At 44.5% G+C, this 54,698-nt stretch carries 65 protein-coding genes and 1 pseudogene (1 of these 66 running past the window's edge); 35 read left to right on the forward strand and 31 right to left on the reverse strand.

Features of this window, described 5'->3' with window-relative positions; all coding sequences use genetic code 11:
- Together ABIB39_RS11320 and ABIB39_RS11325 are read right to left on the reverse strand one after the other, a co-directional pair.
- On the reverse strand, positions 1-203 hold the 5' portion of the coding sequence (locus tag ABIB39_RS11320) for a GumC family protein (protein WP_354430002.1). 2,218 nt of this gene lie to the left of the window's left edge; only the first 203 of its 2,421 coding nucleotides appear in the window; the start codon lies at positions 201-203; its stop codon lies beyond the left edge, outside the window.
- Between the two features lie 206 nt (positions 204-409).
- Positions 410-1,546 (reverse strand): acyltransferase family protein, encoded by a 1,137-nt coding sequence (locus ABIB39_RS11325; RefSeq protein WP_354430004.1) that lies wholly within the window; start codon positions 1,544-1,546, stop codon positions 410-412.
- Between the two features lie 408 nt (positions 1,547-1,954).
- Between ABIB39_RS11325 and ABIB39_RS11330 the strand changes: the two genes are divergently transcribed.
- From ABIB39_RS11330 to ABIB39_RS11345, 4 genes are all read left to right on the forward strand, one after another.
- Positions 1,955-2,251, forward strand: coding sequence for an acyltransferase family protein (locus ABIB39_RS11330; RefSeq protein ID WP_354430006.1), 297 nt, complete (start codon positions 1,955-1,957; stop codon positions 2,249-2,251).
- The gene (locus ABIB39_RS11335) at positions 2,212-3,075 is read left to right on the forward strand and encodes an acyltransferase family protein (protein WP_354430008.1); all 864 of its coding nucleotides are present in this window, start codon (positions 2,212-2,214) and stop codon (positions 3,073-3,075) included. Before ABIB39_RS11330 ends, ABIB39_RS11335 begins: the two co-directional genes overlap by 40 nt.
- Positions 3,076-3,304: 229 nt before the next feature.
- Positions 3,305-3,877 carry an SH3 domain-containing protein gene (locus ABIB39_RS11340; protein WP_354430127.1) on the forward strand — a complete coding sequence of 191 codons (573 nt, stop codon included), beginning with the start codon at positions 3,305-3,307 and terminating at the stop codon, positions 3,875-3,877.
- The gene (locus tag ABIB39_RS11345) at positions 3,798-4,511 is read left to right on the forward strand and encodes an MBL fold metallo-hydrolase (protein WP_354430009.1); all 714 of its coding nucleotides are present in this window, start codon (positions 3,798-3,800) and stop codon (positions 4,509-4,511) included. The genes ABIB39_RS11340 and ABIB39_RS11345 overlap by 80 nt, the downstream gene beginning before the upstream one ends.
- A 743-nt stretch (positions 4,512-5,254) precedes the next feature.
- On the opposite strand, the gene ABIB39_RS11350 is transcribed toward ABIB39_RS11345, so the two are convergent.
- Complete coding sequence (locus ABIB39_RS11350) at positions 5,255-5,974, reverse strand: hypothetical protein (RefSeq protein WP_354430011.1); 720 nt, start codon at positions 5,972-5,974, stop codon at positions 5,255-5,257.
- 124 nt (positions 5,975-6,098) lie between these two features.
- Between ABIB39_RS11350 and ABIB39_RS11355 the strand changes: the two genes are divergently transcribed.
- On the forward strand, positions 6,099-6,461 hold the full coding sequence (locus tag ABIB39_RS11355; protein WP_354430013.1) for a hypothetical protein: 363 nt from the start codon (positions 6,099-6,101) through the stop codon (positions 6,459-6,461).
- 672 nt (positions 6,462-7,133) lie between these two features.
- On the opposite strand, the gene ABIB39_RS11360 is transcribed toward ABIB39_RS11355, so the two are convergent.
- The 4 genes from ABIB39_RS11360 to ABIB39_RS11375 form a co-directional block, all read right to left on the reverse strand.
- Positions 7,134-7,640 carry a DinB family protein gene (locus ABIB39_RS11360; RefSeq protein ID WP_354430014.1) on the reverse strand — a complete coding sequence of 169 codons (507 nt, stop codon included), beginning with the start codon at positions 7,638-7,640 and terminating at the stop codon, positions 7,134-7,136.
- 11 nt (positions 7,641-7,651) lie between these two features.
- Positions 7,652-8,071, reverse strand: a complete 420-nt coding sequence (locus ABIB39_RS11365) for an ester cyclase (RefSeq protein WP_354430016.1) — start codon at positions 8,069-8,071, stop codon at positions 7,652-7,654.
- A gap of 70 nt (positions 8,072-8,141) precedes the next feature.
- Entirely contained in the window at positions 8,142-9,014 is an 873-nt protein-coding gene (locus ABIB39_RS11370) for a helix-turn-helix domain-containing protein (RefSeq protein WP_354430018.1), read from the reverse strand.
- Complete coding sequence (locus tag ABIB39_RS11375; protein ID WP_354430020.1) at positions 9,011-9,394, reverse strand: winged helix-turn-helix transcriptional regulator; 384 nt, start codon at positions 9,392-9,394, stop codon at positions 9,011-9,013. Before ABIB39_RS11375 ends, ABIB39_RS11370 begins: the two co-directional genes overlap by 4 nt.
- 137 nt (positions 9,395-9,531) lie before the next feature.
- Between ABIB39_RS11375 and ABIB39_RS11380 the strand changes: the two genes are divergently transcribed.
- From ABIB39_RS11380 to ABIB39_RS11400, 5 genes are all read left to right on the forward strand, one after another.
- On the forward strand, positions 9,532-10,329 hold the full coding sequence (locus tag ABIB39_RS11380) for an SDR family NAD(P)-dependent oxidoreductase (protein WP_354430022.1): 798 nt from the start codon (positions 9,532-9,534) through the stop codon (positions 10,327-10,329).
- Between the two features lie 18 nt (positions 10,330-10,347).
- On the forward strand, positions 10,348-10,719 hold the full coding sequence (locus tag ABIB39_RS11385) for a DoxX family protein (protein ID WP_354430024.1): 372 nt from the start codon (positions 10,348-10,350) through the stop codon (positions 10,717-10,719).
- Between the two features lie 115 nt (positions 10,720-10,834).
- Positions 10,835-11,191: an isomerase gene (locus ABIB39_RS11390; protein ID WP_354430025.1), complete on the forward strand. Its 357-nt coding sequence runs from the start codon at positions 10,835-10,837 to the stop codon at positions 11,189-11,191.
- 10 nt (positions 11,192-11,201) lie between these two features.
- Positions 11,202-11,555 carry a hypothetical protein gene (locus ABIB39_RS11395; protein ID WP_354430027.1) on the forward strand — a complete coding sequence of 118 codons (354 nt, stop codon included), beginning with the start codon at positions 11,202-11,204 and terminating at the stop codon, positions 11,553-11,555.
- A 17-nt stretch (positions 11,556-11,572) separates the two neighbouring features.
- Positions 11,573-12,148 carry a Crp/Fnr family transcriptional regulator gene (locus ABIB39_RS11400; protein ID WP_354430028.1) on the forward strand — a complete coding sequence of 192 codons (576 nt, stop codon included), beginning with the start codon at positions 11,573-11,575 and terminating at the stop codon, positions 12,146-12,148.
- 34 nt (positions 12,149-12,182) lie between these two features.
- Here the strand turns inward: ABIB39_RS11400 and ABIB39_RS11405 are convergent, their stop codons facing one another.
- Positions 12,183-13,091 (reverse strand): helix-turn-helix domain-containing protein, encoded by a 909-nt coding sequence (locus ABIB39_RS11405; protein WP_354430030.1) that lies wholly within the window; start codon positions 13,089-13,091, stop codon positions 12,183-12,185.
- A gap of 47 nt (positions 13,092-13,138) precedes the next feature.
- The gene (locus ABIB39_RS11410) at positions 13,139-13,879 is read right to left on the reverse strand and encodes an SDR family oxidoreductase (RefSeq protein WP_354430032.1); all 741 of its coding nucleotides are present in this window, start codon (positions 13,877-13,879) and stop codon (positions 13,139-13,141) included.
- 179 nt (positions 13,880-14,058) lie between these two features.
- Here ABIB39_RS11410 and ABIB39_RS11415 point away from each other — a divergent pair, with 179 nt between their 5' ends.
- Both ABIB39_RS11415 and ABIB39_RS11420 read left to right on the forward strand, forming a co-directional pair.
- On the forward strand, positions 14,059-14,877 hold the full coding sequence (locus tag ABIB39_RS11415; protein ID WP_354430034.1) for an SDR family NAD(P)-dependent oxidoreductase: 819 nt from the start codon (positions 14,059-14,061) through the stop codon (positions 14,875-14,877).
- A gap of 89 nt (positions 14,878-14,966) precedes the next feature.
- The gene (locus tag ABIB39_RS11420) at positions 14,967-15,884 is read left to right on the forward strand and encodes a helix-turn-helix domain-containing protein (RefSeq protein ID WP_354430035.1); all 918 of its coding nucleotides are present in this window, start codon (positions 14,967-14,969) and stop codon (positions 15,882-15,884) included.
- A 38-nt stretch (positions 15,885-15,922) separates the two neighbouring features.
- Here the strand turns inward: ABIB39_RS11420 and ABIB39_RS11425 are convergent, their stop codons facing one another.
- The 3 genes from ABIB39_RS11425 to ABIB39_RS11435 all read right to left on the reverse strand — a co-directional run bounded on the left by ABIB39_RS11425 (position 15,923) and on the right by ABIB39_RS11435 (position 17,325).
- Positions 15,923-16,405, reverse strand: coding sequence for a hypothetical protein (locus ABIB39_RS11425; RefSeq protein ID WP_354430037.1), 483 nt, complete (start codon positions 16,403-16,405; stop codon positions 15,923-15,925).
- A 79-nt stretch (positions 16,406-16,484) separates the two neighbouring features.
- Positions 16,485-16,814, reverse strand: a complete 330-nt coding sequence (locus ABIB39_RS11430) for a hypothetical protein (protein ID WP_354430038.1) — start codon at positions 16,812-16,814, stop codon at positions 16,485-16,487.
- Between the two features lie 328 nt (positions 16,815-17,142).
- Positions 17,143-17,325, reverse strand: coding sequence for a hypothetical protein (locus ABIB39_RS11435; RefSeq protein ID WP_354430039.1), 183 nt, complete (start codon positions 17,323-17,325; stop codon positions 17,143-17,145).
- 407 nt (positions 17,326-17,732) lie between these two features.
- On the opposite strand from ABIB39_RS11435, the gene ABIB39_RS11440 reads away from it, so the two are divergent.
- From ABIB39_RS11440 to ABIB39_RS11450, 3 genes are all read left to right on the forward strand, one after another.
- Positions 17,733-17,906, forward strand: a complete 174-nt coding sequence (locus ABIB39_RS11440; RefSeq protein WP_354430041.1) for a DUF3606 domain-containing protein — start codon at positions 17,733-17,735, stop codon at positions 17,904-17,906.
- A gap of 5 nt (positions 17,907-17,911) precedes the next feature.
- A complete protein-coding gene (gene ligD / locus ABIB39_RS11445) occupies positions 17,912-20,659 on the forward strand; it encodes a DNA ligase D (protein WP_354430043.1) in 2,748 nt (915 codons plus the stop codon).
- Between the two features lie 72 nt (positions 20,660-20,731).
- The gene (locus ABIB39_RS11450; RefSeq protein ID WP_354430044.1) at positions 20,732-21,112 is read left to right on the forward strand and encodes a hypothetical protein; all 381 of its coding nucleotides are present in this window, start codon (positions 20,732-20,734) and stop codon (positions 21,110-21,112) included.
- Here the strand turns inward: ABIB39_RS11450 and ABIB39_RS11455 are convergent.
- From ABIB39_RS11455 to ABIB39_RS11495, 9 genes are all read right to left on the reverse strand, one after another.
- A complete protein-coding gene (locus ABIB39_RS11455) occupies positions 21,102-21,608 on the reverse strand; it encodes a DUF1003 domain-containing protein (protein WP_354430046.1) in 507 nt (168 codons plus the stop codon). The two genes, ABIB39_RS11450 and ABIB39_RS11455, sit on opposite strands and share 11 nt — an antisense overlap.
- Before the next feature lie 8 nt (positions 21,609-21,616).
- Positions 21,617-24,142 (reverse strand): excinuclease ABC subunit UvrA, encoded by a 2,526-nt coding sequence (locus ABIB39_RS11460; protein ID WP_354430048.1) that lies wholly within the window; start codon positions 24,140-24,142, stop codon positions 21,617-21,619.
- Between the two features lie 45 nt (positions 24,143-24,187).
- A complete protein-coding gene (gene xth / locus ABIB39_RS11465; RefSeq protein WP_354430050.1) occupies positions 24,188-24,961 on the reverse strand; it encodes an exodeoxyribonuclease III in 774 nt (257 codons plus the stop codon).
- Between the two features lie 15 nt (positions 24,962-24,976).
- Positions 24,977-25,513, reverse strand: a complete 537-nt coding sequence (locus ABIB39_RS11470) for a lipocalin family protein (RefSeq protein ID WP_354430052.1) — start codon at positions 25,511-25,513, stop codon at positions 24,977-24,979.
- A 2-nt stretch (positions 25,514-25,515) separates the two neighbouring features.
- Complete coding sequence (locus ABIB39_RS11475; RefSeq protein ID WP_354430053.1) at positions 25,516-25,758, reverse strand: YtxH domain-containing protein; 243 nt, start codon at positions 25,756-25,758, stop codon at positions 25,516-25,518.
- A gap of 16 nt (positions 25,759-25,774) precedes the next feature.
- Positions 25,775-26,545 (reverse strand): non-homologous end joining protein Ku, encoded by a 771-nt coding sequence (gene ku, locus ABIB39_RS11480; RefSeq protein ID WP_354430055.1) that lies wholly within the window; start codon positions 26,543-26,545, stop codon positions 25,775-25,777.
- On the reverse strand, positions 26,542-26,814 hold the full coding sequence (locus ABIB39_RS11485; RefSeq protein ID WP_354430056.1) for a hypothetical protein: 273 nt from the start codon (positions 26,812-26,814) through the stop codon (positions 26,542-26,544). Before ABIB39_RS11485 ends, ku begins: the two co-directional genes overlap by 4 nt.
- A gap of 134 nt (positions 26,815-26,948) precedes the next feature.
- Positions 26,949-29,984: a PAS domain-containing protein gene (locus ABIB39_RS11490; RefSeq protein ID WP_354430058.1), complete on the reverse strand. Its 3,036-nt coding sequence runs from the start codon at positions 29,982-29,984 to the stop codon at positions 26,949-26,951.
- 104 nt (positions 29,985-30,088) lie between these two features.
- Positions 30,089-30,859 (reverse strand): DNA-formamidopyrimidine glycosylase family protein, encoded by a 771-nt coding sequence (locus tag ABIB39_RS11495; RefSeq protein ID WP_354430060.1) that lies wholly within the window; start codon positions 30,857-30,859, stop codon positions 30,089-30,091.
- A 131-nt stretch (positions 30,860-30,990) separates the two neighbouring features.
- Between ABIB39_RS11495 and ABIB39_RS11500 the strand changes: the two genes are divergently transcribed.
- Both ABIB39_RS11500 and ABIB39_RS11505 read left to right on the forward strand, forming a co-directional pair.
- Positions 30,991-31,185 (forward strand): hypothetical protein, encoded by a 195-nt coding sequence (locus tag ABIB39_RS11500; RefSeq protein ID WP_354430063.1) that lies wholly within the window; start codon positions 30,991-30,993, stop codon positions 31,183-31,185.
- A 277-nt stretch (positions 31,186-31,462) separates the two neighbouring features.
- Entirely contained in the window at positions 31,463-32,596 is a 1,134-nt protein-coding gene (locus ABIB39_RS11505; RefSeq protein WP_354430065.1) for a ComEC/Rec2 family competence protein, read from the forward strand.
- 431 nt (positions 32,597-33,027) lie between these two features.
- Here the strand turns inward: ABIB39_RS11505 and pckA are convergent, their stop codons facing one another.
- Positions 33,028-34,530 carry a phosphoenolpyruvate carboxykinase (ATP) gene (gene pckA, locus ABIB39_RS11510; RefSeq protein WP_354430066.1) on the reverse strand — a complete coding sequence of 501 codons (1,503 nt, stop codon included), beginning with the start codon at positions 34,528-34,530 and terminating at the stop codon, positions 33,028-33,030.
- 293 nt (positions 34,531-34,823) lie between these two features.
- Here pckA and ABIB39_RS11515 point away from each other — a divergent pair, with 293 nt between their 5' ends.
- Positions 34,824-35,852, forward strand: coding sequence for a class 1 fructose-bisphosphatase (locus ABIB39_RS11515; protein ID WP_354430068.1), 1,029 nt, complete (start codon positions 34,824-34,826; stop codon positions 35,850-35,852).
- Positions 35,827-36,306, forward strand: a complete 480-nt coding sequence (locus ABIB39_RS11520; protein ID WP_354430070.1) for an Lrp/AsnC family transcriptional regulator — start codon at positions 35,827-35,829, stop codon at positions 36,304-36,306. Before ABIB39_RS11515 ends, ABIB39_RS11520 begins: the two co-directional genes overlap by 26 nt.
- 115 nt (positions 36,307-36,421) lie before the next feature.
- Here the strand turns inward: ABIB39_RS11520 and ABIB39_RS23295 are convergent.
- Positions 36,422-36,619 (reverse strand): annotated as a pseudogene (locus ABIB39_RS23295) (hypothetical protein); the annotation flags it as partial.
- Positions 36,620-37,201: 582 nt separating this feature from the next.
- On the opposite strand from ABIB39_RS23295, the gene ABIB39_RS11525 reads away from it, so the two are divergent.
- Complete coding sequence (locus ABIB39_RS11525; protein WP_354430072.1) at positions 37,202-38,878, forward strand: ABC transporter ATP-binding protein; 1,677 nt, start codon at positions 37,202-37,204, stop codon at positions 38,876-38,878.
- Between the two features lie 717 nt (positions 38,879-39,595).
- Here ABIB39_RS11525 and ABIB39_RS11530 read toward each other — a convergent pair.
- Together ABIB39_RS11530 and ABIB39_RS11535 are read right to left on the reverse strand one after the other, a co-directional pair.
- Positions 39,596-39,769: a DUF3606 domain-containing protein gene (locus ABIB39_RS11530; protein WP_354430074.1), complete on the reverse strand. Its 174-nt coding sequence runs from the start codon at positions 39,767-39,769 to the stop codon at positions 39,596-39,598.
- A 152-nt stretch (positions 39,770-39,921) separates the two neighbouring features.
- On the reverse strand, positions 39,922-40,359 hold the full coding sequence (locus tag ABIB39_RS11535; RefSeq protein ID WP_354430075.1) for a hypothetical protein: 438 nt from the start codon (positions 40,357-40,359) through the stop codon (positions 39,922-39,924).
- Positions 40,360-40,713: 354 nt separating this feature from the next.
- On the opposite strand from ABIB39_RS11535, the gene ABIB39_RS11540 reads away from it, so the two are divergent.
- The 3 genes from ABIB39_RS11540 to ABIB39_RS11550 are packed head-to-tail and all read left to right on the forward strand — an operon-like array spanning position 40,714 to position 42,037.
- Positions 40,714-40,941 carry a hypothetical protein gene (locus ABIB39_RS11540; protein ID WP_354430077.1) on the forward strand — a complete coding sequence of 76 codons (228 nt, stop codon included), beginning with the start codon at positions 40,714-40,716 and terminating at the stop codon, positions 40,939-40,941.
- 13 nt (positions 40,942-40,954) lie between these two features.
- Entirely contained in the window at positions 40,955-41,728 is a 774-nt protein-coding gene (locus ABIB39_RS11545; protein ID WP_354430079.1) for a DNA-formamidopyrimidine glycosylase family protein, read from the forward strand.
- 51 nt (positions 41,729-41,779) lie between these two features.
- Entirely contained in the window at positions 41,780-42,037 is a 258-nt protein-coding gene (locus ABIB39_RS11550) for a hypothetical protein (protein ID WP_354430081.1), read from the forward strand.
- On the opposite strand, the gene ABIB39_RS11555 is transcribed toward ABIB39_RS11550, so the two are convergent.
- Positions 42,015-42,917, reverse strand: coding sequence for a DUF72 domain-containing protein (locus tag ABIB39_RS11555; protein WP_354430082.1), 903 nt, complete (start codon positions 42,915-42,917; stop codon positions 42,015-42,017). The genes ABIB39_RS11550 and ABIB39_RS11555 overlap by 23 nt on opposite strands.
- Positions 42,918-42,973: 56 nt before the next feature.
- Between ABIB39_RS11555 and ABIB39_RS11560 the strand changes: the two genes are divergently transcribed.
- Entirely contained in the window at positions 42,974-43,648 is a 675-nt protein-coding gene (locus ABIB39_RS11560; protein ID WP_354430084.1) for an SOS response-associated peptidase, read from the forward strand.
- Here the strand turns inward: ABIB39_RS11560 and ABIB39_RS11565 are convergent.
- The 3 genes from ABIB39_RS11565 to ABIB39_RS11575 are packed head-to-tail and all read right to left on the reverse strand — an operon-like array spanning position 43,635 to position 45,583.
- A complete protein-coding gene (locus ABIB39_RS11565; protein ID WP_354430086.1) occupies positions 43,635-44,924 on the reverse strand; it encodes a Y-family DNA polymerase in 1,290 nt (429 codons plus the stop codon). The two genes, ABIB39_RS11560 and ABIB39_RS11565, sit on opposite strands and share 14 nt — an antisense overlap.
- Positions 44,863-45,351, reverse strand: coding sequence for a LexA family protein (locus ABIB39_RS11570; protein ID WP_354430088.1), 489 nt, complete (start codon positions 45,349-45,351; stop codon positions 44,863-44,865). Before ABIB39_RS11570 ends, ABIB39_RS11565 begins: the two co-directional genes overlap by 62 nt.
- 49 nt (positions 45,352-45,400) lie before the next feature.
- Positions 45,401-45,583 (reverse strand): hypothetical protein, encoded by a 183-nt coding sequence (locus tag ABIB39_RS11575; RefSeq protein ID WP_354430090.1) that lies wholly within the window; start codon positions 45,581-45,583, stop codon positions 45,401-45,403.
- 72 nt (positions 45,584-45,655) lie between these two features.
- On the opposite strand from ABIB39_RS11575, the gene ABIB39_RS11580 reads away from it, so the two are divergent.
- Together ABIB39_RS11580 and ABIB39_RS11585 are read left to right on the forward strand one after the other, a co-directional pair.
- The gene (locus ABIB39_RS11580) at positions 45,656-45,829 is read left to right on the forward strand and encodes a hypothetical protein (protein WP_354430092.1); all 174 of its coding nucleotides are present in this window, start codon (positions 45,656-45,658) and stop codon (positions 45,827-45,829) included.
- Positions 45,830-45,835: 6 nt separating this feature from the next.
- Positions 45,836-46,441 (forward strand): hypothetical protein, encoded by a 606-nt coding sequence (locus ABIB39_RS11585; RefSeq protein ID WP_354430093.1) that lies wholly within the window; start codon positions 45,836-45,838, stop codon positions 46,439-46,441.
- A 1-nt stretch (position 46,442) separates the two neighbouring features.
- On the opposite strand, the gene ABIB39_RS11590 is transcribed toward ABIB39_RS11585, so the two are convergent.
- Positions 46,443-47,972 (reverse strand): IS630 family transposase, encoded by a 1,530-nt coding sequence (locus tag ABIB39_RS11590; protein ID WP_354430094.1) that lies wholly within the window; start codon positions 47,970-47,972, stop codon positions 46,443-46,445.
- A gap of 600 nt (positions 47,973-48,572) precedes the next feature.
- Entirely contained in the window at positions 48,573-49,652 is a 1,080-nt protein-coding gene (locus ABIB39_RS11595) for a sensor histidine kinase (protein ID WP_354430096.1), read from the reverse strand.
- 242 nt (positions 49,653-49,894) lie between these two features.
- Between ABIB39_RS11595 and ABIB39_RS11600 the strand changes: the two genes are divergently transcribed.
- The 9 genes from ABIB39_RS11600 (at position 49,895) to ABIB39_RS11640 (ending at position 54,654) form a co-directional block, all read left to right on the forward strand.
- Positions 49,895-50,128 (forward strand): hypothetical protein, encoded by a 234-nt coding sequence (locus tag ABIB39_RS11600; protein ID WP_354430098.1) that lies wholly within the window; start codon positions 49,895-49,897, stop codon positions 50,126-50,128.
- Positions 50,116-50,439 carry a hypothetical protein gene (locus tag ABIB39_RS11605; RefSeq protein ID WP_354430099.1) on the forward strand — a complete coding sequence of 108 codons (324 nt, stop codon included), beginning with the start codon at positions 50,116-50,118 and terminating at the stop codon, positions 50,437-50,439. Before ABIB39_RS11600 ends, ABIB39_RS11605 begins: the two co-directional genes overlap by 13 nt.
- A complete protein-coding gene (locus ABIB39_RS11610) occupies positions 50,436-50,855 on the forward strand; it encodes a hypothetical protein (RefSeq protein ID WP_354430100.1) in 420 nt (139 codons plus the stop codon). Before ABIB39_RS11605 ends, ABIB39_RS11610 begins: the two co-directional genes overlap by 4 nt.
- Before the next feature lie 142 nt (positions 50,856-50,997).
- Complete coding sequence (locus ABIB39_RS11615) at positions 50,998-51,405, forward strand: hypothetical protein (protein ID WP_354430101.1); 408 nt, start codon at positions 50,998-51,000, stop codon at positions 51,403-51,405.
- Positions 51,402-51,878 (forward strand): M23 family metallopeptidase, encoded by a 477-nt coding sequence (locus ABIB39_RS11620; RefSeq protein ID WP_354430102.1) that lies wholly within the window; start codon positions 51,402-51,404, stop codon positions 51,876-51,878. Before ABIB39_RS11615 ends, ABIB39_RS11620 begins: the two co-directional genes overlap by 4 nt.
- Positions 51,823-53,001, forward strand: a complete 1,179-nt coding sequence (locus tag ABIB39_RS11625; RefSeq protein ID WP_354430103.1) for a zincin-like metallopeptidase domain-containing protein — start codon at positions 51,823-51,825, stop codon at positions 52,999-53,001. The genes ABIB39_RS11620 and ABIB39_RS11625 overlap by 56 nt, the downstream gene beginning before the upstream one ends.
- Positions 53,002-53,772: a DUF4099 domain-containing protein gene (locus tag ABIB39_RS11630; protein WP_354430106.1), complete on the forward strand. Its 771-nt coding sequence runs from the start codon at positions 53,002-53,004 to the stop codon at positions 53,770-53,772. It abuts the gene before it with no gap.
- Between the two features lie 5 nt (positions 53,773-53,777).
- Positions 53,778-54,371 carry a hypothetical protein gene (locus tag ABIB39_RS11635; RefSeq protein WP_354430107.1) on the forward strand — a complete coding sequence of 198 codons (594 nt, stop codon included), beginning with the start codon at positions 53,778-53,780 and terminating at the stop codon, positions 54,369-54,371.
- On the forward strand, positions 54,358-54,654 hold the full coding sequence (locus ABIB39_RS11640; RefSeq protein WP_354430109.1) for a PH domain-containing protein: 297 nt from the start codon (positions 54,358-54,360) through the stop codon (positions 54,652-54,654). Before ABIB39_RS11635 ends, ABIB39_RS11640 begins: the two co-directional genes overlap by 14 nt.
- The last annotated feature ends 44 nt before the right edge of the window (positions 54,655-54,698 follow it).

Consider the following 54,698-nt stretch of genomic DNA (forward strand, 5'->3'; position numbering starts at 1 on the left):
TCTGATTTTTTTTCTTCGAGCTTCATTGTGCCCGACGTAGCATATGTTTTGGGCGTATACCATAAATAAAAGTAAGAGCCCAGAACAAACAGCAGCAGGGAACCGGCAATCCAATACCAGCGGCTGACCAATATTTTCCCGATTTTGAAATAGTCAACATCCTGGTTGGGTAATTTTTTAACGATTTTTTCCGTTTCTTCCATCAAATAATACCGGGTGATTTTAATTTAAAATATTTAGAGATCTTGAAATAACAAGACGAGGTTTAATTGTTGTTGCCGCCTGAACATATATAAACTTCTTAACGACTGCTGCAGGCTCACCATGGATTCAAATTTACATATTTGCTGTAAATAAACGCAGGCTAATAGCAGCTTATCAATAATAAAATCTATCAGGTCACAGAGGTTTAAAGTTTAAGGCCTTTAGAGAGCGGTAAGAAATTGCGTTTTTGGTTTGACTGGGGCCTCCGGTACGAGAACCTGTTCTTTAATTTTAGGATTGGACGTTCTATGAGATAATATGATAAACTCGCGACAGCCAGTAACATTAAAAGATTCTCAGTCAAAAATAGCCAACCGAAAAGATTGGTTTTTAAGATGTTCGGAAGATAGGGGTTAATGTAAATGTTGACCAGGTTATAATTTAATAATTTCGGAACGAGGTTGTGGTAAAGGTATATCCCATAACTGACACGCCCTATATAAATTGCTATTGGGTTTGCCAATAGGAACCTGAACCGCATTTCTTCTGTATCATGCTTTTTATAAATATAAAAGATAAGCCACGCTCCGACTACACAAATCAAAGGATCCTGAAATGCAAATAACCGAACGGAAAAATAATTTCCGAGGAGGATTAATACCGCCGATAATGGTCCGATGATTTGAAGGAAATTAAGGGCTCGATCAGCCATGTCTGATTTATAATGTATAAACCAGGACAAAAGCGTCCCAGTCCCAAACGCATGAAGGCAATTAAATGTCAGCAAACCGGACATATTTATATTCCTCATTAAAAACTGCGTGCATACACTGAAACTAATGACCAGCACGATTACAGCTAACAGATATCGTTTGTTCACAAAAAGCATCAGGAAAGGCCAGCATAGATAAAATTGCTCTTCGACGGCGAGGCTCCAGAGATGTGATAATATGCCCGGCCAAAAATCGATGTGAAAAAAGTAAAAATTCTGTGTAAAGGTTATAAAATAAAGTATAGGACCCCGAACCTCCTGGGAAGTGCCTGCTTCAAAGATATACAAGATAGCTAAGCACAGGTAATATATCGGGAATATTCTAAGTGCCCTTCGCAAATAAAAGTTTTTGATGACTTGCCAAGCGGATTGCTGCGCCTCCTGGATCTCAACTCGGGTTTCGAATAATATACGTGATATTAAGAAACCACTTAAAACAAAAAAAATGGAAACGCCGATTGCGCCGTTTGGTAACTTATTAAGGAAACTACTCTTCGGAAACCAATGTTCGATGATCACAAGCGTGACAGCAATACCTCGAACTCCGTCAAGTTCTTTAATATGTTTCATACACGATAATAAGAGTTTTGAAGATGCAATTTAAAGCAGGTAAAATAGGTGATAAGGCATAGATCGGATAATTTCAGTAATGAAATTTGTGATTTTAATTTTTACGAAAAAACTTATCAAAAGTTGTGGTTTTTAAAGCGTAAGTAAATAACTATATTCTTAAGCATGTAACGTGCTTTTAGTTGTAACGTCAGCTTTTACTTTTTCCAAATGAAGAAAATCAATAAATTATAAGTAGCGTAAATAATCAGCCAAATCTGCCGCGGAACTAATAAATGTTGAACCCGAACGAACATAAACTAAAATAGAAATGCTTACGTAAAATGGTTTTGACGTCCTTTAATATAAGATCATTAGATCTGGTAGTAAGTTAAATCGAACGACTTGTTAGATATTTAAGCGGGTGCCTTGACGACTGGATGTTTTAGAGGATCGATTAAACGTTTTTTAAAGACCTTTAAAAGAATTTATTTACTTTGCGTTATACAGCATGGCTACAGCACAAAAAACAACCTTATAGACCTATTACGTTTTATAGCGGCATTATCGGTCGCATTATTCCACATCTATTACCAGATGTTATATAAGCCAAAAAGCCTTTACACTATATTTTTTTTCAATTTTGGCAAATTAGGCGTCCCTATGTTTTTCGTTATCAGTGGGTATTGTATAATGATTGCTTTAGCCACGCCAAAACATCTTTAGAATTTATTATCAGGAGACTTTTTAGGATATACCCGCCTTATTGGTTTAGCCTTTTTATAACCGGCATTGTGATTATTAGTTTAAAATTGTTGCGGGGTGTAAATTCGGTGGCCGTGCTTCCTAAAACAGGATACGAAATCTTCTCTACCTTAGGCTTGGCTACTTATCCATTTACAAAAGTCGCGGCAATTAATTGGGTCTATTGGACATTGCCCTATGAAGTTCTCTTTTACTTAGCGATAATCTTATGCTCGTTCCTAAAAAACAACTACATTACTTTGTTGCTGATTTTGATTACCGTAGTCAGTTGCACAATCCCCTCCACGAATTTGGGCTTCTCATCCTTTTTCAAATTTTGGCCGTTATTTAGCATAGGCACTGCTTTATTTAAATTACTACATGACGACAAAACAAAGCAATTATTAAACGTGCTATTATTTGGTTTGTCAGTGTTTGCATTTTATCCAGCTCATCAAAGCTTGCCATTTTTCATAACAAGTATATTAACAATTGGCTTGATCATAATAAGTCACTACAAACCGCTGTCAGATAATTTAGTTAGCAGATTGGGTGATTATTCATATTCAATTTACCTGATACATGTACCGTTAACAGCTTATTCTTTTGGTATCTATCGAAATGCGCCTCCTGTAAAAAGCAATGTACTTCTTAACCCCCTATTAGATGTTATTCTCCTGGTTGTTGTGGTTTATTTATCCAGAACGATGTATAAATTTGTTGAATTACCATCAATTAATTTTGGTAAAAAACTATCTAAAATGACTGCCATACACAAACAACCGGCAAAAGCCTCTCAATTATGATGAGTTTTTTTAATATTAAGCATCGGTTATGATGAAATGAGTATGATCTAGCTTCTCCAATCTTACGGTATGTCGTCACTCTCCCCTCAAAGCTAACCCGTTACAAGCGTGTATGACTTACATCCTGTCCAATTGCATGAGGAGGATCTTTTACCCGGCGATAAAAAGATGTTTTCACCCCTTTTTATTACCGGGCGCTAGTTACCTTGCCGATATCAAACCAGTTCACATGAAACGAATTCTCATCCTGTACTTTAGCCTTTTTTTGGCCGTATCCGCTTACGCCCAACAGCCCGGCTGGGAAGCAACATGCTCCGCGATACTGCACAGGTACCCGAACAGTGCTTCCCCGATCGTTGCTCGCCTTCCTGCCGGAACGAGACTGCAAATATTGCTGGCAAAAAGTAAAAATAACTATTACAAGGTGCAAGCAGCTGGAAGCGGTAAGAAAGGCTGGATCTATAAAACTTTCATATCCCGTGCAACAGATACAGCTGTTCACGTCCCACTAGTATTCAGTCCGCAAAACGGTACGGATTCTGTTAGTGTACGGATAATCGATGTGGATAACGGCCTTTGTACCATCATACGCATGCCCGGAAACAAATATGTCATCTACGACGCAGGCGGGTTGAATACGGCGGACGGCAGTCAGACCTGGGTCCAGATGCAAAAGTTCCTGCCAGAAGGCGCAACCGTAGAACTCATGGGTGTTAAGCCACATGGATGGCGACCACATCGTAGCTGCCTCACAGGCTATTCGGGACTACCGAATCAAAAAAGTGATTTGGGGCGGATATGACCGTAAAATCGACGGAACGAATGCTATCGAAACCAAGGCCTTTCAGAAACTCAAAAGTGCCTTGCAAGACCGTGCCGACATTACCGAAAGCATCAACCTGAACGAACGTGACAGCGTTATTTACCCGGGGGGCGACATCGTGATTTCCGGTGCCCATTTTAAACTGCTTTGCGGCTTTGGTAAACCTATGCCGGAATGGCATCTCACTTCCGACCCGGCGGAAAGACTGAATGGCGTAAGCATCGTAATGAAAGTCGAATATGGCGGCAACTCCGTGCTATTCACCGGCGACGCGCTTGGCCGCCGCAAAAATGATGCTGAGAGCGTGTGCATTGCGACAGAGAAATTCCTCGTAGAAAATGCCGCTGAGGACTACGGTCGACCATCATGTTTTCCCCTCATCACGGGGCGGAAAACGGCAGTTCTAAACCCTTTCTTGATAAAGTCCGCCCTGAGTACATCATCATACCAGCAGGGCACGTATCAAGTTTCGGCATCCGCGCAAAACCACCTGCGAGCGCTACCTGAGCTATGTTACGGCCGACCATATTTTCCGTACCGACCGCGGCGACGATCAAGGCCCCTTGGAATGGGGTTACCTGAGCATCCCCGGATGCAGGGATATTGCTGGTGATGACGATATCCAGGTAGATCTGCGTTCAGACCACAAACTCCATGTCTATTACCTAAACCCGATCAATGCCTGTACTACATTCGAAAGACTTCCTTAACCCGACGACAGGGGGTAGGTAAAGCTCAAAAAGCAAAGGCTAGCTGAGTATACGCAGGTGCTATAAAGGATTGTTTTGGTGATAAAGTCGAAGACTCTCTGGATATCTGTACATGGAAAGGATGAAGAGATAACCGTGCCCAACGGTTGCCGAGTGCGAGGGGCATTAAAATGATTTATAAAATCAAACGTCTAAAATTATACACTTAGTATATTTGGGTCTGCATTCCATTTGTACGTTATAATACTTGTCATAACTGTATTTTCGCTATTTTTGAGGGTGTATAAAATCAATATATAAATGTATTCTATACACTAAGTAATGAAAAGATTAATATCTTTCTCTAATTACATCGCTGATTCTGGCCGTCATGAGGCTTTATTGCAGTCCCTTTTATTGGGGATGTGTGCCGCAGCTGTTGACATCTCCTGCCAGCTGTCGACCTGTATATTTGACCATCATTCAGCATAAATGGTCGAGACGCAGGCCTGCATTCCTGCGGTAAGCAGTGCGCAGGTAATCCCAGAATGTATAATGCGCTTATCAGGATAAAGCTGACGGATCGCACCTGTCCTGCCAAGTTCAAGCAGTGCGCTCAAAAGTTGCCTGGCTTCCGGCCAAATCGCGTAGTTCTTCAATATTCGACTTAATATCCCCTTATCTCTTTATCGTAACTGTTTTGTCCGCCAAAGTTTACCTTAATACCTACGGTTATCTGCCTGTATTGATCAAGCGCGTTATTTTTAAACTGGCTTGTGGGGTCGGCGTAACCATCAATACCCTCGCCAATAGTTATATTATGCTGATAACCAATGTCCAGGCGGATGTTTGGCTGGTCATATTCGTTATAAAACTTAAACTCGTAACCAAAACGCAACGGGATTATCAGGTTAACGCCGCTATCTGTGCCCGGAAACATATAAGGAGGGTTAATAACACTTACCCTTTGTGTTTTAACGCTATTCATGATACCACCTATACCTGACCCCAGGTAAAAGTTTTTCAGCACATTCAATACCGTGCTGCCCTGGTAATTCATTATTTCGCCGGCCTGCACATCCATATGCACTATTACCGCCTTATAATTGTTTTCGTATTGGCGGCCGTCTTTATCTATCTTAAGGTCTGTGCCACCGCCGGATAGTTTACCTATCTGGAACTCTAAACCAATAGGCACATAAGGTGTATAAAAATAATTGAGGGTTAACGCAAAAGATTTATTATTATACTCTTTTTTAAGATCGGCATACGGGCGGTTTAAACTTGCGCTTAAACCAATACCAAAGGTGGCATAGTTTAAACTACCCTGCGCCTTACCTGTATAAAAGGCTAATGCCAGTACAATAACTAAAAGATACTTTTTCAATTGAATTTATGTTTGATATTTACAAATTAGCTGCGGTTAAACACAACCGGGCAAATAAAATTTCCACTAATATAGGCTTTCTATGGATTTTAACGACCATTAAATTATACGGCTACCGATAGGTGTGCCGGGTGGGCTCGTGCACTTTGCCACCCTCTGCGGTTTATTGATGTGTTTTTCCTGCTTTGGCTACGGGCAGGACATTCCCAAACTGACTATACCGTCTACGCCCGCTTTCAGCATCCTGGATTTCGAACCCACGTCGGTATTAAGGCCTTCGAACGCTAAAGCCTTTGCGCCGAAGCCGCACAGCAAATGGAGCAAATACGAAAAAGTACAAAATGTTCGGAGCCGTAAACCAAAAGACACCGGCAATACCCTGCTCATAAGCTTTTTGGCAGCAAATAAAAACTGCCGGTGCCCATATTCAAGCCGCAGCAATGCTCAAAGCTCCTCTCGTGGTGGAAACATTGCGGTTGGCCACTAAAAAGCATCCGATTTTGTACCTTTACGAAAATGTTCGATCAGCACGCAGATAAACAACGTTGCACCAAAACCTAAGATCAATAAAATTCCTTCCTGTAACGTCAACATAATGGTATGGTTAATTATCCTGTTTTAAAGGGTATACAAATGGCGCATTAAAAACCTCCGATTAAGACGGATAAAGGTTGATTCACTCAAATTTCAAATAACGTTATAAGTCAAAATGAGCGTATAATTATTGACTCTTTACGGAGAAGTAAGCTGGATAGTTTCTGTATTCTTTTTCGATATTAAAAAACGCCAAGCCCAACTGGAATTGCTACACGCATAAAGGAAAATAGGTCTTTAAAAGGGCTGACTTAAATCAATTAAGTGTTGAGCTAAACGCGTTAGATGGTAAAATAAATAAAACTACATTCGTATTGAGATAAATCAATTAAAAGTATATTTTAACAATTTAACAATTGGAGGTTATGAAGCGATAGAGGAGAGGGAGAGTTCAGAACTATCTCTATTATGTCAGTGCGTTAAGTTTTAATTAGCATCGAACTCTACGAATGACGCAATAGCAACCTTACTTTATTCGATCAACACACGACATAATAAACATACTAATATCTTAGCGTAGATTTTAGAATAACATGCTTTATTCGTTAAAGTATAAGATTAATTTTTATACGATTGATTCCTTCTGAATGTAAAACGTAGCAAGGTCGATAGATGAAAACTGGTTGTAGCCGGCCTGCCGCAAGAGGGTAACCAGTTGTCCCCGATGATAGGTTGAATGGTTAACGATATGGGCAAAGGTTTGATAATAGGGCATCTGCCCGGTGTTACCATTTGGATAAATAAAGCTAACTGACTCATCCATATGATTCGCAGGATGGTCTTTGATAAAAGCCTCAAGGCCATTAGAGGCTGCCTTCCAGATGGTAAACAGTTCGTTCTTGCTACCGGTGAAATTTGCCGAGAGGTAAACCGGATCTGCTGCCTTGGTCCAAAAATCTATCCAGATCTTTTCGGCGCTGGCTATATGTACCGCGGTTTGCCTGATACTGGAAAAGCTGCTGACATTAACCTGTTCCCATTGCTCATCAGTGATCTGTCTTAACCAGTCCATCGCCTTTTGATCTGCCCAGCTATTGTAAGCTGCCAGATCAGTGAAATATTGTTTTAACATGGTTTTTTTGTTCAGGCTTGCGCTAAAGTCGCAAGGAGTTCAGGTAATGTAGTAATGCCCCAGTGTTCAACGTATCTGCCGTCTTTAATTCTTATGATGTCTATGACCTCGATGCTCATCACCCGTCCGGTTGCAGGCGCACCTAATAACGGTCCTGTTTGCCTGCCGCTGATGGTCTTTCGGGTAGTGACCAAATCGCCTTCGGCTACCTGGTCATGGATGATCACTCTTAGATCAGGTATCGCCGGACGTAAGACCTCATTAAAGAACCAGATCATGCCTTGCGGGCCGTTGTCCATGCCGGCCGGGGCTGACCGGTTAACAAACTTGCTGTCCATAAGTGCGTTGAAGCTGGCGACATTTCCTTGTTCGATTACCTCTTGATTAAAGCGACGCACTGCTGCTCTGTTATTTTCTATCATCGTTTCCATATATTCATGTTTTGATGATACAAAGGTACCGGCCGGAAGCAGGTGTCGGTTAGGGCCGGACGTTCAGGTGTTATGGCACAACGTTCAACTGTTGCTGCTGGTAATCGCTTGGCGTATAACCGAAATGGTTACGGAAAGCCTCGGAAAAGCTGGAATGATTTTGATACCCAACCTTCAGATAAACACCCGACGGGTTTTCTCCTCCTGATCCTAGCAATTCGGCAGCCAGTTCCAGCTTTCTGGTGAGGAGCCATTTTTGAGGAGTAGTATGATAGATCTCGCTAAATCTCCTTTTAAAGGTAGACGTGCTCATATGACAGAGGAAAGCCAGTTCATCTACGGTGATCAGCTGACCAACGTGACTCTCCACTATTTTTTTGATCTGCAGTTGTTCCCGGTCCTTTGTAATGATCTGAATAGCCCGGAACCGTTCGGGGTCAAAATGTAAAAGATACAAGAGCAGCTCTTCCAATTTGATCAGTCTGACCGCCGCGGGTAGCTTGCTTTCCGTAGTGATCAATGCCTGCATAGAGGGGATAAAATGCTTGATCAGATCATCCTGCTTAAATATGAGGTAGGGTTGTTTACCGCCTAAAGGAATAACCTTTTGCAGCAAATGGTCATACTTGATCAGGAACCGGTTAAATACCTCGTTGCTGAAGTAAAACAGGACGCTGCTAAACTGCTGCCCGCCTGTCAAAAGCTCAGAGGTGAGCACGTTCCCGGTTGATAATACCACCAGTTCCCCGGCGTTCACTACAGCCGTGGCATCAGCGTAAACAACGGTCTTGGTGCCGCTGACCAGCAGGTTGATCATATTCTGATTTAAGACGATCCTGTTCTTAACGGAATCCTTGCCGGAGGTGTAGCAACGGATCACTACTTCATCTGTATTAGCAAGAGATCCATCTAATATATCATCAGGTAGGAAATAGGTATTCATAATACTACAGCGTTTTCATAACGTTCCCTGGAAGCTTTGATCTCTGGCATATTGGTGTTGGCCCAATCGTAAAGGTGCATCAGCGGCGTTACCAAGCTTTCGCCAAGCGGCGTTAAGGCATACTCTACCTTAGGCGGGATCTGTGGATACATCTTCCGCGTTAACAGCCCGTCGGCTTCCAGCATCTTTAGGGTCACGGTCAGCATTTTCTGCGAGATGCCATCGATCAGTTGGTGCAGTTCGTTAAAGCGCAACGTGCCGTGGTCAGATAACATGATGACAGTAAGCATCGACCATTTATCACCTACACGGTTCAAAACATCTTTCACCGGGCAGTTATCACGGTCGTTCTCACATTTCCTTAAAATTTCTTTTTTCATATCCGCCTGATTCTCAATAACAGTTACTTAAAAGTAAGTGTCTGACTTTCAAGTGCCTTCTTGTTTTAGAACAGTTCACACTTTAGCTTTGACTTACTTAAAGTAAGTTAATCAACAAAAGTAATAAAAAGGAAATTATGGATCTGCAATTAAAAGGAAAAAGAGCACTGGTAACCGGTTCCAGTGCCGGTTTGGGTGAAGCGATCGCTCGCTTAATGGCTACCGAAGGTGCCGAGGTGATTGTTCATGGCCGCAATAAGGAACGTGCGGCTGCGGTAGCAAAAAGCATCAATGATACCGGTGGGCGAGCCGTTTACGTTTTAGGGGATCTGTCGACTGACGAAGGTGCGGACGCCGTAGCAAACGGCGCTTTAGCAGGTGGACCGATAGATATACTCGTGAATAACGCCGGCGCTTATATGCCGAGGCCATGGCTGCAGGTGAGCGTAGACGACTGGCGCGATAGCTATAATGTTAATGTGCTGGCGTATGTGCGCATGATCCACCGGCTATTGCCGCCTATGAAAACACTGGGCTGGGGACGTATGATACAGATCGGATCTTCGGGCGGTATTGAGCCTTTTGCTTTACAGCCTGATTATCTTGCGGCTACAGCTGCACGACATAACCTTACCGTATCGCTGGCGCGCGAACTGAAGGGTACAGGTATCACATCAAATACTATTGCTCCAGGACCAATGCTGGTAGAGAATACGCGAAATATGCTCATGAACATGGCAGGGCAATATGGCTGGGGAGACAATTGGGTTGACATTGAACGCAACGCGGTGGACCAATTCGTACAGAACGATGTGGGGCGTTTCGGCAAGCCTGAAGAAGTTGCGGCTGCCGTGGCCTACTTATCCGGCCCCATGGCCGATTACGTGACCGGTGCACTATTGCGTGTAGATGGCGGGCATACCAGATCTGTTTAACCTTTTAACTAAATTGAAATGAGTAATAAAACCAGAAAAATAACCGGCTGGGCATTGAGCGGGATCGTCCTGCTACTGATGGCCGGCTCGGCAATCGATAAGATCATCGGCAGTGCGCATTCATTAGAAATGACACGTTCCTTTGGTATTACGCCAGCTGTTTATCGCCTGCTAGGTGTCGTAGAGTTAACATCGGTCATTCTTTTTATGATTCCAAGAACAGGATTGCTGGGACTTTTGCTTTTATCATCTTACCTGGGTGGCGCTATAGCTACCCATTTACAACATGGGCAGAGCATTATTTTTCCGGCAGCTATTGAAGCGTTGATATGGATTGCCGCAATCGTCCGGTTTCCGCATCTGTGGCAACGAATTGCATTCAAAAAATAAATGATTTCCGTTGTGTCTGCTTTAGGGCAATCACCAGGTACAAAGTCTTTAAAAATAACTTAAACTCTTCAACTACCTGAACTTTTTTCCGGCACATCCTGTCGACCTTTGTATTATGGAAAATATCAAAAACATTGAAGAGACGATCCTCACTTATACGAGTGCATGGAATGAGACCGAACGGGAAGCCATCCTGGAAAAGATCAGCAAGTGCTGGGCTTTGGATGGTACTTACACTGACCGCTTAACTGATCCTATCACAGGGCCGGATGCGATTACTGATCTGATCATTAGTTCATATGGACAAATGGGGCCAAGAACATTTCAGGTATTGGCTGAGCCACAGGTGCATCATCAAAGCGGACGCTTCCGCTGGCTGGCCATCCGTCCCGAAGGATATCCGATTGAGGGCATGGATTATTTTGAATTTGACAGCGAGAACCGCATTACCCGTATTGTAGGCTTTTTTTAAACAAACGATCATGATCATAACATTACCGAATATTGAACCCGGCCAGGGGCCTGTGTTGATGCTGAACATGATCAAGTTCAAGGACAAGAAGATTTACTTTGAACAGTATATACCTGCATTTAACCGTGTAGTGCAGCAACTGGGCATTGAAGGTGTCACCGTAAAACTGGTGAGCGAGGTCGTAGCTAACGTAATTGCCGACGAAGAAGAGCAATGGGATCAAATCGTATTGGTAGAATACCCCAGTGCTGAAGCATTCAAAATTATCGCGCAAAGCGATGTTTATCACCAAATAGCTAACCCGCTTCGTGAGGCCGGGACAGCGGAATTGAAATTGTTCATGACCCGCAAAATTGACTTTTAAAGGTTATACTTGCTGATATGTCAGAACTGATCCTGTCTAATTTTGCCTTGCATATAGCACTTGCTCCTATTGAACAGGAGCAAGTGCTTGCCTTGTTGCAACGTAAAACAGTCACCAAACGCAGCATACTTGTGCGACCCGGTGAGATAGAACGGCATATTTATTTTGTTAACGAAGGCTGCCTGCGTATGTACAACACCGATAAGGACGGGCAGGAACACAACCTCTGCTTTTACCCGGAAAACTGGTGGGCATGTGACATTGTGAGCTTTTTTAAAGTAATGGCGGCAACCAATACCATACAGGCACTGGAAGATACACAAGTATGCTATTTTACATTGCCGGACCTGGAACGATTATTTACAGATGTGCCGAAGTTCGAGCGTTTTTTCCGGATACTTACCCAAAACGGTTTTGACATGTTTCAGCGGCGGGTTACGTCTAATCTGTCAAAAACCGCTGAGCAGCGTTACCGCGAATTTCGCAGACATTATCCGGGACTTGAACAACGCACATCCCAAAAGCATATTGCCAGCTATCTGGGCATAACCGCGGTTTTTCTCAGTATGATGCGCAAAGAAAAGAATCTGTGATCACCTTGTTCCCGGCACCCAGCCGCTATAACCTTTAGTTTAGCTGATCCCGCCGGAACCGGATAGGGGAAACACTGGCGCGCTGTTTAAAAAGTTTATTGAATGACTGCGGATGCTCAAATCCTAATTGATAAGCGATCTCTGCGGTGGTCAGGGTGGTCTGGTTCAACAGCACTTTTGCTTTTTCGATCAGTGCCAGGTGAATATGCTGCTGCGTGGTTTTGCCGGTCAGTGTTTTAAGCATATCTGATAGGTAACGCTGTGATACCTTCAAATGCGTTGCGATATCCTGGGGAGATGGTAAGCCGGAAACGACTGCCTCCGAACTATTAAAACGTTCATTCAACCAAATGTTCATCAGGCTGATCAGGTCATGGTGCAGGTTCTTTCGGGTCAGGAACAGCCGGTTATAGAATCGGTTACTGTGGTTGAGCAACAGTTCGAGTTGCGATACCAGTACGCTTTCGCTGAACTGGTCAATAGGGTTATCCAACTCGATCTCAATAGCCTTAAAAAGCGTTTCCATGATCTGTTTTTCTTTGTCAGACAGGAACAATGCCTCTGCTACTGCATAATCAAAGAAGCCATAGTTATGGATACCCTGTGCCAGCAAATGGCTGTTTAAAAGTCCGGGATGGAAATATAAAGCGTAACCCTGATAATCCCCGGGATCGGCGGTCATTTGAACCACTTGACGCGGTGCTAAAAAGGCCATACCGCCATCCTTGAAATCGTAAGTGCCCGGCCCGTATTTAACGCTGCCGTTAAAATCTTTTTTGAAAGTGATCTTATAAAAGTCGAGCATGAACCAGCTGCCCGCATCACGCAGATTGATCCCTACCTTATCGTAATTGACCAGTGTGATCATCGGATGTGCAGGCGGGTCTAAACCCAGCCGGCGCATCAGATCAATAATGCTGTTAAACTTTAAAGGATTATTCATTCGATGTGGCAATTGTTTCAGTTATGGAATCATATAAAGATAAGGGTTTAACCTTGAACAGACGGGCGGATCACAATATCACCTACATCAACATTGCCTGGCTGCTCAATGGCATAAGCGATCGCTCTCGCAACGGCTTCAGCGGGGATAGCCATTTGATCGGCATTTTGCTGAATGGTATTTCTTACTTCGTCGTTTTTGATATTGCTTGCAAATTCGGTAGCTACATAGCCCGGCGAGATACCAGTTACCCGCCAGCGGCCCAGTGATTCCTGGCGTAGTGCTTCGCTAATGATACGCACCGCGTTTTTTGTGCCGGCATAGACGCCCATGGTGGGTACGATGCTGATTCCAGCCGTGGAGATCACATTGATGATGTGGCCGGAACCCTGACGTTTAAAAATGGGGAGTGCGGCGGCGATCCCATATAGCGTACCTTTCAGATTGACATCGATCATCTGTTCCCAGCCTTCTACATCCAATTCCTCCATTTTATACAACTGGCTGATTCCAGCATTATTGATCATTACATCCAGCCTGCCAAACCGCCCTACAGCTAATGCCGTCAATTCAGTTACGTTTTCACGGCGGGTCACATCTATTTCCAAAAAGGCGGCCTCGCCGCCGTTTTGTTCAATAGCCTCCACAATCGTTTTTAAACGGTCGGTCCTGCGTGCGCCCAAAACTACTTTCGCGCCCCGAGCCGCCAATAATTCCGCCGTCGCTTTTCCTATTCCACTGCTGGCCCCGGTTATCGCAATTACTTTATTCTCAATTCCGTTTTTCATAAGGATCTTATTTAAACCAAAGTTCAAAAAAGAAAGAATGCCTTATGTAGCCAAAAATGCGGGATTTGTAGTCTTTTTGGCAGATTCCTGTTACCCACCTTCTTTAGGCAATGACAACGATCAGTTCTTATCTCCATTTTGGTTACAAATGTCCTTGATTTGGTTACGGTGTCGCCGCAATGTATACCCATCTTTGTTTGCAAATTATTTATCTATTTATTATCATGGAAAATCAAATTGGATCATCAACGAACAGCCAACCGGTTGCACTGGTAACCGGCGCGAACCAAGGTGTAGGCAACGAAATTGCTAAAGCGCTTGCAGCGAATGGCTATATAGTTTATGTGGGTTCACGTAACCTAAAAAACGGGGAAAAAGCCGCCGCAGAGATCGGGGGAAATGCTAAAGCCATCCAACTGGACGTTACCGATCAGCAAACCATCAATGCAGCGGTTGAGCGTATCGGAAATGAATACCGTCGCCTGGACCTGCTCGTTAATAACGCAGGTATAGCACATGCCGGTGAGCCCGGCCGCACGGTCGAAGAGGTCATGGCATCCGGCAGGGCCGTCAATGTATCATTGGACGAAGTACGTACCGTATGGGAAACCAATGTCTTCGGCGTTATTGCTATGACTCAAGCCGCTTTGCCTTTGCTGCGCAAGTCGTCAGCGGCACGCATCGTCAACGTATCAAGCGGGCTGGGTTCGTTGACCTGGATATCAAATCCGGAATGCTGGGCACGTGAACACTTCGGCATTGTTTACGCTGCTTCTAAAACAGCGCTTAATGCCGTTACGCTCGCTTTTGCGTTGGAACTGGAGAAAGAAGGCATCAAGGTAAACGCCACCAGCCCGGGTTATACCGCCACGGCGCTGAATAACTTTCAGGGAACAGACAGTTTAGAAGTCGGCTCACGCGAACCTATTCGCGTTGCGCTGGAAACGGATGGCACCACCGGTGCCTTTACAGGGCCTGAAGGTCCCTTGCCGTGGTAATAGCGCTTACTATTAAGAATTAACCGTATTCCCATTTTAATATGACCGGCAGCTGAGATAGGCTCCGGTCATACTTATTATCTTACATCATGAAAAATGATACGCCAAAGGTTGTTACGCTGGGGTCGATCACCGAGATACACCGCATGCTCGGCATTCCGGGACCTGCTCATCCGCTGATCACTTTGCTGGATACGCGCGAAGAACGCATCAACTTATGCAGGCTTCCGGTTAGCTATGTCACCACACTTTACAAAATATCTTTTGTAAGCAAATTAGGTGGTCAGTTCAGATATGGGCAAGGTTATTATGACTTTGATGAGGGGAGTATGGTCTTTACGGCACCCAACCAGATCGTTGGAAGCACTGCGATTTACAAAGGCAATGAAGGGTTTTCATTGATCTTCCACCAAGACTTTATTCAGGGCTATCCGCTTGCCACCAAAATCAAACATTATGGATTCTTTTCATATGCTTCGAATGAGGCCCTTCACCTTTCTGAGCAGGAAAGGACAACCGTGTCATCCATCTTTACCATCATTCAGGAGGAACTCAACAGCCGGATAGATGACTTCAGCCGTGAGGTGGTGATCGCACAAATCGAATTACTGTTAAGTTATGCCAAACGCTTTTACAAACGACAATTCCTGACACGCCAGGCAGCAACCAGCGATCTGCTTCAGGAATTCGAAGATCACCTGAATACCTATTTCAAAGACGGGCAACCGGTTAATCATGGTTTGCCTACCGTACAACACCTGGCAGAGCAGTTAAATTATACTTCCAATTATCTAAGTGATATGCTACGCTCGCTCACCGGCTTGAACGCTCAGCAGCATATTCACCAAAAACTGATCGAAAGGTCAAAAGAATTGTTGTCTACCACCAACCTGACCATCAGTGAAGTGGCCTATAATTTAGGGTTTGAGCACCCGCAATCCTTTAGCCGGCTGTTTAAAACAAAAACGGCGCTTTCTCCTGTTCAATTCAGGGCGTCTTTTAACTGACCTTATCTGAATGTACGGAACGTCACTTGATTCCTTAATTACCTTTTAATCTCAATAAGCAAAACCCATGCGTCAAACACCGATTTGATAAAAGATATAATGATTGCAGGGACTATCAAGTATATTCCATTTTCTTGTCCTAAGAGTAAGCAAACACCTGCTCCCACATAAGGCAAAATTGCAAATTGGTCAATGAATAAATTAAGCAGGTGGTGATTTTTGTAGTCCTTTAAAGTTTTTGCATACACTTGGAGATCAGCTTTGGTTACCAACACCCAAACAATTATCCCTAAAACAGTAAACTCAATGCCGTTTAATCGCATAGAAAACTGCGGTACCAGCAAGACAATAGAAAAGATCAAAATTGCCAATAATAGAATAAGTGACACAGATGCCTTGATCGTCAATATCGGTATTTCTAGGATGTCCTTTAAATTGATGGAAATACCTACAAAGATCAACCCGGTCAGGGCAGCAGCACCGCCAGTGGCAGCAACGAATAGATCATTCCACTCTTTCATATAAATTAAAATTTGAATTCTTTTTGTTCTCTAAGATCAGGTTTATCAGTACAACATCCGGACAGGGCCAGAATTTGTGTCAGTGGGCATCGGGCAGTTCAATTTTAACTGTTTTCATCTCTTTCCTCTTTTTAATCATAATAAGTACCAGCGGAATACAGCAGGCATTTAAGATGCCCAGCAATAAAAATGCATCCATGTAACTGAGTAAAAATGTTTGCCTGACCACTGTGTTTTCCAGCGCCCCAAGGGATTGTTGCACTGCCCGAAAATAAGTAGACCCGTGTGCCATGAAATTCCGGATAAAAGCTTGTTGACGCAATATCGTAAGCGGATCAGCGGCGGTGACATGCGTAAGTAAAGCGGTCCGGTTAGCTGCCTCCCGGTGGGCAATGTAAGTATTGATCAAGCGATCCCAAACGATCCCCCCATCTGTCGCATCATGTTATTCAGGGCCGCGCCTTGCGGGATATCTGCCGGTTGAAGTTCCGATACTGCTGTTGCGGTTGGTCTGAACATTGGAAAGCGTATCTTTGAAAAAATAAGTTGTAATGGGAATACGCCGAAATGGATAAGGCATCTGTTTTTTGGTTAGAATTTAAGAACTAAGATTTAATCCAATGGTAAATACTTGCATGTGAGTGACAACTTGCCTTTCCTTTTACTAAAGACGTTTTGATCCGGTTACACTTGCACCAGACATCGTTTTAATAATTTCATTCCTCACTGATTTATATCTAGAACGTTTTCATAATGCTTTGTTTGCTTGAGTGACTTGTGCCCAAACATTTTTGAAACTGTTCTATTAATATGCCATTGGTAAGTGTAAAAGTAGTTGCAAAAGTAAGAACGGCGGTGTGAAAGCTTAATTTTCTATTTACATCAGATTCGTCCTCGATTTCCTGTAAGTATGAATTCATTTTTGGTAGTAAGTACAGGTGGAGTGCCCCAATGTTGTTTCCTTAAGGATTGCCGGCTCATAATGACACAGATGGCTTTCAGCACATATGCTTCTTTTCGGGGTTTCGATTCGGTGTTTAAAATAAGCTTTTCCATAAAATTAATTTTTTATGCAGGAATAAAGCAGGAGGAATGATCCGTCAGGGCACCGGTGGGCCGGTGTTTATATACCCTTTACGGATTAGGAGGTGATTTACCTTAGCATATAAAAATTGGTTTTATGGGAATGCACAGGCAGAATGGATAGGGGGCGGATACTGAAATGATGCTGCTAAATTAAGACAGGAGAAGTTTTACAACCACTTCAAACCATACGAAACAGATGTTGTTATGAAAGTAAATCAATTAATAATTTAATCATACAGCCATGGACGATAAAACAAAAACCGGCAGCCCGGACAGCAAATTCATTAATGTAAACGAAGATTACGAAGTGTCCTACTGGACAAAGGAGTTAGGCGTAACCAAAGAAGAACTGAAAGAGGCCGTCAAATCGGCGGGAACCGCTGTGAGAGCAGTTAAGGACTACCTTAAAAAATAACAACGATGGGCCTGACCGAATATGCCAGAAAGCGGGACTTTAAGAAGACCGCCGAACCCAAAGCCGGGAAAAGCAAGGATAAGGATCACCTGATCTTTGTTGTTCAAAAGCATGATGCTTCCAGACTGCATTATGATTTCCGGCTGGAAATGGATGGCGTATTAAAAAGCTGGGCCGTACCAAAAGGCCCATCGCTTGACCCTAAAGTTAAGCATCTGGCCATGATGGTGGAAGATCATCCTTTTGATTACCTGAACTTTGAGGGCATTATCCCGAAAGGCGAATATGGCGGAGGAACGGTGATCGTTTGGGATGAGGGAACTTATGAGCCTATTGAACCGATCAAAGGCAAAAAAGCCCAGGAAAAACACTTACTCAAACAATTGGCATCCGGCCAGTTGAAGATCAAACTGCACGGGGAGAAATTAAACGGGGAATTTGCGATGGTAAAAACCCACGGCATGGGTGAGAACGGCTGGTTGATGATCAAACACAAGGATGAGTTTGCTACCAGCGACGACATCACCAAAAAAGACAAATCTGTCCTTTCCGGCAAAACCATCGAAACGATGGAGAAAACCAGTGAAAAGGTCTGGCAGCACGGGCACGAAGAAGATGTGGTGCCAGATGAAGAACTGGCAGAGGAAGTTAAAGCAGAAGAGCCGGGAGAGCTGGATATCAAAGCCATTTTAAAATCCGCCCCTAAATCTAAAGTGCCAACCAATATCAAACCGATGAAAGCCACTTTGGTGGATGAACCGTTCGATGAACCCGGATGGCTCTTTGAGGTTAAATGGGATGGCTACCGCGCAGTTGCGATACTCGACAAGAAGGAAGGTGCCCAACTGATCTCGCGCAACAATCTCCCATTCGAAAAATACTACCCGATCAATGAAGCTCTCAAAAGCTGGGGCATGGATGCCGTACTTGACGGCGAACTGCTCGTGCTGAGTGAAAAAGGAATTTCCGATTTTGGTGCCATGCAGAACTGGCGCAGCGAAGCAGATGGCAATCTGGTATTCTATATTTTCGATATCCTATGGTATGAAGGCAAAAACCTGATGGGCCTGCCGCTAATAGAACGCCAGGCCATTCTTCAATCTATCCTGCCAACTGACAATGAGCATATCCGCCAGAGCAAAGTATTCGATGCCAACGGTATTGACTTTTTCGGGGCTGCCGAACGCATGGGGCTGGAAGGCATTATCGCCAAAAAAGCCGACAGCGTTTATACTTCAGACCTGCGCAGTAAGGAATGGCTGAAGGTCAAAGTTCAGAGACGGCAGGAAGTGGTCATTGCTGGTTTCACTAAAAATGAAGGCACCGGCAAATCATTCAGCGCACTGATCCTGGGTGTATACAAAGGAAAAGACCTCCAATTCGTCGGCAAGGCCGGCACCGGATTTTCCGATAAACTGCAAAAGGAAATGATGGCGCAATTCAAGCCGCTCATCACCGATAAAAGTCCGTTTGACTACGAAGTGGATGTAGACAAGCCTACCCGCTTCCGGCCTAAACGCATGGGAGCGAAACCGACCTGGTTAAAGCCCGAGCTGGTTTGCGAGGTGGGTTTCGCCGAAGTAACCAGTGACGGCGTATTCCGCCAGGCATCGTTTAAAGGGATGCGTACGGATAAAAAAGCAAAGGACGTGGTTCTGGAAACGCCGGTAGATACGGAAGAAACGGTGGCCGAATCGAAAGAAGCCGCTGAACCAGCAGTGAAAGCTTCAAAAACAAAAGAAAATTCAACGAAATCCAAACTTAAAGGCAAAGCAAAAGAAACCGATCTGAAACTGGAACCCGTTAAAAGCACGGAACGCAAAACCTTGCTTAATCCTACGGAAGATACCCAAACCAAAAAGGTTTGCGGCCACGACCTGAAGTTTAACCATGTTACCAAACTGTACTGGCCGGAAGACAAGATCACTAAAGGGCAAATGCTCAATTACTATTATAAGGTGGGTGAGTATATGATGCCCTACCTGAAGGACCGGCCGATGTCGCTGAACCGTTTTCCGGGTGGTATTCACGGTCAAAGCTTTTACCAAAAGAATGTGACGGATAAAGCACCGGATTGGGCCAAAACTTTTGACCATGTAACGGGAGAAGGCAAGGTGACCAAATATTTGGTGGGAACGGATGAGGCCAGTTTATTATGGATGAACTCGCTGGGTTGCATTGAGATCAATCCCTGGTTCAGCCGTGCGGAGACACCAGATAACCCGGATTATTGCGTGATCGATCTTGACCCTGATAAACATACTTACGACCAGGTGGTGGAAGCTGCCCGGCATACCAAAGATATATTGGATGCAATAGATGTGCCGTCTTATCCAAAAACATCAGGCTCTACGGGTATGCACATCTATATCCCGCTTGAAGGCAAATATACTTATGACCAGTCTCAGATGTTCGCCAATATTATTGTCAAACTGGTGCATAAACAAATACCGGACTTTACAAGTCTGGAACGCAGCATCGTTGCCCGAAAAGGCAAGATGTACCTGGACTTTTTACAAAACCGTCCCGGTGCCACGATTGCCGGGCCGTATTCCCTCCGGCCGAAACCAGGTGCAACTGTATCTATGCCACTAACCTGGGATGAGGTCAAGCCGGGGCTGACCATTCAGCACTTTAATATTCACAATGCCTTAGACCGGCTAAAAGAAACCGGCGACCTGTTCAACGGGGTGCTGGGAGAAGGGATAGATCTGGCAAAAACCATAAAAAAAGCACAAAGCGTATTCAGATAATATGAAAAAAATCATCAGCAATATCATTGGGGGATTGCAGGCGCAATCGCCCTGAATATCATTCATCAAACGGTGATATCATTTGACCATGATGCGCCGCGCATTGACCTGGTGGGTGAGGAAGCTTTGACTAAAGGAATGGAATCTATGGGACTAACTCCACCAACTGGTAACGCCCTATTCGCAGCAACCATGGCAGGCGATATCCTGAGTAACGCGCTTTACTATAGCACTATCGGCTTTGGAAAAAAGAAATACCTATTCTTACGTGGAGCCGGAGTTGGAATAGCTGCCGGGATCGGTGCGCTAACGCTAACTGAACCTTTGGGATTAAATGACGCACCGGTAACCCGGACCGAAAGAACTAAGGTGCTGACAGTAGCCTGGTATGCATTGGGAGGATTAGTTACTGCGGCAGTGATCAAATCACTCCGTTCCGCTGCTAAGGTTTAATATCATCCTCTTTTTCATCTATGGAGTGATGGATCTGGTCAATATCCGTTTGCTCTTTCATTTTCGCTAATTCCTGATCTTCGTCGGGATTAATGCCAAGCTTTAGATGCACTGCATGCAGCATTTGAAGCACTTTGGTGATCTCATCTTCAGCGCGTACATTTATTTCAAACTCGACTTGTTGGCTGATCTTTTCGATCCGGCCCTGACGGTTTTGATTGATCAGCACAGAAATGGATAATATGATCGCAAAAATGGATACTGACATCTCCAGCGTTGAAAATGGAAAGGGATCAAAAGGCTTCAGACCCGGTATCAATTTTGTGTTCCAGCAAATCCAGATGGTGAAAACCCCTATACAGATCGACAAAAAGGTCATGCTTCCAAATATGCTGGTTATGAGTACCGCAAGTTTATCTGTTTTAGTTTTAGTAAAATTTAGGGAGGACCTCAATTGCGCATCGCGTTCGACCTGGTTGGTTGGTTCATTTGCCATAATAAAAATTATTTAAAGTGTTTTGCCAGGTAGGGAGCCGTTCGGCTTTTTTGATCTTTAGCAATGTCAGACGGCTGACCTTTGGCGACGATCTGACCACCATCTTCCCCGGCACCGGGGCCAATGTCTATCACCCAATCACTGGCGGCAATTACATCCATGTCATGTTCAACCAGGATCACCGTGTTTCCGGCATCAACCAAACGGTTAAGCTGCAACAACAATCTTTCTACGTCGGAAGGATGCAAACCAGTTGTGGGTTCATCCAGAACATAAAGCGTTTGTCCGTGCTGGGCCCGCTGCAGTTCCGTGGCTAGTTTGATGCGTTGCGCCTCACCACCGGAAAGTTCGGTGGCCGGCTGGCCTAAACGCAAATATCCTAAACCGACTTCCCGCACGACTTCCAGTGCGCGGTTGACGGTTGGATCTTCATCAAAGAAATTTGCGGCTTCATCAACGTTCATCCTCAAAACATCCGCAATGTTCTTGTCCTTGTATTTTATTTCCAGCGTTTTCGGATTGTAGCGTGTACCGCCGCAAGTCGGACAGGGCGTGTAAACACTTGGTAAGAACAGCAGTTCCACCATCACCATACCTTCCCCTTCGCAATGCGGACAGCGTCCTTTTACCACATTGAATGAAAAGCGACCGGCATCATATTTCCGCCCCTTTGCCGCCGGTGTAGCAGCAAATAATTTCCTTACATGATCGAATAAACCGGTATAGGTTGCAAGGTTTGAACGTGGCGTACGCCCGATGGGTTTCTGGTCAACCACGACCAGCCGTTTTATGGCTTTCATGCCACTTACGATATGACCGCCCGAAGTCAGCACTTCAGACTGCTCTAAAGGATCGGCTTCTGTATCTCCGGAGATATCCACCTGCAAGCCTAATTGCTCCGCAACAAGCTCCACTAATACCTGGCTCACCAAACTGCTTTTTCCGGAACCGGAAACACCCGATACACTGGTTAATACGCCTAAGGGAAAAGCCGCATTCAGTTCAACCAGGTTATTACGGGTTATGCCCTCCAGCTTCAGCCAGTCTTTTGGAATCCTTGGGTCACTTAACACTTTGCGGACATCATCATAGATATAATGCCTGGTTAGCGAAGTTTCCACTTCTCGCAATCCTTCCGGAAGGCCGCTATACAATATATGGCCGCCTTTTTCACCTGCGGTGGGGCCGACATCCACGATCCAGTCGGCATGCCGGATCACATCGATCTCGTGTTCTACCACGAAAAGCGAATTGCCGGAAGCTTTGAGTTTCGCCAAAGCCCGCAATAGCGCTTCCGTATCTGCCGGGTGCAGGCCTGCTGAGGGTTCATCCAGCACATAAACCACCCCGAATAAATTAGAACGCACTTGTGTCGCCAGCCTTAACCGCTGGAGTTCGCCTGGAGATAAGGTGGGTGTGCTTCGTTCGATCGTCAGATAGCCTAAACCCAGATCCAGCATTACCTGCAACCGCGCCAGGAAATCTTCGGCAATCCGTTTGGCTACGACCACTTTTTCCAGGTGAGCAGCAGCTATTTGTTTCAAAGCCGGTGCTTCGCCGGTAGCATAGGGCGCGAATATGAGGGCTAATTTATTCAGGGCGAGCCTGGAAAGTTCGGCGATATCATAGCCTGCAAATTTGACGGACAAAGATTCCTGCCGAAGTCGTTTACCGTGGCAAAGCGGGCATTCACTGCTTAGCATAAATTGAGATACCCGTTTCTTCATCAAAGCACTTTGCGTATGGGCGAAAGTGTGCCGCACGTAGCGCCTCGCCCCGGTAAATGTGCCCATGTAATCCGGCTGCCGTTTGTTCTTAATGAACCGTTGTATTTCTTCGTGGTTATATCCAGAATAGACCGGCACGACGGGTTGCTCTTCGGTAAATAAAATCCACTCCCGGTCCTTTTTAGCCATATCTTTCCAGGGCACGTCGATATCATAACCCATCGTAGTCAGGATATCGCGCTGGTTCTGCCCCTGCCAGGCAGACGGCCAGGAGGCAATGGCTTTCTCACGGATCGTCAGTGTATCATCGGGCACCATAGTTTGCTCCGTTACTTCGTAAACCCGGCCTAATCCATGACACTCCGTGCAGGCACCTTCAGGTGTATTGGGTGAAAAAGATTCGGCGTAGATAATATTCTGTCCTTGCGGATAGTCACCCGCGCGGGAATAAAGCATGCGTAATAAATTAGACAGGGTAGTAACGCTTCCGACGGAAGAACGGGTCGAAACAGCTCCCCGCTGCTGTTGTAAGGCTACTGCTGGTGGTAATCCTTCGATCTCATCTACTTCCGGGATCGCCATTTGGTTAAACAGCCTCCGCGCATACGGGGAAACGGATTCCAGGTAGCGCCGTTGCGCTTCTGCATACAACGTGCCGAAGGCAAGTGATGATTTTCCGGAACCGGAAATACCGGTAAATACCACCAGCGCATCCCTGGGAATATCGAGGCTTACATTCTTGAGGTTATGTTCGCGCGCGCCTCTTACCTTTACAAAGCCGGAAAAATCGTTACCTTTTTTAGACATGAAATTTAAACACAAAATTCAAACCTAAGTTTGAAGAGGTCCCGTTTAATCCCGTAGTTCAATCCACACGGGTGCATGATCGCTGGAATGTTCCCAGCCTCTTACGTGTTTATCTACGGTCGCTGACACCAAACGTTCGGATAACACTTCATTCAATAAAAAATGGTCGAGCCGCAGGCCTGCATTCCGGCCATATGCATTTCTCAGGTAATCCCAAAAAGTATAAATGCGCTCATTGGGATATAGCTGACGGATCGCATCCGTCAAACCCAGTTTTAGCAGTGCGCGCCACAATTTCCGGGCTTCAGGCCGGAATAACGCATTCTCCACATACTTCTCCGGTTTATAAGTATCCATTTCGGTAGGCATGATGTTATAATCACCGATCAGCGCCACTGGTAAATGAAAACCTTCCAGTTTCCTGGCATGTGCGGTAAGACGCTTTATCCAGGATAATTTATAGTCAAATTTGGGCCCTGGATATGGATTGCCGTTGGGGAGATATAAACAGCCGATAACTACGCCATTGATAAAAGCTTCAATGTAACGGCTGTGCAAATCATCCGGGGCCCCATCCAAACCGCGCCGGGTTTCCTGTATCTCGCCGTAACGGGACAGTATAGCTACGCCGTTCCAGCTTTTCTGGCCTTGCCAGATCGCAGAATAACCCGCATCCAATAAAGCGCGTTCCGGGAATTTATGATCCTCCGTTTTGAGTTCCTGCAAACACACCACATCGGGCTGCGCCTCCTCCAGCCAACGCAGCAAGTTTCCGATCCGGCCATTGATGCCGTTGATATTATAAGTAGCGATCTTCACAAACTGATGGGAAAACTAATAATCCATCCATTCCAATTTACTGATCTCAAACCCGAGTACAATAGCCTTTTGCAAGAAGCGCTGTTTCATCTCTTCCGGCATACTGCTTTCACGGGACAACAACCACAGGTAACCCATGCCGCTGCCGGAAACAAGCGCATACTGGTAGCCCTCATCAATATCAAGAATATTATAATCCAGGTAGATCGGCAGAAAGTAAGCAACTTCCAATTGGCCGCGGGTCTCTGCACCACGGAACTTGATGGTCCCGGTCGCTTCTACCGGTTTGTTTTTAACCGAGTTAAAAGCGCGGGTCACCACTTTGATAGTCCCATCACCGTTCTGGCTATATTCTTCCGTCAAGTCACGCAAATCTTTTTCGATCAGGCTGGGCATCCGGGCGACTTCGTTCCACTTACCCAGGTATCTTTCCTTATCAAAAGGATCGACAATGGCGCTTTCCGGCACTTTCTTTTTCGGCCAAAGCGCAAACGCTATCCCGGCGACACCGGCACCTGCTGCCAATGCGATTAAAGTGGTTCCTTTTTTCATAACTAATCTTTAATGATCGCATCTGTTGCCACCTTAGCGGCTTTTTTTGGAATGATCGTTTTTTTATCGATCACTTCAGCTACTTTGTCGCTGACCACTTCCTTGAATTTTCGGCTGATCTGCCTGCGGTGCTGCGCGCCTTTATCGGTCAGGAATAAATAGACAAGTCCGATCCCTGCTACTACGCCGACCGCTAATCCAACGATCAGGCCGGTATGGTCTTCTTTTTCAAATGGATTTTTCATGTTTATCGTTTAAATGTTAAGCACCTTTTTTAACGTTTAAGCTGCTCATCAGCTGATCATAAAGATCATCCCCTTTAGCCGCTTTTGGTTTGAGTTTCTTAATGGTCGGACGTTTGCCTTTAGCTTTAAGCTCAATGATTTTTAATAGTTCTGTATGATACTCGTCTTTATATTTAGAAAGGTCTAAGGGCTCCGCATACTGGTTGATCAGGGCCAGGCCCATATCCAGTTCTTTTTTGCTGACCACCACGCCATCATCCAAATTCAGTTCATCCTGCTCCCGTATTTGCTGCGCAAAACGGATACGGGTGATCACAATAACCTTATCCACCGGGTGAACGATACATAAGCTTTCCGTGCTACGTAAAACAAAACGGGCCAGGCCTGCTTTACGGGATTTTTTTAACGCCTCCAATAATAACGCATAGGCTTTATTTTTCTTGGTAGCAGGTTCGGTATAGTAAGATGTTTCGTAATACATTGGGTTTACGGATACCACATCGACAAAGCTTTCGATTGTTATTTCTTTACTTTTTTCAGGTGCAGCGGCGTCAAAATCCGCTTCTTCTACGATGACGTAGTCGTCGTCATATTTATAGCCCTTGACGATCTTGTCGTAAGGAACCTCCTTTTTAGTGTTCTCATTAACTCTTTGAAATTTAATGTGGGCGTGATCCCGGCTGTCCAGCATATCCAGGTCGAGCGATGAGGTCTGCACCGCAGAAAATAATTTAACGGGAATGCTTACTAAGCCAAATCCGATGGAGCCTGTCCAGATCGATCTCATAATTTTAATTTTCTAATGTTATCGTTAATGCCGTGGGGGTGGTGCGCTTCTATCTTGTCCGCCAGTAAATGCAATAATTCTTCGTCCAGGCCGGCTGGGTTCTGACAGATCTGCAAAAATTGGTGATCGTCGGGCTCGAAACTGGCCACGAATGCACCATGTTCATAAATCCTGAACTTACAATTGTCATCATGATGGTGCGCGTATTCGCCCACCTCGAAATGGTGAACCTCTTTATCCTGGGTGATCGTGATCGGGTAATTTTCCATAGCTGATATATCCCAAACAGAACCGTTTGCCGGATAGTTTTGTTTCTTTTAATTGAAGAACATAAAGCCGATCCGGCAACAGCCGTGGCTCTGCTACAGCAGTATGTGCGAACGTACGTTGCCTGACATGGTCATTATACACACTGTTCCAGCCAAGACCCAGCTTCGGCGGTATCCGTAAAGAATTGGGTAACCACATCACCCACTTTCAGATCTACGCTTTTTTCGGCAGCCAGTTTACTAAAAGCGCTCGGCGAAAATACCCAGGCGAAATAACGCAGACCGGCTGCTTCCATCGCAGGGAACCATTCTTTACCGGTCCATTCTGCTGCTTCCGACCAATTGCCAAGCACGTGGGTATTATCATTGAATACTTTATTTACTTTGTTATGGGCAAGCATCCGCAGCATCTGCGCGCCGCCATTTTTTACACTGGTCATATCCTGGAACCCCGTCCAGTCCACATCCAACCGTTGCTTTTCCTCATTGTAGATGATCGTGATCGTGGGATCTTGGTAATAGATATGATCATCGACCAGCACCTGTTCGGCATGATTGGCGACTAATGGCAAACGAAAATAAAAGGTGGAACCTTTCCTTTCTTTACTTTCGATCCAGAAAGTACCGCCATGACGCTTCAAAATTTCCGAAGAAATATAGAGACCAAGCCCCAAACCTTCAAAACGCATCGCCGTGTTATCTACCCGGTAATAGCGGTCAAATAATTTATCGAGATGGCTTTCCGCGATACCGATGCCAAAATCCTGTACAGCAACCACGACGCTTTCGTCGAGTAATTGTGTGTTGACGAGTATTTGCCCGCCTTCCGGCGAATACTTCACCGCATTCGTTAAGAAATTGTTCATGACCTGCTCCAGCCGGATACGGTCACCGGTATATTCGACCGAAACAGACTGCTCCAGCCTGATCTCATGGCGGGGGCTTTTCAGCCGAACAACCTCGACCGCATCTTTCACCATTTCCAAGAAATCAAACGGCTGGGCGTCATAACTTACTTTACCGGCATTGATCCGGCTCACATCCAACAGATCGTTGATCAGTTTTTCCAGCCGGAAGATCTGGTCGGTCGAACGGTTGATAAATGGTTTCAGGTTTCCGTTGTCACCGCTCCGCTGCATGATCTGGTTAAAAGCCTTGATACTGGTCAGCGGCGTCTTGAGTTCGTGGCTGGCAATAGACAGGAACTCGTCTTTTCGCTGCTCATTGGTTTTTTGTAATTCTATATCCGTATTCGTACCCAGCCAAAGGCTGATCTCGCCGTTTTCGCGGTAAGGCAGCGCCCTTGCTAAATGCCAGCGATAGCTGCCATCATTCATGCGCAGCCGGAACTCGGTCAAATAGGGTGTTCCCTTAGTGATCGAGCTCACCCAGGCCTTCATGCAGCCGGCCAGGTCATCCTGATGAATAAAATTCTGCCAGCCCTGGCCAACGATATCAGGTCCGTCAAAACCAAAATCATCCGCGACGACCTGGTTGACATAATTCAGTGCGCCGTTAGGTTCGGCGGTCCAGACCTGCTGCGGTATCGCATTCAGCATAAAACGGAATCGTTCTTCGCTTTTTTCTGTTTGCTGGCGGGCCTTTACTTGCTCACTGACATCCTGGCAAAGCACCATTACGCCAGTGATCGTACCATCCGGTTCGCGGTATGGCTGGTAGACCAGATTTAAAAAGCCGCTGATCGCCTCATCATCCTTGTATACTACATAAGGCGTATCATACAGATAAAGTGGCTCACCGCTTTCCCGCACCCGTTCAATAACAGGCCGGAAGATCGCTTCTGACTCGGGGATCACCTCGAACAGCGATTTGCCCTCCAGTTCACCCGCTGTGCGCCCGATGAGTTGTCCGTAAACATTGTTGACGATCTCTACTTTCATATTGTCGCCGGTCAACAAGATGATACCTACACTTGCATCCCTGACCAGGTTGCGAAACCGCTGCTCGCTCGCTGTCAGCCCGCTTAGCGTCTGCTGTAATAACAACTGCGTTTCACTTAATTCCTCATTGGTTGCCGCCAGTTCTTCGTTGGTAGACATCAGTTCTTCATTGGCCGAACTGACCTCCTCATTGAGCGTTTGCTGTTCTTCCACGCTTTCTTCCAGTTCACGCGTGCGTTCCTTTACCCGTTGTTCCAATTCACTATTTAACGACTGCAAATCTGCCTGGGTCAGCTGCAATTGATCATTGGTTGCAATCATTTCCTCATTGGAGGCTTGCAATTCGTCGTGCAAAGCCTGTAACTCCTCGTACGAACTGCCTAATTTATCGTACGCTTCCAGCAGTTCTGCCCGTCGGTTTTCGAGTTCTTTACGGGCAGCGACATGCCCGGTTACTTCATATTTAAAACTGAGCAGCGCGTAAACCTCGCCGGCTTCATCCCGCAACGGCTGGTACACCAGGTTGAAATAATGGTCTGTGACCTCGCCGCCCGTTTCCGCCGCCAGCGGGATCAGTAATTCATTTTCGATAAATGGTTCGCCGGTTTGATAGACCGTTTGCAGGATATCCCAGATCGGCTGTCCTTCGATCTCCGGTAAGGCCGCTAACAAAGGCAGTCCCAACACATCGCGTCCCGGAAATAATTCGCGCTGGTATTGCGGATTGATATAATCATAGATCAGGTCTGGTCCGCGTACGATAGCGATCTGCGCCGGGATATCGTGAAACAGCCGCTCCATCTGTTCGGCCACCAGTTGCGCTTTAAAACTCGCGGCGCGTTCTGTGTCCACGCTGGCCTGCAAAGCTATTTCTTTAAATACCTGTTCTGTATGTTCGGTGGTATGGTGGATGATGTAACGGATAGATCCATCCGGATTTTTAACCGGCTGGTGAACGGTCTTCCAGTAGCGCTCAGTCAACTGACCGTCACAGCCCGGCATATCAAACCGGGTCACCGGCAGTTCATGCCGTTCACCGTTTTCGAGCACCCTATCCAATGAGCCGCGAATACCACCATCCGATGCCGAAAAACTGTCAAATAAATCCTTTCCTATGATCGCCGCACGGTCTTTATTGGTCGTATGCAGATACCGGTCACTCGCGCCCAGTATCCGGAAATCGGCTGAAAGCAGGAGGTAGTTCTCCGGCAAGGCTTCAAAAATCGTTAATTCTTCGGGCTCAGGGCCGGTTGTAAAAGTTGTGTCCATCCAGGTTATTAAAACTGCGATAATATTAAAGGAACAGGGCCCGGATTTGTTTGAAAAAGGTGCAAACATCATCACCATCATGCTCGGTAACCCAGCCCCAAGGGTTAATTGAAAAGTTGCTGAGCGTCGGTATAATAGGTCGTCCGGCCACCGATCTTTTCTGTTTTGATCGGCTCACCCTTAGCGGTAATTTTAAGTTTCGGGCTATGGACGAGCATAAAATCTTTTAATTCGCCGCTCAATTCATCGCCGTTAGCTTCTGAAATGTCCTTTATCGCTTTTTCGAGTACCGACCGGATACTGATAAAGATCTTCGTCACCGCTTTTGGCGGAATTTCCTTAGCAATGGAAAATGGGGACACGCCAGCACCGTAGAGAATCTCATCGGCATAGGAGTTACCGATTCCCCGCATCACCTTCTGATCCATTAACAACGTTTTGATGACCGTGCGTTTTTTAGCCAGCAGGGCCGTAAAATAATCCTGAGCCAGATTCAGCGCGTCCGGCGTTTCAACGGGTTTTGGGTCGAATGTCGGCGTCGCCTGTTTTTGCAGATCAATTACGGCAAAGCCGTCACCACCAACAAAATGGAAAGCTAGAATTTGGAAGCGTGGCGTTTCACCAGACTTCAGATCCACTAGTTCTCCCCTTAACATTAAATGTACACCCAATACCTGGCCGGCAAAATCGAAATGTAAAGTTTTACCGACCCGACTAACCCCCGTCAATTCACGTCCTTCCAGTGCAGATCGTAGTTTCTGCCCGGACACATTTAACTTCCGTGGTTCAGTAATGTCCAGTTGATCCAGCACCAGGCCTTTAAACTTTCGGGAAAGAATATTTGCGAAGACCGTTAGGTCTGGTAATTCTGCCATAATTTAGCATGCATTTAATACGTCATTAACACCGAAAAGTGATTATCTGTGTTAGCAAAAGAAAATTAAATCCAACGTGCTGCGTTGCTAAACCATGACCGATCCCCAAGCCGAAGCCAAGCAATTTATATATGACCTTGCCAAATTTAGCCAAAGAACATTTGTTCAAAGCTGGTGAGCACTGGACCCTGAAACGGGCCAACGAAGAAGAAAAAACTGATGCCCTTCAGCAGAAAACCGTGCCAAATCTATTGAAGTTTAAAGCAGGGCTTATAGGCATTTTTGACTACAACAAAGGGCAATTTGATCGTTACAAACGTGTATGACCTACATGCTGTTCAATTGCATGTGGAGGATCTTTTACCCGGCGATAAAAAGCTGTTGGCATCCGCATTTTATCGCCGCGCTCTAGTTACCTTGCACGAATCAAACCCGGTTCACATGAAACGAATTTTCCTCCTGTATGTTAACTTTTTTTTGGCCTTATCCGCTTTCGCACAGCAGCCAGGCTGGGAAGTAATACGCCCGGCGATACTGCACAAATCCGCGAACAGCAGTTCCGGGATCGCAGCGCGCCTTCCTGCCGGAACGAAATTGCAGATATTGCTGGCAAAACGAAAAAACAACTTTTACAGGGTGCAGGCACCCGCGAGCGGTATTAAGGGCTGGGTCTATAAAACTTTCATATCCCGTGCAAGAGACACAACTATCCATATCCCATTAGTTTTCAGCCCGCTTACCGGCCTCGATTCCGTGAGCATCCGTGTTATCGACGTGGATAACGGCCTCTGCACCATCATCCGCCTGCCGGGGAATAAATACGTCATTTATGATGCTGGTGGTCTAAATACCGCGGACGGTAGCCAGACCTGGGGCCAGATGAAAAAGTTCCTGCCCGAAGGCGCGACAATAGAATTTATGGTTTTAAGCCATATGGATGGCGACCACATCGTTGCCGCCTCGCAAGCTATTCGGGGCTACCGAATCAAAAAAGTGATCTGGGGCGGATACGACCGTAAAATTGACGGATCGAACGCAACAGAAACCAGGGCATTTCAGAAACTAAAAAGTGCCTTGCAGGGCCGTGCCAACATTACCGAAAGCATCAACCTAAATGAACGCGACAGTGTTATTTACCCGGGCGGCGACATTGTGATTTCCGGTGCTCATTTTAAATTGCTTTGCGGCTTTGGTAAACCTATGCCGGAATGGCATCTCACTTCTGACGCGGCGGAACGGCTGAACGGTGTAAGTATCGTAATGAAAGTGGAGTATGGCGGCAATTCTGTGCTGTTCACTGGCGACGCGCTTGGCCGCCGAAAAAATGATGCCGAGGGCGTGTGCATTGCGACAGAGAAATTCCTCGTAGAAAATGCCGCTGAGGCACTACGGTCGACCATTATGTTTTCCCCTCATCACGGGGCGGAAAACGGCAGTTCTAAACCCTTTCTTGATAAAGTCCGCCCTGAGTACATCATCATACCAGCAGGGCACGTATCAAGTTTCCGGCATCCGCGCAAAACCACCTGCGAGCGCTACCTGAGCTATGTTACGGCCGACCATATTTTCCGTACCGACCGCGGCGATGATCAAGGCCCCTTGGAATGGGGTTACCTGAGCATCCCCGGATGCAGGGATATTGCCGGTGATGACGACATCCAGGTCGATCTGCGTTCAGACCACAAGCTCCATGTCTATTACCTAAACCCGATCAATGCCTGTACAACATTCAAATAATTCCCTTAAACCGGGATAAGGTGTAGGTGGATCTCAAAAGCAAAAGCTAGTTGAATATACGCAGGTGCTATAAAGGGATACTTGGGTGATAAAGTCGAAGACTCTCCGGATATCTGTACATGGAAAGGATAAGGATACAGCCGTGCCCAACGGATCAGAATGCGAGGGGCATTAAAATGATTTATAAAATCAAACGTCTAAAATTTTGTGCAGCAGGTCATATTTTATAAATACGGAGTTCGTTTGCTGCTAGGAACTTTCGTATAACGCCTTTAACCAATTGCAGCCAGTCGCTACCGGAAGTCATTGATACCCTGACTGCCCCTTAAGATAAATGTCGACAATTCTGCCGTCGTCCTTAAACCTCCCAGTCCGCCTGATGAAAGTGTCATCGTTTTCAATTGACATTTCTTCGTAGGGTATATTCCCCTTCATATTGCCTTCTTCAACCGAGCCATAAAATCATGTGCCGCAGAATCGTAAGCTTTTTGATCAGGCCAGGAATCTCGTGGATTTAACAATACCTTTGAAACACCCGGACAATTTTCCGGTATGGACAGCCCGATAATGTCTAATATTTCATAATCCGTATGATCCAGTTCGCCTGCCAGTGCAGCGTTTACCATGGCCCGTGTGTCAGCCAGATCAATCCTTTTTCCGGTCCCATAGGTTCCGCCGGTCCATCCTGTATTGACCATCCATACCGCAGGCTTTTGCTTGTTTAGTTTCTCTTTTAGCAACTTCGCATAAACGGATGGATGCAACGGTAGGAAAGGCGCGCCGAAACACGGACTGAAGACTGCTTTCGGCTCCTTTACACCAAGCTCGGTACCGGCAACTTTAGCGGTATACCCAGCCAGGTAATAGGACATTGCCTGCTCATCGGTCAAACGGCTGATGGGAGGTAAAATGCCGTAAGCATCACAGGTGAGAAAAAAGATGTTCGCGGGTGCAGGTGCCATTGCGGGCTGTATAGCGCCTACGATATGATTTAGCGGGTAACTGACCCTTGTATTCTCTGTTATACTGCTGTTACTGTAATCGACTGTACTGGTTCCGGCATGAAATACCGTATTTTCAAGCAACGCGCCGGCTTTTATGGCCTTAAATATGCCGGGCTCTTTTTCAAGAGACAGGTTATGGACTTTTGCATAACAGCCGCCCTCCAGGTTAAAGACGCCTTTTTCATCCCAGCCATGTTCATCATCGCCGATCAGCCGCCTTGATGGGTCGGCGCTTAACGTTGTCTTACCGGTACCGCTCAGGCCGAAAAATAGTGCGACGCCTTCCTTTCCCTGTGACGCGCTACAGTGCATGCTTAAGACATTGTGCGCTAAGGGCAGAATGAAATTAAGTATGGTAAAGACGGCCTTTTTAAGTTCGCCTGTATATGCGCTGCCGCCGATGAGGATCGTGCGCTGCTCAAACGATATTACAGTGAAATTCGCGCTTCTGGTTCCGTGAATCTCCGTATTTGCTTCAAAACCGGGAGCGTGTAAAAGCAGCCATCTTTCTGATTTTCTATCCGTGTCCGCCGTATCATCAATAAACATATTGGCAGCAAAGTGGTTGCTTTGCGGATCCTCATTGACCACCCGTAAGCGGAGCTGGTATTTGGGATCAGCACATGCCTGCACATCCCTTGCCCACACTTCGGGTCTTTTATCCATGTAAGCGGTCATCGCATCCATTAAACGGTAAAAGTGATTGGTGCTGATCGGCTGGTTGAAAGTATTCCAGTCGATTTGGTCCGCAGTACTTTTCTCTTTGACAATGAACTTATCCGAGGGGCTGCGGCCTGTGAAGCTTCCGGTACTGATCATCAGGGCACCGGTGTCATTTACTTGCGTTAAGCTGCGGGTAATCGCATGCTGCCTGAGCTGCTCAGCCGTCAGTTGATAGTGCACATACGAATCGATAAAAAGGTTTGTCATGATGCGTTCTTTTATGCAGCAAAGTTTCAAAATGGTGCACTTTGAAACCATATGCTGCCAGATATTTGGAAAAAGAGACCATGACAGCGCTTAAAAAGAGTTTATATTTCCATAAATAAGCAGCCAGAGCCCTTCAAAGGGTCTTTATTTCTTATTTATCCCGCTGTCTGATACACTTAGTATATTTGGATCTGCATTCCATTTGTACGTTATACTCCTTATCCTAACTGTATTTTCGCTATTTTTGAGGGTGCATAAAATCAATATATCAATTGTATTCTATACACTAAGTAATGAAAAAATCAATATCTTTCTCTAATTACATGGCTGCTTCTGGCCGCCATGAGGCTTTATTGCAGTCCCTTTTATTGGGGATGTGTGCCGCAGCTGTCGACATCTCCTGCCAGCTGGCGACCTGTATATTTGACCAGATGCACGGCGCTAACGGTGAACAAAATGCGCAGGGCGAAAAGCAGCAGCACATGGACGTTTTCGCGGAAGAGCGGTTCATTTCGCACTTAAAGGAAAGCAATGCATGTTGCCTGGTGATATCAGAGGAACAGCCGGATGTCATTCATTTAAATTGTCAGCCGGGCGAATCGCCGCCGCCGTACGTTGTGGCGCTTGATCCGCTGGACGGCTCATCTAACGTCGCGGTCAATGTCCCTGTGGGCAGTATCTTTTCCGTCTACAAGAGACCTTGCAATGACGGACCTGTAAATAGCGGGGAGGCGCTGCGCAGCGGTGTTGATCAGCTTGCGGCAGGTTACTTTCTGTACGGCACATCTACCGTACTTGTTTATGCTTCGGGCAACGAGGTAAATGGCTTCACGCTGGACTTGGTCTCTAAAGAGTTTATACTGTCACATCCAAAGATGAGGGTGCCTTTGAATGGAACCATCTATGCTGTGAATGACGGGAATTTTCTCAGTTTCAGCCGGGGTCCGCAGAACTTTCTGCGTTATTGCAGGCAGCAGGCTGATATGGGTGACCAGCCGTTCACTGCAAGGTACAGCGGTTCAATGGTATCTGATATTCACCGCGTGCTGATCTCGGGAGGGATATTTCTGTATCCGGAAATGTCAATTTTTCCACAAGGAAAGCTGCGCCTGGCATATGAATGTTTTCCTATAGCATTTATCATGGAAATAGCTGGCGGCATGGCGACAACGGGCATACGCCGGTTGCTGGAAGTACCCATGCAGTCGATACACCAGCGTTCGCCGATTGTTGCCGGTTCATCGAACCTGGTAATTACCGCTGAAAGATTTATAAACACTTCTATACCCTCAATATATGAACTTGACAGACAAATTGGATGAGACTGACCGTGGCATATTAAAATTATTGGAAAAAGATGGACGAATATCTCACAAGGCGATTGCTTACGAACTGCATAAGACCGTTACGCCCATCCATGCCCGCATCAGGAGGTTGCAGCAGGCAGGCTATATCAAACGTTTTACCGCACTGGTAGATGCGAAGAAGGTAGACCGGGGACTTACGGCTTATACACAGGTTTTGTTGAAAACGCATTCGAGCGAAAGCCTGAAAAATTTTATGCGCGAAGCGGTTAAGGTTTCCGAGATCATGGAATGTTATCACATGACCGGAACTTTCGATTTCCTGCTTCGCATTGCTATCCGTGATATGGAAGAATATAATATAGTGCTTGTGGAAAAATTAAGTAATCTTCCGGAGGTTGCCAACCTGCAAAGTTTCTTTGTTATCTCCGAAGCGAAGAGCAACACCGGATTCTTTTTTAATCAGCCGTAAATCAAGACTTAAAAATATACTCTCTTGTTTTTTTGAGGGCCGGAAATTAAACGATAACGTAAAGGATGATATCAGGCGATGAATACCGATGTTCGCATAACTTTGCCTAGTCACTCGCTACAGATTCCAGATAACGTCGTTGCGCCTCTGCATATAGGGTGCCAAAGGCTAAGAACCATTTTCCCGACCCCGAAACCCCGGTAAAAACAACAAGGGCGTCCCGTGGAATATCGAGGCTCACATTCTTGAGGTTATGCTCACGCGCGCCTTGTACTCTAACAAAGCCGGAAAGATCTTTATCTGGGTTAACAATGAAAGTAAAACAGAAAATACAGGCGTTAGTTTGAATAAGCCGGGAAATCCCACAGTTCGATCCAAACCGGCGCGTGATCTTAATAACTATGCTAAACGTCTTTTGTTTATCGATATAGCATCTCCAATATGCAATTTTTGCTTGTCTGGTTCTTGAGGATCAGGCACAGAACCAAACGATGAGAATTTATTGAGGCTGGGCGATAAGAGTATCAACTCAGCGAAAATATCTTTAGGGCTGAGAAAAGACACGCCTGCTTATTGACCGTCGCCGTCTTTAATCCTCAACTGCACGTTGGCTGAATGTACTCAGGAATTAGCTAATGTGATTCGGCTCCAACCGACTAAATGATGTTAATTGACTCAAACTGTAAAAGGTTCACACTGTATTAACAAAGCTATGGTCCGAATCCGATGTGCACCACACTATTGCCCTCGTGCCTCATATTCAATCCCTGATCATAGCACCTAAGTGGTAGATTACAATTATATTGCGGGTAATAAATCCTTTTTAAAGCTGGTATGGCGTAGCAGCCCGGCAAAGACAGTGATAAGTTTTGTGTTACGGGTACTAAAGTCCGCAATGCCCCTTGCACTACTGTATATTGGGAAACTCATCATTGACGAGGTCGTGACCCTCAACCGCGCACCATCTTCGGATATGGATCATTTGTGGATTTTAGTGGTCTTTGAATTAGGACTGGCTATTGTCAATGATGTTTTAAGCCGGGGGATTATACTTAATGACAGCCTGTTAGGTGACCTGTTTTCCAACTATACGTCGGTGAGGATTATGGTGCATGCAACAACTCTTGATCTGGATCAATTCGAAGATTCTGAGTTCTATGACAAGCTCGAGCGCGCAAGACAGCAAACTGTGGGACGAACGGTGTTACTTTCGCAGCTGATGAGCCAGGTACAGGACCTCATTTCCATCAGTTTACTGATTGCGGGGCTGCTGGTTTATAATCCTTGGCTGATCTTGTTATTACTGATCGCGATTATTCCCTCGTTTCTCGGAGAATCCTATTTCAGCGGTGAAAATTATGCCCTGACGCGTGGCCAGACGCCCGAGCGGCGTGAACTCGATTATTTGCGATATCTCGGCGCCAGCGACGAAACAGCGAAAGAAATTAAAATCTTTGGGTTAGCAGACTTCATTGTCAACAGGTTTAAAACACTTTCAGGTAAGTTTTATACGCAGAATAGTAAATTAGCCTTACGGCGCTCATTGTGGGGGACATTTTTCTCAATTTTAGGGACTATAGGCTATTATGGTGCTTATGTGTTTATCATTTATCAGGTTGTCACAGGGAAAACGACCGTTGGCACACTTACTTTTTTGGCCGGATCCTTCCGGCAGTTGAGTACCTTGATGGAAAATATGCTAAACCGCTTTACGGCGGTATCGCAGGGTGCTATCTATTTGAATGACTTTTTGGAATTTTTCAGTATCAAGCCAAAAATAAGAACATCAAGCAAACCGCTTCCTTTTCCACAACCGATAAAACAAGGTTTTACTTTTGAAAATGTTGGTTTCCGTTATAGGGGTTCAACAAAATGGGCGAACAGAAATCTCAGTTTTACCTTGCGTCCCGGGGAAAAATTGGCGCTGGTAGGAGAGAACGGTGCGGGTAAAACTACCCTGGTAAAGTTACTCGCCCGTCTTTACGATCCAAGTGAAGGAATAATATTGCTGGACGGGAGGGACCTCAAAGATTATGACATAGACGATTTTCGGCTGAATCTCGGTGTTATTTTCCAGGATTACCTACGTTATCAGATGACGTTGTCACAGAATATCGCAGTCGGAAACATACGGGAAATTGGAAACAACGCATTGATCAGGAAGGCTGCAACAGCCAGCCTGGCAGATCGCCTGGCAGAAAATTTACCTGGAAAATATGATCAGGCGCTGGGAAAGCGGTTTAACAATGGTGTGGAACTTTCCGGTGGTGAGTGGCAGAAGATCGCACTTGCCCGTGCCTATATGAAAGACGCGCAGTTGCTTATTCTTGACGAGCCGACATCTTCTTTAGACGCAAGAGCCGAATATGACGTTTTTCACCGATTTGCTGACCTCACCAAAGGCAAATCTGCTGTCCTTATATCTCATCGCTTTTCAACTGCAAGGCTGGCGGACCGCATATTGGTATTGGAAAAGGGACAGCTGCTGGAAATAGGGGCACACGAGGAATTACTTAAAAAGAATGGCCGATACGCAGTATTATTTAGATTACAGGCTGCAGGTTATCAGTAGCATGGGTGCCTATTATATCCCTGTCTCCTTAGAACGCTAAGCGCACCGCTAACCCCCGATAATTGGATGAAACCGCGATAAATGGATGCTATATTTGCAACTAAAGGTTTTTGTAAAAGGAGGTTATTTTGACCAGTATAGAAGAGGTGTTTTTGACACTTACTGCTCGTAGACGGACTTTGCTGTTAGTCGGAGTCCTGAGGACCTTTTGCATCGTAAAGGGCAAAATTTCTTTGCCGGCCTTAATTATTTAGGTGTGTGGCCGGCTGGTACATTTTATTAGCTACCTATCATTTAAACTTTAGAACTAAAGTGTACGAGTTGTTTCTAAGCTTAAGCGTTGAGGTCAAGTTTTGACTGGGGCTGCACAGACATAACCTAATTTGTGTTTTTTATTTCAGTGTTCATCTTAGAGAGTAAATCAATACATTTCATTATTAATCTATTTCTAAGCCGTACAAATGTTGTATAGCGTTTATACTGCGCTAGGTTTGCGGAGTCATTAGAATATTTTAGTTTTAGCGCTTCCAGACTATGGTAACGTTCAGCCTTGCGATATAAGATTTAAGCCGATCGTAGGTTTTCTGCATACTACTATTATTATAATCCCAATATCGCAAATTAAAACAGTTACAATCCGTGGTTTTTTTTCAGAAATCTATGTGCTGATATGCTATCGATAGGTTTCTCCTCCATACTAAAATCGTCGTGCGCCTTTTACTTTTTCAATTCCCGCCTAACAGCCGGGAATGCGCTACCAACAATCTTAACAGCGGCCTTTAACTTTAATTCTGTAACACCTAACTGTTGGGTCCAAAAATCTAATGCGTATTGATCTTCAATATCAACAGTACGTGTATCTTGGGTCGTTTTTGCTCTCTTCCTTGCCATTCCAAATTAAAATATTTAATTTGAACAACAATTAAAGGAGAATGTTTAGTGGAGGACGCCTTTTGCTTTGAATTTAAAAGGCTGGCTAATCGCCAAGCGTTGTGATGATAAAAAAAACGTCTGTTAATAAAGATGGCCTGCCCTGCTTTCAGCTAATTAGTGCCCTTTTTAAAAGAATAAATGGACGGTTCATTGTCATTGCCTTGTTGTGATTCGAAAGAAAGATCCGACACTGTTAGCGTTTTAATGTTTAACAAAATCGGTGAATCGCCATTTGTGAAAACGAATCTCACCGTGTTATCATCGATCATTGTCCAGATTACTTTAGCGGGCGACCCAACATTATAGTTAGCCGTTCCATCCTTAAAAAATTCAATAGAGTAATGCAAGTTACTTGACACAGGTAAAATTTCGTCCTGTTGTACCTGCCCATCTTCGTTCATATCAGGCCCAAATTGGGTCATATTCCAAAATCCAATCAGCAGACTTTTATTGTCCTTGGGTGGCACATTGTCTTTTTTGCAGGATGTAAAGGTGATAGTGAAGAGCACAATGGCTAATACTGCTGATGTAAGTTTTAAAGTTTTCATAAGTTCGATTTTATGTTTATAAAACATACATCAGCTAACCAACACTTTTTCAGCAACGAGCAGGAATCCTGTTTTAATGATTGAACGCGGAGTTTGATATAGCAGCGCTACACATTAGGTAGTAAAATAAAAAAGCCCCTAAGTAATACTTAGAGGCTTAAAGCGCTCACTATTGAACTTATAACTAATTAACCAACACCAATTTATACGTCGTAATTTTATATAGGTTTCATCAATTTAAACCTATATTTTAAAGATAAACTCCGAAACTGCCAGAAACAGTGGCTTTAGGAAACAAATTTATATACGTCGCGACTTTCTCCTGTATTTCGTTTTAACGACATATATTTGAATATGGAAACCGAAAACCCATCCTTTATATTTGAACTTGATTACGCTGGTAAAACTGTAAGTTGCGAAGTAATAATGCAAGAGAACGCTTTTGATGTACTTTTTGATGGCCGGTTGATGGCCTCTGTCGAACATACCGACGATTGGACATGGATACAAGCCTCCGGAATAATACTGGCAGAAGCGGTAATTGAAGAAATAGGTTTAAGGATCGAAAGTGAGTACAAGTAAAATATTATAAGCTATGCCCGAAATACCAGACTTAAACATATTTAGAAAAAATCTTGCAAAACAGCTTGTCGGAAAGACGCTATCTGAAATTCATGTGCTTATCGATCGGCGTTTAAAGAGTCCTGAAGCAGAACTTCAGGAAACGTTGCAAGGACACCAATTAACTGATATCATAAGGATTGGTAAGGAATTGCATTTCGTGTTGGAGAATGGACATACCTTAGGGCTTCATCTGATGCTGCATGGTACCATGTATTGGTATAAGGATAAAAACGAGAACCGGTTCACAATCGCGGAGCTGCTATTCGATGACGGAACGGGATTAGCCATTACCGATTGGCAAAAAGCGGTCATATTAACACTTGATCCAAAGCCGGCAAAAGTACCCGATGCGATGGATATGCCATCTAATTATCTACATGGTGCGTTAAATAAGAGCTCGCGTTCCATCAAAACTGTTTTGACGGATGGCAAGACTGTTGGAGGGATAGGTAATGCCTATGTGGACGAAATCCTTTACGAAGCCAAAATTTCGCCATTCTCTAACGCCAACAAAATACCTGAAGACAAAATCGCAGTACTTACCAAAGCAATCAAAACAGTCCTGACAAATGCGGAGAATCATATTATGCATAACTTTCCTGACACGATCACTGAGAAAGAGCGTGACTTCCTTCAGGTGCACCGACCCAAACAAACACTAACACTTTCCGGAGAGGATATCCTTAAAGCTGAAATTGACAAACGTAAAACTTATTACACAAAAGGTCAGCAACTATTCGAATAACTGGTTCTAAACTTATTTGAGCATTGCCTGTTATAAATTCAAAGCATCACAATGGAAAATAGCTTAACTGTAAAAATTAAAAAAGATGATGGTAGTTTTATATCCATTATAGCAACTCCGCAAGTTATAGATGAAGGTGTTGGCATGGTACCCATTGGGGTGTATGACTTAACCAGCAACTCGCTACCTGATATTGGTCAATTGGCTTTTCATATAGAGGATAAGCATCAGTGGGAATACTGCGGAGATAAACTGTCGGATGATGAAATTGATCAGGTTGTTCTACCTATACAAAGGATAATTGCATAATTGGTCTACGTATATTAGTGCCAAGTTCTGCATTCATCTTTCTTATCATATAATCTGCGAGATCTACCATATGCGCTTCGTTTAATTGATGTATATAAAACCACACGGATTGCAACCCTTGCGCTTTCCAAACTTTTAAACGTTCTATCCAACTATCAATTCGGATGTAATCGGTTGGATGCAAAGCATTGCCAACGAACCTTATGTAAGCAACCGGCTTCGTCAATTCCATGTGAACTGCATCTCTGCGACCTTGCGAATCTGTAATTACCGTACCAACATTTGTACTCTTAAATAAATTAACCCACGCATCGCGGCTTTCTGGTTCATTGAACCAGTTTTTATTCCTCAACTCAACACAAACATTGCCGGTGCTTGGCAACACTGCTAAATAATCTGTTAAAGCACCAAAACTCTTTGGGCTAAAACCATCACTCAATTGCAAAAGCATCTGACCTAAATGGTTTCCAAATCCCGGCAAGCAATCGTAAAAAGCCTTCGTGTGCTCAGATGCATTCATTAATCTACGTATATGGGAAATGCTTTGCGGAAACTTTGGGCTAAACTTAAACTCGTCATTAGCCGCAATCTTTAAGGTGGACGTTGCAATTTCCTCTTTTGATGAAATCGCGTAAAATGTACTGCCAAACTCAATTGTATTAAAGCTCTTTGCATATAAAGATGCAAAATCTATATCCTTCGCTTGTTTAGGATAAAGTTTTCCCTTAAGTGATTTATGTCCCCACCGTGTGCCCCCAACATATGCTTCAAACATCTTATTGTTAGGAGATGAATTGAGAACTTGTATTGTTTCCTTACTATCTGGTGGTAAAGTAAAATCTATATTGTCAAGTGCTACTTCGTCTCTTCCAAATTCCATACTGCAAAGTAAACAGTAATTGCGTTAAGTTGTATTCTTATGTATATTAACGTAACATGTGTAGCAGAATAATTTTTGATGCTTCGGAAGTAGATATCGATGCGGAATACAACGTAGATGTCGCCGATGAAAGCCTGGGCAGGAAAGCAAAAAAGGATGGACGTATTACGGATGAAGAATGGGTAATCACAGCTGACGAGCCGCAAAAGCGACAATTAATGCACTTTGGTTTAGTACGTTGGGATGCTCCTGAGTGTAAAATGCAAGGAAGTACATTTAACGCAAAGAAGGAAAATCTGCTTGTAATCCCCTTATGGTCAGTATTAATGACTAATCACAAACGTTGTATTATCCTGGTAACTGAATTTGTTGAACCAGAAGCTATAGATGCCGATAGGACAAAGCATTGGGCTTTTCATCTAAAAAGCCGCAAGGTATTTTCAGTCGCTGGTTTATGGTCCGAATGGATAGATCCTAAAACTGGTTCCGTCTATAGATCCTTTGCCATGATAACTGGAGAGGCAAACCAACAGGTAGCGGAAGTCCACACCAAAAACCGCATGCCGGTTGCGCTAACTAAAGAACAAGAAGCACAATGGTTAAGCAAAGCATTACCTGATATGGACGCCTACATCGATGTGCTTAAGTTTATACCGGATGAAGAAATGGATCGAAACCAAACGCATAAGCCAGGTGCAAATGACGATGAAAGCCAACTTAATTTGTTCTAATCATATTGGTGTGAGCACCAATTGCCAAAATTTCATTTACCCTTGTTGTGTACCGCTGCGATAAATAATTTTGTCGCATTTGCCATTTACGCTCATAACCCATTGCCGCAAACCTAACGAAGTCCTTTCCAAATCTGTCGTTTAACTTATCTACCAAGCCGTTAATCTTACTTAACCGTTCCCGGTTAGGTTGGTTATCTAAAAGGTAAGTTTGCCGGGCTGCTGCGGGAACGAAACCGGTCATGTACACGCCAACCTTTTGATACGGGTACCCCGGTCGATAAATACGTTTTAAAGATTCTACCGCATACCTCAATAATTCTTGGGTGATATTCGTCGGTATAGCAATATCCATTTGCCAAACCGCACTTTTGCGCTTGTGCACAACCTCAAATTGACTGGTCATTAGAAACACTTGCAATCGACTGCATAACGAACCCTGAGCCCTTAATTTCGGTGCGGAGTTCTGTACAAAAGTATAAAGCGCGTCTTCAATTATATGATAATCGTCTGTCTTTTCTCCAAAACTTCTACCTGTATTGATGCCCTTTTTATCTTCTCTGACAAACTCCATTTGTAAACAAGATACGCCCCGAAGCTCGTACCAGGTGCGTAACCCCGTAACGGTGAACCGCTTTTCTATATATCCATAATCATTGATAGCCGCATAATCCCATGCTGTATTGACCCCTATCTTCACAAGCTTGGCCGCATTCTTAGGCCCGATCCCCCAAACGTCTTCAATGAGAAGCTTTTTCAAAGCAAAGCGGCGGCTTAACTCATCATTAATCACGAATACACCATCTTCAACATGTTTCTTGGCAATACGATTGGCAACTTTCGCAAGCGTTCGTGTTGGGCCAATACCTACACAAACCGGAATGCCTGTGAATTGAAAAACTCTTTTGCGAATAATAAGCGCCATGGCTTCCAGATCATGAATTTTAAACATTCGCAAATCGCAAAAGCTTTCATCAATGCTATAAATTTCTATCTCAGGCCAGTACTCTCCAACGATTGATGTAATGCGTCTCATCATGTCTTGGTATAGAGCATAGTTAGATGATCGCCACCAAATCTTACCCTCTTTTTGCAGCGCTTCAATTTCAAAAAACGGTGCACCCATCTTTATACCCAGGTCTTTTGCCTCTTGGCTTCGGGCTATTGCACAACCATCATTATTGCTTAGTACAACGCCAGGTTTACCTCGGAGTTCAGGTTGAAATACCCGTTCGCAGCTTACATAAAAGTTGTTGCAATCTATTAGCGCGTACATATGCTTGCTTCCGTTGATTTAAAAGGGTATGAGGAACAACTCCCTCTATAGTAAATGTGGTAAACTCTTCTACTTTAATAACTTCATAAGCAGGATTGTCAGGAACAAGATAATTTGCACCATTGTATTCGACATAGCATGTTATGATATGTTCCCCATTTAGTACCCCAATTATGACATCGCCGGTTAATGGTTTGATGCTCCTATCAACCACTAAAAGATCTCCATCGTTGATGCCTGAGCCAATCATGCAGTCGCCAGTTACCCGTATGTAAAATACAGCTTCCGGATGTGTCGATACATATTGGTCAAGACTTATCCTGTCTTCTTCATAGTCTGTTGCGGGACTTTCAAAAGCAGCATGAATAACCCATCCAGCTAACGGGCGTTTTAGAGATTGAGTGTAATCGACTGCGAAGTTCTTCATGTCAGCGATAAATTTTTTAACTTAAGTCTATAGCAGATAGTTATTCGCGTTAATAACCGTCATCACTTCTAAGGCTTCTTAAGGTTTCTGGTGTGCAGCTATTTTCGTCTAAATCTTCTTCGCTTTCTAAATCTGCTCCAAGCTGCAATATCTCGTCATCTGTCATATTTTCTCGAAGGTGTTGATTTAATCGAAGTATTTCCAATTGTTGAGCCGTGTAGTACTTTTCCATAATTACAAAGTTATGCTAATATTATTAGCAAATCAAAGTGCTATTTCTTATTTTTGAAAAATAGTTTCAGATATGGAAAATCAAGAACGTATTGAGCATTTAGAACAGTTGTTGACAGAAGCGATGGAGTTGTTAGCGGATAACAGGCTAATGTTGGCTATGTTCAACAAGGGATATTACTTTAAACTAAAGGCTAAGGTCGCAGCACTTGATAGTTCCGATAAGAATAACAATGAATTTTTATAATACGTAATGGAAGGTAATAGTTTATTAATTCAAGTAAGTGCCTTTTCAGGCCTAATAGGTGCGTTGTTAACGCAAGGTTTAACGGGCTTATTTTCCTATGTAGGTGATAAACGTAAAGCTAATACAGAACTTAAAAGCACCTTTCGAAACAAGCAGGTTGATATAGCAGAGAACTTCTACTTTGTGACTGGTGAGAAGATGGCCATTGTAAAAAAAAACATAGGTTATTGGCAAAATTATAACAATTCGCGTAGTGAAAAGAGCTTAGACTTTCTTAATCAGGAAATGACTAAGCTAAACGCATATATGAATAGGTTGGATGCGGAGAACTGGAAGTATAATCTTGCGGGTTTATACTTCGATGTGTCATTTACAAATGAATCTATAATCGCTTCTAATTCAAAGTCGAAAGAGATGTATTTAAAAGTACTAGATATCACCGACCAGATCAAGCATTCCTTACCCAACGAACAAAGCGATTTGTATAGGTTACAAAGCGAATATATTTCAGAAATGTTGAAACATTATGAGGAGATATATCATCATATGGCTAACGACATGACTGTGGTTAAAGCAGAACTCCTTAAAAAATTTAATCATAAAGGATTTTGAATTAATTTTTATCCTTATTACTGGCTCCCCGCATACTGTTCCTGTTCCTGGTAACATGTGTTTCACTGAACTTTGCTTTTACTTGCTCCTTTCCCCATATCTTATTGCCTGCACGTTTAGGGTTTAAACTAAAATAATTGTTACGGGTTTCGAAGTGCTGATCGATTGCAGCCTTGCAATCGTCAAGACACGCGTAGTCACTATTATGTATCACTGCCTTAGCCAATCCGCAAAATACAGATTCTATTACGTTTAGGAACTGTGTACAAGAAGGCAGTGGTGCAATAATTATCTTAGGGAGGGTGATAGCATTATGATCTTCAATATAAGTCTTCAGAATTTTAGAGTTATGCCAACTGACAGCATCCCAGCAGAGATAAAGCCGTTCTTGACCAGCGTATTGGACTTTTAGTAAATCAATCAATTTAATCATCTCAAATGTATTCTTCTTCAATGAATAAAAGTGAGTAACCTGATTAGTTGACAACTCTAAAGCAGCGGTGCAAATCACATATCCTTTATTCTTTTGTTTCTCGGGGATAATAGCCTGTCCTTCAATGTCTGTCCGCAGCGTCCGTCCACCTTTTAATCTTATGCCTACAGGGCCATACTCATCTATAGAAAAAAATTTCTCGTTTGGCTTAAGTTGATGTAATATCGTTTGTATGTGAGCAATCTTTTTTCGAAAGTCGGGATCCTGCGAGGTCAACATATCTCTTGACTTTTTGTAGCTGTAACCCATTTGTTTTAAGGAAAGCGATAACTGCATATAGCTGACAGGCTTGTTTGGATAAATCAAATTATAAACTTCAGTCAAAGCAAGGATCGTCCAGCTTGTCCTGTTAAGTCCGTAAAGCTTTGGGGTCTGGTGCAACAGCTTCATCAGGTTTTCTCTTCGGTCGGCCATTCGCCTAACAACGTTCACGTCCGGTTTTCGCTTTTTAAGGTCGAAACCGCTCAAGCCTTTTACTTTGAAAGTCTTTATCCAGTCATTAGCTGACTTCCGTTGACAATCGGCTTTGTCAGCAATCTGTGTGATATTTCTTCCCGCTAGTGCTGCTCGAAGTGTGGTCACGATCTGCCAACGCCGATGATTATTTCCGTGACGCCAGGTTGTCAACCTTTTTTGGTCTTCTGCCGATATAAACTCGATCAAGTTCGGCACCTTTGCAGTTACCTGTTCTGAAACATACTTATAATAGATTGTTTTAAAGGGGTAATAAGTATACCCTTCCGGGCATAAAACATGAAATTTTCTCCAAACAGGCTTTGCCTTGGTACCGGGCTGCTCTGCGCTGACAAGCTGCGGCAAATGGTTCATTAGTTGAATATACATTGGCGTTTCGCGGTGAGTTCTAGGTGGGTCCGTTATATAGAAATCCATTTCAGTAAGCCTCTCCGGGTAATCCGCCTTTATCCTTTCAAATTCTTTAAGATAACGCCAGGTCGTTATACTGGATACTTTAAGTTCCCGGGCCAGCAAATGACTTCTAAATTCACCTTTTATGAATGCGGTACGAAGTGCATTCATCTTTACTTTGCTTATCTGGTGCCGCCTCATAGTCAATCGTGTATAGTAATGCAAGTTATTAAATGATCAGCTCGCTTCAATCTTTTTTCTTATACTGTAAAGTTTAGGGAGAACATATTTATTTGTAATCAGCTTGTTCTTTAAATTAACTAAAACAACCAAACAATGAAAAAACTATTCACGCTGGTAACTGTGGAATGCCCGGTTTGGCACCTTCACCCAGGCTGTAGCTTCGAACTTTCAGGACACAACGCATAAAACTAAAAGTCGTAAGCTTGATAAGCGTTATAACCGAACAAGCATTTAACTAAAAGCGGTAAGATTGGCATGAGATATAAGTCCAGTAAAAGCGCAGCAAGTAAAGCAAAGAAGGGTGCCAATAAGATGTAATGAGAAACGCCAGGCTGAGAAGCCTGGCGTTTTAATTTGATATAATTTAGACTTATAAACACAAAGCAATAAAGTGGGTTAATCTCACAGTTCAGCTACTTTTAAGCATTACGAGCTTAAATGCTACCTTTATAACAAATATAACAGGTATGGCGGCTTGAAGCAAAATAGTCACCTCACCAATCTTCAAAGGGGATGAGTGTACGCATTTCAAGAATTCGATTTAAAGAACACCCTAAAGATCGTTCCGACATCCGGCTTACTTTCAACAATAATGTATCCGCCTTGCGATTCTATCTGTGTCTTTACTAAAAATAAACCTACACCATGCGCCCCTGGCCGATCAGTAAATGTTTTGTATAAACCAAAGATGTTATCCCCGTGTTTACTTAGATCAATACCGATGCCATTATCCTGATATTCTAAAATAACGCAATCCTTTTCGTCATCCCTGTAAGTACTGATCAGTATCACCGGACTTTCAAGCTCCTTCTTATACTTTATTGAATTGGTTACAAAATTAGCAAGAATACTTTCCAGGTATAATTTGGGGAACGTGATTGCCGGGACATTGAACTCCGTTTGGATATCCACCTCGCTCTGTTCCAACTCTGCCTGCAATAACGAAAATACGGACTGCATGGAATCGTCAAAACTTACAGGTTCCGATTCCACCAGATTTTCATTGACCTTGATGACTTCTGAGAGGTGATCGATAGTCGAATTTAAGTTGTCGGCAACATGGGTTATTTTATTGACCAGGTCAGCATTGTCCTCGTTGAGCTCATCAGTTTCGATAAGGCTTGTGAGCAGCGATATGTTGTTAGCATGATTTCTTAAGTTATGGGTTAATACATGCGTAAAGGTATTGAGTTGTTTGTGCTGTTGTTTTAACAGATCAAAAGAAGTTTCCTTAGCCCGGTATTTGTCGATGTCCATCAAAACGCCTTTGATCTTCAATACAACATCATTTTCAATGACCGCCCCGCCGTAACAGCGCACCCAAATCGTTTTATTTTTAGCGGTAACTAATTCCAGTTCGAGGTCCCAGGCTATCCCAAATTGATAAGCTTTGGCTATCGCCTTTTTTAACATCCCATGGAACGGTTCCCGGTAAAACGTTAAAGCAAAAGTATGATCAGGTTGCGTATCGTAAGGGAGTTCCAGGATATCAAATATCGCGTTTGACCAAGTATCCGAAGTACGGGTTACATCGAATTCCCAATTTCCGACCCGCGGAAAATAACCACTATCCGCTGTTGCTATTAAATGTTTCGGTATCGTGACCATGTTATATGTTGCGCTGTATACGTGGTATTTTTGTTTTTGTTGTTTTTGGCAAATCTCCCCGTTGCCGATTGTATAACTCATTGGCCATAACCTTTGCCGCACATCGTCGGGCACAAAAGCCTGCACTTAAGTTGTTACGGCAAGCCCCGCGGGCTTGGGTTTACGCTTTATCTGCTATGCTGGGGGCCCCTGCTTCCCACTTCAGAACTTAGAGTGGTGATTGAACTGTTAGAGAGTAAGCCTTGAACATATCGTTATTTCTCCTAGCTGTGTTTTTGGAAACTGGTATCGCCTCCGGCTCCAACGGCATTTTTTTATTAAATCAATCATTTTTTCAGGCGAAACGGGTAAAAAGCGCAGCTAAAATCAAGCCCGGACTTGTCGTTGGGTTTGCAAAAGATTTCCGGCATAATTCGCTCGTTCGTTCCGCTCTCCCTCAGCCTTCGGCACTTATTCCGAAAAGTTGGAAGCCCTGATCCCGGCAGGAAAGATCGCCTCACTTAATTCGGGGGAAATGGTTGGCGTGATAGCTGCCGATGCACAGGAAAAGTTTACCGGCCAATTTGAAACCTCTGCCATAAACTGCCGCATCAACCTCGATATGGAAGCCATTAAGCGGGAGGAAAAAGGATATAAACCCCTGCCATCATTTTATGATTTCGGTGGGCAACTGGATGAAAAACTCCGGCAGAACTTTGACCACATCAGCCAGGAAATACAGGATATGGTGTTGTCTTTCAGGTCACCCACACCGAACACACCAATTAAAGCGACTATGAAAAAATGAAAGAAGACGTTAATGAGATAAAGTTTCCCGAGTTTCTGTTGGTGCACCCTGACCTTAAAGATGACCCGGTGAATAAACAGGGGGAGATCGGGTTTATTACGGCAGCGACCCTGAATACAGATGAATTTTATGTAAGGTTCGACGACCACGAAGTCGGCTTATACAGTGCGGACGCCCTGCTTACCTTCAAAGAGCCGGGCGATATCTATGATTTTTTGCATGAAAATGCATTGACACTTTCTGTTGATGACTTTAAAGACCTGAAGAACATCGCCCTTCTACTCGATTATGGTACACAAAAACATATTCGCACAGCCATGGAACTGATAAAAAATAATTGGGGCATTTTCCATGCTGCAACCATTGGCTTAGACCGGTTCTTAGGGATGTATCAAAACACGAGCCTCAAAAGATAAGTCCGTTAAGCCGGCCGGCCATCACCCACGACAGAGCCAATAGACAGAGCACAAATTTGGCTTTTATGGTCAAGGTTATCCCGGTCCTAAAGACTTCCTGCGGCTCGAAAAATTAGCGATTAACATCTTAACATTCAATATTATGGAAAATCAAACTTTAGCCGGCACACTGGTATTAGTGCGGCCGGAACTGGTAAACGATACCGGCCCAAAACATGGGCATATCGGCGTGCTCACCCTGGCCTTTTCGGAAAAGGAAAATTACGTCAGGTTTCCCGATGGGGGTGAAGCTTATTTCCCTGCAGCGCAGGTCATGATGCTGAAAGATAAACAGGAGGTATTCAATGACCTGACCAACAAGGGCTCATCAATGCCGCTTGATGATTTCAAGGCGATGTACAAGATCATGCTATTGCAGGACAGGGGAACTTCCCAGGCCTTATATTCCGCACTGGCCATCGCCAATGATCACCCTGGTATGCAGGAAAAGGTCTTACAACCCATTACCCCGACACAAAAACAGGAGGTTACTCAAACGCACGGCCGATGAAAATGCTGATCAGTTACTGCCTGGTCTGCCTGCCCCTTAAATACCTTCAAATAAATTCCGCATATGGTTACCGCATTCACCCCCTTACCGGCAAATATAGTATGCATGCGGGAGTTGACCTTAAAGCCCGACATGATACGGTTTATGCTATTCTTGGTGGGATAGTGAACTCCACCTGCTATGGTAACGGCTTGGGTTTAAACATCAAGCTGGCTCATGGAGCGGTTGAATCCATATACGGCCACCTCAGCCAAATTTTTGTAATACCCACCGATAGCGTAACGGCTGGTGAGCCTATCGGCATCACCGGCGCTACTGGACACGTGACCGGCGAGCACCTGCACTTCAGCATTTGCTACCGGCATCAATATCTCAATCCAATTAAATTTTTATACAAACTGCTAAAAAACAAGAAAAATGAGCAAAACTTTCAAAGCACTGCCGATCCAGCTTTCAGACAAGCTGATCGCTGAAATCAAAGAGGGTATTTCCCTGTTCCAAAAACCGGTTAAAGAAAACGGAAGGCCTGCATTCGTTAAACCGGTCAATCCATCCACAGGTAAAGGTTACAGCGCCATGAATGCGCTGATCCTGGGTATGCAGCGTCATGACGACCCACGCTGGCTATCAGCAGATGCTGCGCGTTTTGCAGGCAATTGGGTCAAAAAGGATGAAAAGGGAACTATGATCGAGTTTCCAAAGACCAGCGACATACAGGCCATCCGGACCGCCGACGGCAAGCCTATTAAAGATGATGCAGGTGTTACGCAAACCAAAACCGTAGAATTCGACAAACCCCAGCGCAGCCAGGCATTCCTGTTCAATGGCAGCCAGTTAAAGGATATTCAACCATTGGAAGAATTTTTGGCCAAACAAGACGAGGGGCAAACGCTGTCACCAAGTGAGCGTGCGGCGAAACTCATTGAAGATAGTAAGGCGGTGATCATTCACGGCGGTCAGGAAGCTTACTACGACAAGGCACGTGACACCATAATCCTGCCCGAGCCGGAACATTTTGAGAACGAAACCAAATACCTGCAGGCGGCCGTTCATCAACTGGCACACTGGTCAGGTCATGAAAGCCGCCTGAACCGCCCGATGGAGGGGAAATTTGGTTCGCTGGATTACGCCCGCGAGGAAATGCGGGCCGCCATTGCCGGCATCCTGATCGGCGGCGAACTAAAGATCGGCCATAATTTCGGTCAAAAGGATGCCTATATGAGCACCTTTGCCAAGATCTTAAAGGATGAGCCATTTGAAATTGCCAAAGCGACCAGGGATGCGCAAAAGATCGCAAACCTGTTGTTAGGCGTTCCACAAAAGCGGGAGCAAAAGCAGGCACCGGAAGCTGTAGGTTTCAAAAAGGGCGATGAAATCGCGTATATGGACACCACCTACAAGGTACTCGAAACCTATAAAACGAAAAGCATCAAGGTGGAAGATGCCGAAGGCACCCGAAAAGTATTAAAGCCCGAATACGGCTTGTATAAGTCCCTGCTTGAAGCTAAAACTAATCCCCGTGAACCGGATATGGTTTTAGAAGAAGAACAGGGCCAGGCCGAAGAACAAGGACATCAACAAAAGATCGGACGCTAAATGAACCTCGTTAATTTTCATGAAAATGATCTCCCGATCAAGGATCTGGAAACCATTGGGCTGGCCGCGGGCGGTCAGCTCCTGTTAAATGTCGATGACCTGAAAGCTTTGCTTTCAGGTCGCCGCACGGCGATGCTGGAACTGCGTGACCTGGAAACCGATAACATCAAGATCAAATCCATCAACGCGAAGATTTCCCTCAAACCAAATGAGGCTGGCAGACTGGACTTATTGATCCATCCCATCTACCGCAAGGCGGAAATTCCCGATTTCTTGAACGAAACCGAGGCCAGGCAATTGCAAAAAGGGGAGGTCGCTAGTTTATTGAAGATCACCCTCGACAACCACGGTAACAAAAAAGAAATGCTGGTGGAATATGACCCGGAAACCAAAGAATACATCGTTTCCGATACGGAAAGAATCCTGGCACCGGATATGGTCAATAATGAATTTCTAACCCCGGCCCAGAAAGAAGCTTATCGAAAAGGTAAAGAGGTGCAGATCGCTGATGGTACAAAATTTAACTACTCCGGTACGGATCATCACGGTATCCGCTCCAATAAACTGGCTTTGGTCGCTTCTGTTTTGATCGATGGCGGCCTTAGCTATGTGGTGTATAAGGGCTTAAATGCCCTGTTCAATCAGAAGCGGGAACAAAAATCTGCGGAGAAATTAAGCCCCGGCTATCACCAGGCAATCAAAGATGTTGAAAACCAGTATGGATTTAAGCCTCATGAGTTTGAACGGTCACAATCCCGTAAAGGAAGGTAAAGCTAATGCATCAACTGTTAGCAAGGCTTGGAATTCCTTCGGAAGTCCAGGCCTTTTTTAATATTGCAGGCGATCTGACCTTCAATTATGGAGATCAGGTTGAATTTTATGATGACGGTGTCCACATCGTTCCGGCCACACAAAACCTTTGGGTTGCCGGGACTCAAAACGCCACACATCTGATCATTACTTATTCGGTAATGGAAGCGATGGCCTTTATTACTTTTAACCGCCATCGTTTCCCAAGGCTGGAGCAATTGGCATTTATCGCCATCGGTAACAAGCTTCATGCGGAACAGGCCGACTGGATCAGGGAAAATTTTTCGGGCCGTAAGGTGGTTTTAGTATTTGGCAAGGACCTGGTAGGGAATATCACCGATATTAAGTTAGCAGCAGTTATCAAGAACATTCCTGTCCGCATTCTTTATCAGAACAACGACATTCATATTTATCGCAATAACAACTTACAGGTTTTCGGTCAGGAGCAGGTGTCCCTGCATGCTTTTCAGGAGGCTTTTTCTATACGCCCCCGTTTCCGAACCAGTAAGCCGGTTCATTCATTAACCTATTTAGATCAACTAAAACATGACGCAGAATGATGAAATTCAATTAAGGCCGGCAATGCTGTTCGCATTCCTGAAAGCCCTGCCGCTCCTCACGCTGGCCATTAACTTCCTTTTGCTGGCCTGGTGGCTGTCCCCTCATTTTATTGTGTTCAGCCTGGTGGTTTGCGGTTGTGCGTTTTACAGGTTATTATACATCCGTAGTTTTCAATACCTGATCACCCATGACTATATCCTTTTGACGCAGGGTATTTTCTTTAAGCGTATTGATCAGGTGGAATTGTTCAGGGTTAAAGGTGCGCACGTAGCGGCAGCATAGTAAATATACCCATGGCAGGGTATTAGGCCAGTGTTCAAAAGGCC

This window comes from Mucilaginibacter sp. UYP27 (assembly GCF_040547175.1).
Lineage (GTDB): Bacteria > Bacteroidota > Bacteroidia > Sphingobacteriales > Sphingobacteriaceae > Mucilaginibacter.

What these genes read in the sequence shown, in the direction of transcription:
- ABIB39_RS11325 (WP_354430004.1), bottom strand. Translation starts at nt 1,546, where the DNA reads ATGAAACATATTAAAGAACTTGACGGAGTTCGAGGTATTGCTGTCACG.
- ABIB39_RS11340 (WP_354430127.1), top strand. Translation starts at nt 3,305, where the DNA reads ATGAAACGAATTCTCATCCTGTACTTTAGCCTTTTTTTGGCCGTATCC.
- ABIB39_RS11345 (WP_354430009.1), top strand. Translation starts at nt 3,798, where the DNA reads ATGGATGGCGACCACATCGTAGCTGCCTCACAGGCTATTCGGGACTAC.
- ABIB39_RS11360 (WP_354430014.1), bottom strand. Translation starts at nt 7,640, where the DNA reads ATGTTAAAACAATATTTCACTGATCTGGCAGCTTACAATAGCTGGGCA.
- ABIB39_RS11365 (WP_354430016.1), bottom strand. Translation starts at nt 8,071, where the DNA reads ATGGAAACGATGATAGAAAATAACAGAGCAGCAGTGCGTCGCTTTAAT.
- ABIB39_RS11370 (WP_354430018.1), bottom strand. Translation starts at nt 9,014, where the DNA reads ATGAATACCTATTTCCTACCTGATGATATATTAGATGGATCTCTTGCT.
- ABIB39_RS11375 (WP_354430020.1), bottom strand. Translation starts at nt 9,394, where the DNA reads ATGAAAAAAGAAATTTTAAGGAAATGTGAGAACGACCGTGATAACTGC.
- ABIB39_RS11380 (WP_354430022.1), top strand. Translation starts at nt 9,532, where the DNA reads ATGGATCTGCAATTAAAAGGAAAAAGAGCACTGGTAACCGGTTCCAGT.
- ABIB39_RS11385 (WP_354430024.1), top strand. Translation starts at nt 10,348, where the DNA reads ATGAGTAATAAAACCAGAAAAATAACCGGCTGGGCATTGAGCGGGATC.
- ABIB39_RS11390 (WP_354430025.1), top strand. Translation starts at nt 10,835, where the DNA reads ATGGAAAATATCAAAAACATTGAAGAGACGATCCTCACTTATACGAGT.
- ABIB39_RS11395 (WP_354430027.1), top strand. Translation starts at nt 11,202, where the DNA reads ATGATCATAACATTACCGAATATTGAACCCGGCCAGGGGCCTGTGTTG.
- ABIB39_RS11400 (WP_354430028.1), top strand. Translation starts at nt 11,573, where the DNA reads ATGTCAGAACTGATCCTGTCTAATTTTGCCTTGCATATAGCACTTGCT.
- ABIB39_RS11405 (WP_354430030.1), bottom strand. Translation starts at nt 13,091, where the DNA reads ATGAATAATCCTTTAAAGTTTAACAGCATTATTGATCTGATGCGCCGG.
- ABIB39_RS11410 (WP_354430032.1), bottom strand. Translation starts at nt 13,879, where the DNA reads ATGAAAAACGGAATTGAGAATAAAGTAATTGCGATAACCGGGGCCAGC.
- ABIB39_RS11415 (WP_354430034.1), top strand. Translation starts at nt 14,059, where the DNA reads ATGTATACCCATCTTTGTTTGCAAATTATTTATCTATTTATTATCATG.
- ABIB39_RS11420 (WP_354430035.1), top strand. Translation starts at nt 14,967, where the DNA reads ATGAAAAATGATACGCCAAAGGTTGTTACGCTGGGGTCGATCACCGAG.
- ABIB39_RS11425 (WP_354430037.1), bottom strand. Translation starts at nt 16,405, where the DNA reads ATGAAAGAGTGGAATGATCTATTCGTTGCTGCCACTGGCGGTGCTGCT.
- ABIB39_RS11435 (WP_354430039.1), bottom strand. Translation starts at nt 17,325, where the DNA reads ATGAATTCATACTTACAGGAAATCGAGGACGAATCTGATGTAAATAGA.
- ABIB39_RS11440 (WP_354430041.1), top strand. Translation starts at nt 17,733, where the DNA reads ATGGACGATAAAACAAAAACCGGCAGCCCGGACAGCAAATTCATTAAT.
- ligD (WP_354430043.1), top strand. Translation starts at nt 17,912, where the DNA reads ATGGGCCTGACCGAATATGCCAGAAAGCGGGACTTTAAGAAGACCGCC.
- ABIB39_RS11455 (WP_354430046.1), bottom strand. Translation starts at nt 21,608, where the DNA reads ATGGCAAATGAACCAACCAACCAGGTCGAACGCGATGCGCAATTGAGG.
- ABIB39_RS11460 (WP_354430048.1), bottom strand. Translation starts at nt 24,142, where the DNA reads ATGTCTAAAAAAGGTAACGATTTTTCCGGCTTTGTAAAGGTAAGAGGC.
- ABIB39_RS11470 (WP_354430052.1), bottom strand. Translation starts at nt 25,513, where the DNA reads ATGAAAAAAGGAACCACTTTAATCGCATTGGCAGCAGGTGCCGGTGTC.
- ABIB39_RS11475 (WP_354430053.1), bottom strand. Translation starts at nt 25,758, where the DNA reads ATGAAAAATCCATTTGAAAAAGAAGACCATACCGGCCTGATCGTTGGA.
- ku (WP_354430055.1), bottom strand. Translation starts at nt 26,545, where the DNA reads ATGAGATCGATCTGGACAGGCTCCATCGGATTTGGCTTAGTAAGCATT.
- ABIB39_RS11485 (WP_354430056.1), bottom strand. Translation starts at nt 26,814, where the DNA reads ATGGAAAATTACCCGATCACGATCACCCAGGATAAAGAGGTTCACCAT.
- ABIB39_RS11490 (WP_354430058.1), bottom strand. Translation starts at nt 29,984, where the DNA reads ATGGACACAACTTTTACAACCGGCCCTGAGCCCGAAGAATTAACGATT.
- ABIB39_RS11495 (WP_354430060.1), bottom strand. Translation starts at nt 30,859, where the DNA reads ATGGCAGAATTACCAGACCTAACGGTCTTCGCAAATATTCTTTCCCGA.
- ABIB39_RS11500 (WP_354430063.1), top strand. Translation starts at nt 30,991, where the DNA reads ATGACCTTGCCAAATTTAGCCAAAGAACATTTGTTCAAAGCTGGTGAG.
- pckA (WP_354430066.1), bottom strand. Translation starts at nt 34,530, where the DNA reads ATGACAAACCTTTTTATCGATTCGTATGTGCACTATCAACTGACGGCT.
- ABIB39_RS11515 (WP_354430068.1), top strand. Translation starts at nt 34,824, where the DNA reads ATGAAAAAATCAATATCTTTCTCTAATTACATGGCTGCTTCTGGCCGC.
- ABIB39_RS11520 (WP_354430070.1), top strand. Translation starts at nt 35,827, where the DNA reads ATGAACTTGACAGACAAATTGGATGAGACTGACCGTGGCATATTAAAA.
- ABIB39_RS11525 (WP_354430072.1), top strand. Translation starts at nt 37,202, where the DNA reads ATGCCCCTTGCACTACTGTATATTGGGAAACTCATCATTGACGAGGTC.
- ABIB39_RS11530 (WP_354430074.1), bottom strand. Translation starts at nt 39,769, where the DNA reads ATGGCAAGGAAGAGAGCAAAAACGACCCAAGATACACGTACTGTTGAT.
- ABIB39_RS11535 (WP_354430075.1), bottom strand. Translation starts at nt 40,359, where the DNA reads ATGAAAACTTTAAAACTTACATCAGCAGTATTAGCCATTGTGCTCTTC.
- ABIB39_RS11540 (WP_354430077.1), top strand. Translation starts at nt 40,714, where the DNA reads ATGGAAACCGAAAACCCATCCTTTATATTTGAACTTGATTACGCTGGT.
- ABIB39_RS11545 (WP_354430079.1), top strand. Translation starts at nt 40,955, where the DNA reads ATGCCCGAAATACCAGACTTAAACATATTTAGAAAAAATCTTGCAAAA.
- ABIB39_RS11550 (WP_354430081.1), top strand. Translation starts at nt 41,780, where the DNA reads ATGGAAAATAGCTTAACTGTAAAAATTAAAAAAGATGATGGTAGTTTT.
- ABIB39_RS11555 (WP_354430082.1), bottom strand. Translation starts at nt 42,917, where the DNA reads ATGGAATTTGGAAGAGACGAAGTAGCACTTGACAATATAGATTTTACT.
- ABIB39_RS11560 (WP_354430084.1), top strand. Translation starts at nt 42,974, where the DNA reads ATGTGTAGCAGAATAATTTTTGATGCTTCGGAAGTAGATATCGATGCG.
- ABIB39_RS11565 (WP_354430086.1), bottom strand. Translation starts at nt 44,924, where the DNA reads ATGTACGCGCTAATAGATTGCAACAACTTTTATGTAAGCTGCGAACGG.
- ABIB39_RS11570 (WP_354430088.1), bottom strand. Translation starts at nt 45,351, where the DNA reads ATGAAGAACTTCGCAGTCGATTACACTCAATCTCTAAAACGCCCGTTA.
- ABIB39_RS11575 (WP_354430090.1), bottom strand. Translation starts at nt 45,583, where the DNA reads ATGGAAAAGTACTACACGGCTCAACAATTGGAAATACTTCGATTAAAT.
- ABIB39_RS11580 (WP_354430092.1), top strand. Translation starts at nt 45,656, where the DNA reads ATGGAAAATCAAGAACGTATTGAGCATTTAGAACAGTTGTTGACAGAA.
- ABIB39_RS11585 (WP_354430093.1), top strand. Translation starts at nt 45,836, where the DNA reads ATGGAAGGTAATAGTTTATTAATTCAAGTAAGTGCCTTTTCAGGCCTA.
- ABIB39_RS11590 (WP_354430094.1), bottom strand. Translation starts at nt 47,972, where the DNA reads ATGAATGCACTTCGTACCGCATTCATAAAAGGTGAATTTAGAAGTCAT.
- ABIB39_RS11595 (WP_354430096.1), bottom strand. Translation starts at nt 49,652, where the DNA reads ATGGTCACGATACCGAAACATTTAATAGCAACAGCGGATAGTGGTTAT.
- ABIB39_RS11610 (WP_354430100.1), top strand. Translation starts at nt 50,436, where the DNA reads ATGAAAGAAGACGTTAATGAGATAAAGTTTCCCGAGTTTCTGTTGGTG.
- ABIB39_RS11615 (WP_354430101.1), top strand. Translation starts at nt 50,998, where the DNA reads ATGGAAAATCAAACTTTAGCCGGCACACTGGTATTAGTGCGGCCGGAA.
- ABIB39_RS11620 (WP_354430102.1), top strand. Translation starts at nt 51,402, where the DNA reads ATGAAAATGCTGATCAGTTACTGCCTGGTCTGCCTGCCCCTTAAATAC.
- ABIB39_RS11625 (WP_354430103.1), top strand. Translation starts at nt 51,823, where the DNA reads ATGAGCAAAACTTTCAAAGCACTGCCGATCCAGCTTTCAGACAAGCTG.
- ABIB39_RS11630 (WP_354430106.1), top strand. Translation starts at nt 53,002, where the DNA reads ATGAACCTCGTTAATTTTCATGAAAATGATCTCCCGATCAAGGATCTG.
- ABIB39_RS11635 (WP_354430107.1), top strand. Translation starts at nt 53,778, where the DNA reads ATGCATCAACTGTTAGCAAGGCTTGGAATTCCTTCGGAAGTCCAGGCC.
- ABIB39_RS11640 (WP_354430109.1), top strand. Translation starts at nt 54,358, where the DNA reads ATGACGCAGAATGATGAAATTCAATTAAGGCCGGCAATGCTGTTCGCA.